Genomic DNA, 56,622 nt, shown 5'->3' on the forward strand with positions numbered 1-56,622 from the left:
CCTCGGCCTCCTGCACCGAGGCCGGGTCGCCGTCCGACAGCGTGATCTCGCCTTGCAGGCGATAGACCTCGGCGAGATAGGAGTGATCGCCGGTCCTTCTGGCGGTCGCGAGCGCGCCATCCAGCGCGCGCAAGGCGGCATCCCGCATCCCGACCTTGGCGTAGGCTTCCGCGAGCAGGCAGCGGAACCAGCAGCCGGCGAGCCAGGAATCCATCGCCTCATATTCGTCAAGGCCGAAGCGCATCTGGCTGAGGCCTTCGTCGGCTTCGCCGAGCTGGGTCAGCGCCCAGCCGCGCAGGATCGCCGCCTGCTGCTTCCAGTGCAGGAAATTGTGCTCGGTGGCGATGATCATGGCGCGGTTGGCGTGGTCGCGCGTGCCCTCGACGTCGCGCAAATGCTGGCAGAGATAGGCGCCGAACACGAGCGCGAAGGCGAGCGTGAAGGGGTGGCGGATCTTCTCGGCGTTCGCGATCGCCTGCTCGCTGTGCTGGCGCGCCGCGTCGGGCCGGCCCAGGAACCACAGGAGATAGCCGAGATAGGACAGCGAGACCACGCCGGGGTCGGTGCCGTGGCGCTCCATCAGGTCGGAGTGCAGATCGGGGCTGTAGAGGTTGATGCAGCGGTGCAGGTGATGCTGCGAGGCGGCGAAGCGGCCGCGATAGAGCATGGTCATCGCGATCGAGCGATGCGCCTCGATCAGATAGCCGGTCTGCTGTGCCGGCAGCGTCCGCTCGTTCAGCCGCTCGCGCTTGGCGAACTTCAACAGCTCGACGCTGAGATCGTGCGCGCGGGTGAGATCGGCACGGATGAAATGGCAGACCCAGAGGCCGCGCGTGGCGGCAAAGGCCTTTTCGTCGTCATCGAGCTGCTGGCCGAGCTCGAGCGCGCGGATGTAATTCTCCTCGACCTCCTGCACGGCATAGCCCTTGGCGGCGATCAGCGCGTTGCCGAGCGCGATGCGCAGCTCGAGCTCCATCTCGTCGGCGCCCCGCATGCGCGCATTGGCCTGCACGACGCTGAGGCCGCGGCGCAGATGGCCGATCGCCTCGAGATTGGCGCCGCTCTTGGCCGCCTGTTTGCCGGCCTTGAGCCAGAAGCTCGCGGCACCCTCGCTCTGGCCGGATTCGGTCAGATGATGGGCGAGCAGCTCCGGCTCGCGCTCGGTCTTCTCCGGATACATCTCGGCAAGCACCTGCGCGATGCGGGCATGCAGCTTGCGCCGCTCGCTGTGCAGCAGGCTCGCATGCGCGGCGTTCTGGATCATCACGTGCTTGAACGAGTAGAGCGCATCCGGCGGATGGCCACGGCGCATGATCAGCCCGGCTTCCTCCAGATGGTTGAGCGCGGCCTCGATCTGCTCCGCCGACGTGTCGGCGACGGCCTGGAGCGTCTCGTAGGAGAACTCGCGGCCGATGGTGGCGCCGATCTGCGCGATCCGCTTGAACGGGCCCATCCGGTCGAGCCGCGCCATCAGCGAATCCGTCAGGGTTGCCGGGATCGCGAGCTGCCGCCACGGGCCCGACAGCACGTAGCGCCCGTGCCGCTCGGTCAGGAGGTTGGATTCGAGGACGGTCTTGGTGAGCTCCTCCAGGAACAACGGCACGCCGTCGGTCTTGACGATGATCTCCTCGACGACCTCCTTGGGCAGCTCCCGTCCGGCGACGCGCTCGACCAGCGTCGCGCGCAGCTGCCGGCTGAGGCGGTTCAGCACCAGGGTGGTGATGTGCGAATGCGCGTTCCAGCTGGGCTGGAATTCGGAGCGGGCGGTGATGACGGCCAGGATCGGCCGGTTCTGCACCCGGTCAACGAGGAGGTCGATGACCTCGCGGGAGGTCGGATCGATCCAGTGCAGGTCCTCGAACGCGATCACCAGCGGCATCTCGCGCGCGAGGCCGAGGAAGTGATTGACCAGCGCCGCGACCGTCGCATCCTTCTGCTGCTGCGGCGACAGCTCGAGCGGCGGATAGCGGTCTCCGGTCGGTATGGACAACAGCGCGGCAAACAGCGGCGTGACCTGCTCGATGTCGCCATGAGCGGCTGCGATCGCGGTCTCCAGGCTCGCCAGCGACAGCGCGGACGCATCCTCGCGGTCGAGGCCGAGCGAGAATTTGAGTTGCTCGGCGAACGGATAGAACGCGGTGGACGTATAGTAGGGCGAGCACTGGAACGAGACCTGTCCGTGGCGGTCGCCCGCGATCCGCTCGAAAATCTCCTGGATGACGCGCGACTTGCCGATGCCGGGCTCGCCGAACTTGACTACGACCTGGCCGTCGCCGTCCTTTGCCTGCTGCCAGCGCCCCATCAGCAGCGCGATCTCCTCCTCGCGGTTGACGAGCGGGGTCAGCCGCGTGCCCATCGCGGCGGCGAAGCGGGTCTCCACCCGCGAAGCGCGCACCACGTGCCAGGCTTGCGCCTTCTCCGAGATGCCCTTCAGCGCATGGACGCCGAGATTGCGATAGTCGAACTTCCCCTTCAGCAGCGACTGGGTCGAGGCGGAAATCACCACGCCGTTGGGCGGCGCCAGGCCTTGCAGGCGCGCGGCGAGATTGACGGTTTCTCCGACCGCGGAGTCGCGCTCTTCGGTGCCCTGTCCCACGAGGTCGCCGACCACGACGAGACCGGTCGCGATCCCGATGCGGACGGCGGGCGAGTGGCTGAGCGCGCCACGCGGCTCGATCGCGCGAGCGGTCGACAGCACCCGCACGATCTCGAGCCCCGCACGCACCGCGCGCTCGGCGTCGTCCTCATGTGCGGTCGGATAGCCGAAATAGACCAAAATACCGTCGCCGACGAACCGGGCGGCAAAACCCTCGTAATGCTTGACCACGCGGACGCAGGTCTCGCGGAAGCTCGCGATCATGTCGCGCACGTCTTCCGGATCGAACTGCGCCGAGAGCGAAGTGGAATCCACCATGTCGCAGAACATGGTGGTGAGCTGGCGCCGTTCGGCTCCGACCTCCACCCGGGTCGGCGGAGGTGCCGCCGCGGCGGGCGCTTCCACCGTTTCAGCCCGGAACAGCGCCGCCATCGCCCGCTGGAGCCGCTTGCGATCGCCAAGCGGCAATCCGAGCTCGACCAGGTCGGATTCGGTCAGATCCCCCATGACATCGAGATCGAGACGGTGCTGCGCGAAGAGATCGGAGTAGTGCGCAAGGCCGATACCTTCGAGCCAGCGCTTCAGCCTGCCATCCGCTCCCGTGCCCGGCTCATTCTCCAGCATGGTGATTCTGCCCAACCCTCACTCCGTCGAAGGGCTTTAGGCCCCTCAACCACAGATTTTGGGGCCCGAACTTCACCTCAGACTGGACGCATTCCCTAACTTCTAGGAAGAATAGCTCAATCAGATCAAAAAGGAATGGCATTGTCGGACATTGCATCCGGAGCGAGAACGGTCGGCGCGAGCGGCGAAACGAAGATCTTTTCCCATATCGGCGGCCTTCTCGACTTCTACGCCCGCAGGACGCCGGCGGCGCCCGCCCTGCTCGCCCCTGGCCGGCCGGCCCTCACCTACAGCGCGCTTGGCGAGCGGACGCAGGATCTGGTCCGCACGCTGCGCGGGCTCGGTATCGCGCCGGGTGACCGCATTGCAGTTGCGCTGCCGCGCGGCGCCGACAGCGCGCTGGCACTGGTCGCGGTCGCCTCGGCCGGCGCCTGCATCCCCGTCAATCCCGATCTAACCGCGGACGAGCTGCAACGCTATTTCAGCGAATTGAAGCTGACGGCACTCGTCACCCGGGCCGACATGAATTCGGCCAGTCGCGACGTCGCCAGGGCGCTCGATATCGCGGTGATCGATTTCTTGCCGGGGCCGAAAGACGATCTCGGCGGCTGCGCGTTCGTGGGCCCCACGATCGGTCCGGCGCGCACGAGCGGCGCCTCGCGCGGCGACGACGATGCATTCATCCTGTTGACGTCGGGCACGGCGGCGCGGCCGAAAATGGTGCCGCTCACGCATCGCAATGTGTGCCTGTCCGCCACCAATGCCGGCCGCGTGCTGTCGCTCACATCCCATGATCGCCTGCTCAACGTCCTGCCGCTGTTTCACGCCCATGGTCTGATCTCAGGCCTCCTGACGGCGCTGGCCGCGGGCTCCAGCGTGATCTGCACCGACTGTTTCGACGCCTCGTCGTTCTTCGGCTGGATGCGGGAGCTGCAACCGACCTGGTACACGGCGGTGCCGACCATTCATCGCGCGCTGCTGACGGCGGCGGAAGCGAATCCGGACCGCGCCCGGGCCTCGTCGCTGCGCGTGATCCGCTCGGCCTCGGCCTCGCTCGCGCCCGCGATCCTTGGCGGACTGGAGGCGACGTTCGGCGTTCCCGTGCTCGAGACCTACGGCATGACGGAGGCGGCCTCGCAGATCGCCGCCAATCCGTTCGAGCTGCGCAAGGTCGGATCGGTCGGCCGCGCCGCAGGGCCCGAGATCGCGATCATGGACGAGACGGGCCGCGTGCTTGCGAGCGGCGAGCACGGCGAGATCGTTCTGCGCGGAGCGAACATGACGCGTGGCTATCACAATGACGAGGCGGCGACCCAGGCCGCATTCCGCAACGGCTGGTTCCGGACCGGCGATCTCGGCTATCTCGATGCCGACGGTTATCTCTTCATCGTCGGCCGCATCAAGGACGTCATCAATCGCGGCGGGCAGAAGATCTCGCCGCTGGAGGTGGAAGAGGTCCTGCTCAGCCATCCGGCGGTGCTGGAGGCCGGCGTCTTTGCCGTTCCGCACCCAAAGCTCGGCGAGAACGTCGCCGCTGTCGTGGTGTTGCGGGCAAATTCCGAGGCGACCTCGGACCAGTTGCGCCAGTTCGCGCGAAAGCGTCTCGCGGCCTACAAGGTGCCGAGCCTGATCCGCAGCGTGGCGGCGCTGCCGAAGGGCGCCAGCGGCAAGGTCAAGCGCAATGCACTGGCCGATCTGATCGCGACGGCAGAGGACGCCGACGCGGCGCGCCTGCCGCGCACCACGCTGGAAACGCTGCTCGCGGAGATCTGGGCCGGCCTGCTTGAGCTGCCGCAGGTCGGCATCGATCAGGACGTCTTCGCGCTCGGTGCGGGCTCGCTCGCGGTGACGCAGATGCGCTCGCGCCTGCGCGAACGCTTCAACGTCGACTTCTCGTTCGAGGACATTTTCGATTGCGCCACGGTCGCCGCGCTTGCGGCCCGGCTGGAGACTGCCGCAACCCATCGCGAAGCGACACTGCCGGCCTGGCGCCGGGCCCTAGCTGCGACAGCAGACGCGCCGCTGTCGTTCCAGCAGCAGCGGATGTACGTGCTCTCGCGGCTCGATCCGACCCGCTACAACTATAATGTCGTCGAAGTCGCGGTTCTCAAAGGTCTGGTCGACGTCGCCGCGCTTTCTGCGAGCCTCGCCGCGATCTGCGCCCGCCATGAGGCGCTGCGCTCGGTCTTCATCGAACGGCAGGGCGAGCCGGCGCAGCTTGTGCTGCCATCGCCGCCAAAATTCGAGCGGATCAAGCTCAAGCCCTGCCCTGCGGACAAGCAGGCCGCCGTGATCCGGCGCGAGGCGCTCAAGCTCGCGCAATATAAGTTCGATCTGGCGCACGAGCCGCCGCTGAAGGTCACGCTGCTGTCGTTCGACAAATCCAGACACGCGCTCGTGGTCAATTTGCATCACCTCGTCACCGATGGCTGGTCGCAGCGGCTGTTCTGGGAGGAGCTCGCCGCCCATTATGCCGCGGGACGCAAGAGCAGCGTGGCGGCGCTGCCCGCGCCCAGTTTCCAGTATCGCGACTTTGCGCTGTGGCAGCAGAGCTGGGCGCGAACGCCGGCAGCAAAGGAGCAGCTCGATTACTGGCGGGCGCAGCTCGACGGCGTCACCACGCTGCCGCTGCGGACCGACCGGCCACGGCCGGAGATCTGGAGCGGTCACGGCGCCCGTCACTATTTCGAATTCTCCAGAACCCTCTCGGGCGATGTCCGCGCGCTGAGCCAGGACCAGGGCGTCACGCCCTTCATGACCCTGCTCGCGGTGTTTCAGTGCCTGCTCTTCCGTCACACCTCGCATGAGGATGTCGCGACCGGATCGCTGATCGCCAATCGCAACCAGATCGAGAGCGAACGCCTGATCGGGCTGTTCGCCAACACCCTGATCCTGCGCAACGACTTTGGCGGCGATCCGAGCTTCGGCGAAATGTTGCGGCGGGTGCGGCAGGTCACGCTGGATGCCTACCGCAATCAGGATCTCCCGATCGAGGAGGTGCTGCGTGCGCTCCAGATCGCGCGCCGGAGCGACGGCAATCCGCTGTTCCGGATCATGTTCATCCTCCAGAACGCCTCGATCGAGGCGGCACGTTTCCCCGGCCTGTCGACGCGGCGGCTGGAGGTCGATCCAGAAGTGGCGCGCTTCGACATCACGCTCGAGCTGGTCGAGGCCGACGGGCGATTCACCGGGTTCTTCGAGTACGCCACCGATCTGTTCGACGCGGCCACGATCGAGGACATGGCTGCTCAATTCAAGACCCTGCTCAAGGCCGTCATCGCCAATCCGGAACAGCGCATCTCGCGCCTGCCGCTGCTGACCGAAGCCGAACGCCGGCAAACGCTGGCGAAAGGCCACGGCGTGCCGGCCAATTTCACCACCCGCGGCAACTTAAGCGAACGCTTCGACCGTCAGGCCAGGACGACGCCGAACGCTGTTGCGGTGTCGGACGGACACACATCCCTGAGCTATCGCGAACTGGCCCGGCGCAACCAGGCGGCTGCGCGCTGGCTGGTCCGCGAAGGCGTCGGGTCCGAGAGCGTGGTCGCCTTGCTCGCGGAGCGCGGCCCCGATCTGCTCGCCGCAATGATTGCGGTGCAGCGCGTGGGCGCGGCCTTCCTGAACCTCGATCCCGACCAGCCGCCGGCGCGGCTTGCGACCATTCTCGGATCGAGCTGCGCCCGCGTGCTGCTGACCGGGCGCGCCCAGTCGGCCATGGTCGAGGCGCTGATCGAGCCGCTGGTCGAGCGCATCCAGGTGGCCGAGCTCGAAGACGCGATCGCGCCAGGGGCGACCAAGCCGGCCAGCGCCGCGCGGCGCGCAGCATCCAGCCTCGCCTATCTCATCTTTACCTCCGGCTCCTCGGGCGCGCCGAAGGGCGTCATGATCGAGCAGCGCGGGCTGTCGAACCATCTGGCATCGCTGATATCCGGGCTGAACCTCTCGGCCAGGGATGTGATCGCGCAGACCGCGCCGCAGAGCTTTGTCATCTCGGTCTGGCAGTTCCTCGCCGGACCGATGGTCGGCGCCCGCGTGCACATTTGCGGCAACGCGATCGTGCAGGACCCGGTCCTGCTCGCGCGGGAGATCGAACGCGAGCACATCACCGTGCTCGAGATCGTCCCGTCGCTGCTGCGGGTGATTCTCGATCGCATGGACGAGGCGAAGATCCAGCGCGCCTTCGCAAGGTTGCGCCTCCTGATCTCGACCGGCGAGCCGCTGCCGGCCGATCTCTGCCGCGCCTGGTTCGCCCGCTGCCCGAAGGTGCCGCTGATCAATGCCTATGGTGCGTCGGAATGTTCCGACGACGTCTCCCTGCATCGCCTGACCAAGCCGCCGGCGACCGCGACGGGCAACGTTCCGGTCGGCGCGCCGCTGCCGAACACCCAGCTTTACGTGCTTGACGCCAACCTTGAGCCGCAGCCGGTCGGCGTGACCGGCGAGCTCTGCATCGGCGGCGCCGGCGTCGGACGCGGCTATGTCAACGATCCCGCGCAAAACAAGCAACGCTTCCTGCCCGATCCGTTCTCGCGCCAGGCTGCCAGCCGGCTGTACAGGACCGGCGACCTCGCCCGCCGCCGCGCCGACGGCACGATCGAGTGCCTCGGCCGCGCCGACCATCAGGTCAAGGTTCGCGGCTACCGCGTCGAGCTCAAGGAGATCGAGAACGCGCTGGCCGACCATCCGAGCGTGCGCGCCGGCATCGTCGAGCCGCGCCGCGAGGCCAGCGGCGATGTCAGGCTGATCGCCCATATCGTCGCAAGGCCCGGCAGCCGGGTCAGCGCCAGCGAGCTGCGCGAATTCCTGAAGGGCCGGCTGCCCGGCCACGCCATCCCGTCCGCATTCCTGTTCCTGGATCAGGTGCCGCTCAACGCCCATGGCAAGATCGACCGGTCCGCACTGCTGGCGCCCGTGCAGCAGGAAGCGTCGGGGCCGGATGCGGCGGTGCCGGCGCGGCGTTTCACCGAAAAGGTGCTCTCCGACATCTGGATCGATCTGCTGAAGGTCGAGAGCCTCGGTGTCACCGACAATTTCTTCGATCTCGGCGGCCATTCGCTGCTGGCGGGCCAGGCGATGGCGCGCGTCGCCCGTGCGCTCGGCGTCTCGCTGCCGATCAAGACCATCTTCGAGGCGCCGACGATCGAGGAGCTCGCCCGCCGGGTCGACGAGGCCGTGGCCGCCGAGCCGCACAAGCCTGCCGCAAGCGTGTCGCGGCTGATCGAAAGCGGCCCGCCAACGCTCTCGATCGCGCAGGACCAGATGATTCGCATCGAGCAGAACCTGCCGGGCCTGCCGCTGTTCAACCTGCCCTTTGCCTTTCGCCTCCAGGGCCCGCTCGATCCGGCCATCCTCGCCCAGGCGTTCGGCGACATCGTGCGCCGCCACGAATCGCTGCGGACTGCGTTCGGCTGGAACGGCGGGGAGCCCATCAGCCGCCTCGCCACACCCGGCGAACTCGGGCCCGTCCTCACCGTCGAGGTCATCGGCGACGGGCGGCCGCACAACAACAAGCGGCGCCAAGCCCTCGAACTCAGGAAGATCGATCTCCTGATCGAGCAGGAGAGCTACACCCCGTTCGACACCGTGCGGCCGCCGCTGTTGCGGGCACGGCTGTTGCGGCTTCATGCCGACGACCACGTTCTGCTGCTGACGCTGCATCATGCCGCTGCCGACGGCTGGTCGATCGGCGTGCTGTTCGAGGAATTGTCGAGCCGTTATGCGGCGCTGGCCGGACGTCCGTCGGCGCCGCTGCCGAAACTGCCGCCGGCCTTTTCGGACGTCGCGCGCTGGCAGCGCTGGTGGTGCGGCACCGACGCCGCCCGCCGCCAGGCCGCCGACTGGACGGAGAATCTGCGCGGCGCGGCCCCGGTCTTTGACGGCGACGCAAGCCCGGGCGCATCCACCGGTCACCAACCGCTCAGGCTCGAGCCCGATCTGATCGCGCGGCTCACGGCGTTCGCCGGCCAACAGAACGCCACGCTGTTCATGTGCCTGCTCACCGGCCTGAAGGCCCTGCTGCTGGCACGGACCGGCCGCCCCGACATCTCGGTCGCCACCGCCATGGCCAATCGCGCCCAGCCGGACACCGAGCGAATCGTCGGCCCGTTCGAGAATACGGTGATCGTCCGCACGAAAATCACGCCGGATCTGTCGTTCGCGCAAGCCTTGGTGCGGGTGCGCCAGAGCGTGCTCGATGCGCATGCGCGGCAGGAGCTGCCGTTCAACATGCTGGCGGACCATCTGGAGCAGGAGGGGATCGCCCCGGCCGCGCTGCTCCAGGTCTATTTCACGCTGCAAAACCCGCTGCGCCAGCCGCTCGATCTGCCGGAGATTGCGGTGCACTCGATCGGAAACGTCGCGCGCGAGGGGCAGCCGGTGCTGCCGATCGACCAGACCTGGCTGTCGCTGATGCTCAAGGAGCGCCCGACCGGAATCACCGGTTCATGCAATTACAAGGGCGAACTGCTCGACGGCCGCATGGTCGGCGAGTGGATGGAGGATCTCGTCGCGCTGCTGGGGGCCGCCGCCGCCCAACCCAACACGCCGCTCGGCCGGTTGCTCGATCGCAGGGCGGCTTGACGGCTGCACAGGACGGGCGAATACTGGTTCACTCGCCAAAGCTGTGAATGACCAAGTTGCATCTTGATTATTTGGCGCCAGCGCGCAAGATTATTCTCGCGTTTTGATTTGGACGAAAATTTTCAACCGGGGGAGTGTTATGGGTTTCATCAAATTTACCAAGGGCACCTCGTTGAGTGACAAGGACCGCAAGGCCCTGCAAAAGTTGCTGACCGACGAGAAGAAGAAGCTCCAGTCCGCGCTGAAGGACGTCGACGCCAGCCTTTCCATGCTGGGCGGCTCGAAGAAGGCCAAGAAGAAAAAGTAAGATTAGTCGGCAGGGACGCCGCACGAATCTTTCGGAGAATGGGCCACTCGCCTGCGAGTTGGGGTCTCGCACAAGCTTGAGCTCGTAAACCGGCCTGCAAATCGACAAGAATTCGCCCGGGTGGACCGATAACAACGGTCCGCTCAGTTGGTTCTTGCTCAATTGATTCTTCCGTCAGGGCCGGGGGATTTGGCCTCCGCCTGACGCCATGGGCCTGATTGGATGGCAGACGACAGAATTGAACTGTTTGTCGGACTGATCGAGACTATTGACGCGCCGGGCGCGGCCGATGCGTGCCGGCGCCTGCTCTCGGTCGACGAACGGGTCCGCGCCGACCGCTTCATGTTCGAGCGGCACCGGCGGCAATATATTTTCGCCCATGCCATGCTGCGCCTGGCGCTATCGCAGGTCGCGCCCAACGTCGCTCCCTCCGACTGGTCCTTTGGGGCCGGCCGCTACGGGCGGCCGTTTGTCGCTGCGCCGGCGACCTCGACCGCGCTGCATTTTAGCCTGTCGCATGCCGATGGCTGCGTCGCCTGCGTCGTGTCCAGGCATGAGGCCGTCGGCGTCGACGTCGAAACCGTGTCACGGCGTGTCGCCCCGCTCTCCACCGCGAATCGCTTCTTTGCGCCGGAGGAGGTCGAAACGCTGCGCAGCCTGCCGGAGCCGGCGGCGATCGAGCGCTTCTTCGACTATTGGACGCTCAAGGAGGCCTATCTGAAGGCCAGGGGCTTTGGGCTCAACTTGCCGCTCGACGCCTTCGCGATGCAGGTGTCGCGCGAGGCCATCGAGATCAGCTTCAAGCCCGATATCGCCGACGATCCGCAGGGATGGCGCTTCTCGCTGTGCTCGCCCTCCCCCTCGCATCGCCTCGCGATCGCCGACGGCTCCCGCGCAGACGGCGGCCTTCCCATCAGCCGCAATGCCTGGCCGCTCCAGGAAGCGGCTGAATGACGACCTCGCGGCTGCGCGTCTTCCCCGCGATCTCGCGCAACCGCGACCCCAGAAAATATGTCGGCGAGCTGATGCGGGTGGCGCAGTTCGCCGACCGCAACGGCTTCGAAGGCATTCTGCTGTTCGAAGGCAACGACGTGTTCGTCGAGCCCTGGGCCATGGCCCAGCACATCATGGCAGGGACGACGCGATCTTCGCCGCTGATCGCCGTCAATCCGGTCTACATGCACCCGTTCACGGCAGCGAAATTCGTCTCGTCCTTCGCGCAGCTCTACGGCCGCAAGGTCTATCTCAACATGATCACGGGGACCGCGGTCAGCGACTTGCAGGGCCTCGGCGACGACCAGTCCCATGCCGACCGCTACGTCCGGCTCGGCGAATTCGTGGCGCTGATGCGGCAATTGCTCTCGAGTCCGCGACCGGTGAATGTCGAGGGCCGGTTCTACCGCGCGAGCAATCTGCAACTGCGCCCCCGCCTGCCGGCGGAGCTGATGCCGGAATTCCTGATCGCGGGCCAGTCCGAGGCGGCACAGCGCGTGGCAAAGGAGACCGGCTGCATCAAGATGCAGATGCTGCCGCCGGACCTCGATCGCGGGCTCGATGTATCAGGCATGAATTTCGGCATCTTCGCGCGCGAGAGCCGCGACGAGGCGCGGCAGGCGGCCAAGGCGCGCTTCCGCGACACCCCCGATGATCGCGAGCTGCTCGCGCTCACCGTGGAGAACAGCGACTCCGTGTGGAAGCGGCGGCTGTACGAGGGTCAGAGCGGCGAGCTCGCGGACAATGGCTATTGGCTGCTGCCGTTCCTGACCTTCCAGGCCGACTGCCCCTATCTCGTCAGCAGCTATGCCGAGATCGGCGCGAGGCTGAAGGAATTTGCGGCGAAGGGGTTGACCACGATCATGCTCGACATGGTCGCGGACGAGGCCGAGATGCAGCACGTCTGCAAGGCGCTTGCGGCGAGCGGGATGTTTTGAGATCAGACGCCGAGCGGGCTGAGCCGCGCCAGCGGCTCAGTGCCCCCGGCCGCCGCAAGAGCTGCATGACATGCCGCTTCAGACGCACGAACTCGGGCTCGGTGACAAGGTCGTGGCTTCGCGGCCGCGCAATTGATGGTCGTATCCTGCGTTCCCACCGCGACGCGGATCGTCTCCGCCTGCGACGGTCCGAACGTGGCAATGGTCATGGCCACGGCGGCCGCGCTCATTCTCAAAATGCTGAAGTCGATCATCGAGCTGTCCTCGGAAGCCGGGCTCATGCCGGCAGCGGTGCGAGCCGGCACTATCGAAGGCGCGACGTAGCGGTTGAAGCAATTAATTGCATCGCTGTCGCGGACCGCCCGCTTCGCGATTCAGTCGCGAGCGGCGCAAAGGATTTTCTCAAGACGACAAGATCGACAGGAGAATCGTTTCGCAGGCGATCGCCGCACGTATCAAGCTTTGCTAAGTGATTTGGAACGATCGCAAACAGATGGACATCGCGCCATTGGCGTCCTTACCTATTCGCAAGACCTCCGAGAGCTGACGGATTGCGATGACCATACTCAAGGAAGCTGCCGCGACCGAGCCCGCTGCTTTCGCTGACGGACGCCACGCAGGGGTTCAGTTCGACTGGGCAGACCGCGCGAAGACGCGGCGCGCCCCCAGCGCACGCGCGAAGACCGCAAGCTCGGCGCTGTTCATGAGCGAGACGATCGACGGACTGAATGCCGGCGCGCATTTCCTCGATCGCCTGTCGGCGCCGCAGCGGGCGCGCGTGCATGCAGCCGGACGCACGATCACCGTTCCGCAAGGCGAGATGGTGTTCAGCCAGGGCGACCGCCATGACGGCATCTTCATCATCCGGCGCGGGCAGGTGCGGGTCTACTATACGGCGCCGTCGGGGCGCGAGATCACGCTCGCCTATTGGACGCCGGGGCACTTCATCGGAGGTCCGGAGATCTCGGGCGGCGGCATCCACATGTGGTCCGGCATCGCGATCGAGGCCTGCGAGATCTCGGCGCTGTCAGGCCCAGCGCTCGAGAAGCTGCTGACCGCCATGCCGACGTTCGCGCTGGCGCTGATCGACGGCCTCATCGCCAAGGGCAAATGCTACTCTTCGATGGCGCAGATCCTCGGCACGCGGTCGGTGATCGAATGGTTGGCGCAGTTCCTGCTCACTCTGTCGGAGCTGCATGGCATTGCCGACGGCGACACCGTCATCATCAACCGCAAGATCACCCATGACCAGATCGCGGCCATGGTCGGCTCGACCCGGCAATGGGTGACGATGATGCTGAAGCGCTTCCAGAACCGCCGCATCATCGCCATCGACGGCAGCACCATCCGGATCAGGCGGGTCGACCTGCTGGAGCAGATTCTGTTCAAGGATTAGGGCGCGGCGGATCGTCTCCCTCTCCCCGCACGCGGGGAGAGGCGAAGATGTCAACGCGCCTCCTCGAATCCTGCCAGCACCGAGGTCAGGTTCGCACCCAGGATGTCCGAGAGGTAGCCGCCCTCCTGCACGAACACGGTCGGCAGGCCCATCCTGGCGATGGCCTGGCCGATACGGCGGAAGCCCGGCGTGGTGACGGCAAGGCCCTTCAGCGGATCGTGCTCGGAGGCATCGAGGCCGAGGGCGATGACGAGGGCGCCGGGAGCAAAGGACTCGATCGCCTTGCGCGCAACGTCCATCGCCTGGATGTAGCCATCGTCGCCGGTGCCGATCGCCAGGGGGATGTTGAGGTTGGTACCGAGGCCGGGACCTTCGCCGCGCTCGTGCGCATAGCCCCAGACATAAGGATAATATGCGACGGGATCGGCATGGATCGACACCGTGTACACGTCCGGCCGCGCGTAGAAGATTCCTTGCGTGCCGTTGCCGTGATGGACGTCGACGTCGAGGATCACGACGCGCTCGTGCTTGAGCCGCAGATGCGCCGCGGCGATCGCGCTGTTGTTGAGGAAGCAGAAGCCGCCGGCCATGTCGCGATAGGCGTGATGGCCGGGCGGACGGCAGAGCGCGTAGGTCGCGTCCTCGCCGTCCATCACCATCTGCGCCGCGGTGACCGCAACGTCCGTCGCAGCGCAGGCCGCAGCCCAGGTGCCGGGGCCGATCGGCGCCGCAGTGTCGGCGGTGTGCCAGCCGAGCTTGCCGACGATGTGAGTCGGATAGGTCGCGGCGTGGCGCACGGGATGGATGTTGCCGATCATCTCGGGGCCGGAATCGCCGAGCGCAGTCCAGGCGTCCCAGGCCTCGCTCAGGAACGACAGGTATTCCGGGCTGTGAATGCGCGCGCGGGGCCCCTGCCCGAATGTCGTGGGCTCGACCAGTTGATGCTTGCCGTCCTTCAACCCCTTGAGCAGGCGGTCGGCGCGCTCCGGCTGCTCGGTGGTGCGCTTGACGACACCGCGAACCAGGAAGAATTGCGGATCGTGGCTGCGGTGCAGTTCGGTATGGACGGCTTTCACTCAAACACTCCGTGGTCGCGTGCTCTCTAACGGTGCCCAAAGATGTCTAAATCCCTGCGACGGCCCGATGCAAGCAAGAAGAATGCCGTCCCTTGCCGCATTGCTCTGCGGCGGGAGCAGGCCGCCTTTCAATCGCTCGAGCTCAGCAGCGCCCGCGCTGTAGACAGTGCTCGCGACCCGGCTGGTCGGTACGGAAGGCCTCGACGAAGCCGCCCTGGCGCTGCGTGACGAAGACGGTCTTGCCGTCATTGCCGCCGAAGGCGAGGTTGGTCGGCTCCTTGCCTTTCAACGCGATCTCGCGCTCGACCGCGCCATTGGGCTTCATCAGCGCGATCGTGCCCTTGAGAATGCGCGCGACGTAGAGGCGGCCGGCAACGTCGGTGCGCAGCCCGTCGACGGTGTCGGGCTGAAACGACTTCACCAGCCTTGCGCCGGTGAGCTCGTTGCCGCTGATCGTGTAGGACCAGATCTGGCCGCTGCTGGACTCGCCGACATAGAGCGTCTTGCCATCGGGGCTGAGGTCGATGCCGTTGGTGGTGCCCATCGCGCGGGGCGCCGGCATCACCTGCCCCTGCACCGTTCCGTCGGCGGCTTTCGCGATGCGCCAGATGTGGCCCTCGCGGCCCTTCCAGTTCGGATCGCTCGCATAGATCGTGCCGTCGCGCGCGACCGTGATGTCGTTGGGCTGGTTCATCTCGTCGGAGTGAAACCAGACGGCAGGCTCGGCGCTTCCCTTCGCAATGGTGAAGATGTTGTGCTTCTTGTAGTCGGCAATGAACATTGTGCCGCTCCGATCGAAACGGATCGCGTTGCCGACGCTGCCTTCGGGGAGTGTCGTGAACAGCTCCGAAGCGGCAGCGCCCGCAGGCAGCCTGCCGATGGTGCCGGGCTTGCCGAGATTGACGACGAACAAATTGCCATCGAGATCGGCAGCGGGTCCTTCGATGCCGAACGTGTATTCGCTGGCGGGCGTCACCTGCACGCTGTCGAACAGCTTGGTTTCGGCAGCATCCGGGGGCGTCGCGATGAGCAAAATGCTACTGCACAGGCACCAGAAATTCCTGCCGGATGTAATAGCCATCGTCGTCGGTGCACTCGCCGTTCAGATAGGGATCGGCCGGCCGGAAGAATCGGCTGAAGCCGGGTTTGTCTACAGCGCTCCTTTGTGTCACGACAACGACCTTGGCAGCCGGTATTTCGCCGCATTCCTTGTTGGTCTTGCCGAAGAACTTGCGTTGCGGCGGACCGGCCTTGATCCGCATCCGCGTTCCCGGAACCATCCTGGCAGCGAGCAGGTCGGCGGTGTCGAGCAGACGCGCATAGCCGGGCTCGGTCCTCGGCAGGCTTTCGCCGCCCGGCGGCATCAGCTTCTCCGCGCCGAGACCGCGAAGGCGCGTGCGTAGCCTGCCGGCATCAGGGTCGCCCGGATAGATCCAGCCGTCCTGCGCCAGCATGAAGCGGAGCACGGTTGCGTCCTTCTCCGCATCCGACTGCCCTGCCTTCAGGCCGAAATCCGAATGGCAGCCGAGGCAATGCTTCTCGACGAGGCCCTTGCGCAGCGTGGTGAGGCGAACGCTGTTCTGCGCGTCCCTGGCAACGAAGGCCGCGAGCTGGTCGATCATCGCCTGGCTGCGCGTGTCGCAGGGCAGCGGCGCCGGCGGATCGCCCGCGGCACGGTCAATGCGGATCACGGTCTGGTTCTTGTCCTCGACCAGCCAGATCGCGCCGTCCTCGGCGACCGTCATGCCGACCGGCGCGCCTTGCGGCCGCGCGCCGTTGACGCGGTGCCAGCCTGCAATCAGCTCGTCGAACGGCGCGGCGGCGACCTCGCCGGCGTCGGTCTGGAAGCTGTGGGTCGGATCAGCCGCGCAGCTGACGTGGTAGCGCACCGGCGCAGGGCTCGGCCTGGGGAAGCCGTGGTCGTCGACATCGTAGACGAGGACGCGGCTGCCGGTCGGGCGATAGCCATGCAGGCCGACCAGCAGCCTGCCCTCGAGCTCCGGGAATTTCGCGCCGTGATAATAGAGCATCGCGAGCGGCGCGCCGTGCGGCGGCAGCAGCGAGAACGGCGGCTTGTAGAGTGCATTGGCCGTGCAGAGCGATTTGTAGGTCCCGGATTGCAGCACGATCCTGAATTCGGGGCTCGGCGTCGACAGGTCGTAGCAATAGGGCCAGCCATAATGCCTGCCCTGCTCGATCGCGTTGATCTCCTCGTTGGGCTTGAAGATGTCGGGCAGGTCGCGGCCATTCTCGCCTTGCAGGAAGGCGTAGCCGGCATCCGGGAAGTTCGGATGCAGTGCCAGCGCCATCGAATTGCGCAGACCGCGCGCATAGACGTTGTGCGGCGGGTCAGGGTCGTTCGGCTTCAACGCCGGGAAGACGCCGCCTGACGGCGGCGTGAACAGCCAGATCGCGGCCATCGCGGAGGCGCCCTCGGCCGCCGCACAGGGTCTTGTGATCGGCGCGCGCGTGATGCAGTCGTCGCTGTGCGAGCCGACATTGACGAACAGCCGGCCGTCGCGATCGAACACGAACTGCTTGAGCGGATGCGCGCTCTCGTCGAGCCTGGTGCCATCGGGCAGCGTGATCCGGCGGCCCGGCATGTGACGGATGACGGTCTCGACCGTGCCGCGCGGATTGTCAGCGAGCGGATCGAACCGGAAGATCGCCTCCGCGGTCGAGGCATAGAGCCTCTTGTCCGGGCCGATCACGAGGCCGAACGGGAATTCGAGGCCGGTCAGCAGCTCCTTGAACCGCTGGCCCAGGGGCGCATGCAGATCGAGCAGCAGCAGCCGTCCATCGGTGTGGCCCCAGCCGCCCATGTCGGCGACCACGAACAGGTCTCGGCCGGGCACCTGGACGATCGAACGCGGAAATTTGAGGTGATCGTCCTCGCTGGCGACGAGGCCGGCGCAAAATCCGGCCTTCATGTCGATCTGGAGTCTTGGAAAAGTGAGATCGCCGCTGCCGCAGCTTTCCGTGCCGATCGCATAGCCGCTCCTCCTGAGCTGCTCGGACGAGGCCGGGGCCAGGCCGAGCAGCACGCCGACGACGGCTACCGCGAACAAGCGCAGGCTCGGGCGTACACAGCAGAATGTGAAGCAGTTCACAGCGGCCTCCCGGACGTATCGTCCAGGGTTGTTCCATGCCGCCTCAGCGCCGTCCAGTTGCCCATCACCCGCCTGTGATTAAACCTATAACGACCTTGGAGCCGACCAATCTCCGTAGATTCCCTTACCGGGCTCGTCCCGAATGTTTCGCGAATGCCTGGGGTGGTATCGGTTTGCCGTCCCAATCGCTTTCTACAGGAGGCGTGTATGGTCCAGATGTATTTCCACTGCTCCAATACCGAAGGCACGCTGATCGATCGGTACGGCACGGCGGTAGCCAATCTGACCGAGGCACGCGACCGCGCCGCCCAGATCATGCGCACGATGATCCTGACGCCCGGTGCGGAAGACTGGCGCGACTGGGTGATCCATGTCAGCGACGACGACGGCGAGGAGATCTTCGACCTCCCCTTCACCGCCATGCTCGGCAAGCCGCATTGAGGTGATGCCATGCTGCTTGCTTCACTGACCCTGCTCCGCCAGCCCCTGAACTTCGTTGCCACCAAGTGGCAGACGCTGGTGAAAGTCGCCGGCGACCCCTACCGCCCCGAATTGCACTACATGCGCGGGCCCGGCCCGAAATGGCGCGCCAAGTATCAGGCCAGCCGGCTGAACCGCACGCTCTGAGCGCTGCGGTTCGGCCGTTTTCCCGACAGATCGGTCTCTCCATTCGTCATGCCCGGGCCTGTCCCGGGCATCCACGTCTTGGCCCTCACGTCAGAAGAACGTGGATAGCCGGGACGTAGGCGAGCGGAGGCGACGCCGTCCTTCGGACGGCTATGCCCGGCCATGACGGCGAGGAAGCAGAGATCCCCCTTCACCGCCCGGTGAACTTCGCCTTACGCTTCTCGACAAAGGCATTGCGGCCCTCGATCGCGTCGGCGCTCGTGCGGATCGTGGCCTGAAGCTCGATCTCGCGGCGGAACTGGGCCTCGTAGGTCGCGTGCTCGCTCTCCTCGACCAGCGCGCGCGTCGCGACCAGAGCGCGCGTCGGACCGTCGGCCAGGCGGCGCGCCAGCGTCAATGCCTCCCCCATCAGCTTGTCATCGTCGACGACCTGTCGCACCAGGCCGATCTCCTGGGCGCGTTCAGCCGTCAGCGGCTCGTTCAGGAGCATCAGCTCGAGCGCGCGCTGGCGGCCGATCAGCCGCGGCAACAGCCAGGTCGAGCCGAGATCTGGCACCAGCGCAATGCGGCTGAACACCTGGATGAAGCTCGCCGACCGCGCCGCGACGATCATGTCGCCGGCCATCGCGAGGCTGAAGCCGCCGCCGGCCGCCACCCCGTTGACGGCGACGACGACGGGCACGCGGCATTCACGCAATGCCCTGAAGGCGGGCCAGTAGAAGCGCATCACGCCGGCCGCGATGTCCTCGCCGAGCGCCTCGGAGGCTTTCAAATTCTATCCCGAGCAGAAGCCGCGCCCGGCGCCGGTGAGGATCAGCGCACGAACACCCTCGTCCTGCGTCATCTCGCCGACGGCGACCGCCAGCGCGCCTAGCAGGTCCGGCGTCATCGCGTTCAGGCTCGCCGGCTCGTCCAGCGTCAGGATCCCGACCGCGCCATCCCGCGCCTGTTTCACATCAGCCATGCCGCTTCTCCCTTTGGATGTTCTCGTTGGCCGCAATGTGCCATTGTCCGCGCGCTTCGCCAATTGCGGAGCTTTCAAGTCGGCGCAACGAAGCCAAGTCCACGAAGACAAGACCACCGAAGACAGACACAAGACCGCATCATGCCTCACCAGTTCAGCCTCGCCCAAACCGTCCGCAAGCCAGCCGTCAAGTCCAAGGGCGGCATCGTCGCCGCGCAGTCGCGCCGGGCCGCCGAAGTGGGGGCGCAGGTGCTGGCGGCGGGCGGCGATTGCGTCGACGCGGTCGTCGCGACCACCATGGCGCTGAACGTGCTGGAGCCCTGGAACAGCGGCATCGGCGGCGGCGGCGCGATGGTGCTCTACCGCGCCAGGGAAAATCGCTACGAGGTGATCGACTACGGCATGTGCGCGCCGCAGAGCCTGCGCGTCGCCGACTATCCGCTCAGCGGCGAAGGCGCAGCCTCCGATCTCTTTCCCTGGCCGCGGGTGAAGGACGACCGCAACGTCCATGGCCCCGGCGCGATTGCCGTGCCCGGCGTCGTTGCCGGCATGGAGGAAGCGCATCGCCGCCACGCCAAACTGCCGTGGAAAGACCTGGTCGCGCCGGCCGCCGCACTCGCCGGCGAAGGCCTGCTGGCCGATTGGTGGACCACACTGACGATCGCAAGCTCGGCGGCCGATCTCCGGCGTTATCCCGCAAGCGCAGCGGCGTTCCTGAAGGACGGCCTGCCGCCGAGCGCGCCCTGGGGCATCAAGTTCGAGACGCGGCTGCCGCAGGACAAGTTGAAGGCGACGCTGGCTCACCTCGCCGAAGCCGGACCGCGCGATTTCTACGAGGGCGATCTCGCCAAGAGCATCGCATCCGACATCAAGGCCGACGGCGGCTCGCTGTCGGTGGAGGATCTCGCCGCGTTCCGCGCCCATCCGCGCGAGCCGCTGGCGATTCCCTATCGCGGCGGCAAGGTGTTTGCGACGCCGGAGCTCACGGCCGGACCGACGATGGCACATGCGCTGCGCCTGTTGCAGCAGAATCTGAAGCCGGGCACCGCGCCGAATGCGGCGACCTACGCCGAATATGCGCTCGCCCTGCAAGCGGCCTATCGCGAGCGGCTCAAGGACATGGGCGATGCCGACGGCAAGCGCTCGCTCGGCGCCGAATATCTGGCACCGGCCTGCACCACGCATTTCTCCGTCGTCGACCGCCACGGCAATATCGCCGCGGTCACGCAGACGCTGCTCTCGTCTTTCGGCTCGAAATACGTGACGCCGCACACCGGCATCGCCATGAACAACGGCATCATGTGGTTCGATCCGACGCCGGGCACCACCAACTCGCTCGCACCTGGCAAGCGCTGCCTCACCAACTACACGCCCGTCATCGCCGAGACCAGGGACGGCAAGCGTCTCGCCATCGGCGCCTCCGGCGGCCGCCGCATCCTGCCCGCGGTGATGCAGCTCGCATCCTTCGCGATGGATTTCGGCATGGACCTCGACGCGGCGATCCATCAGCCGCGCATCGACGCCAGCGAGGGCGCGGTCGTGATCGGCGATATCAGGCTGCCGGCGGACACACGCAAGGCGCTTGCGGCGCGCTTCGACTATGAGGAGACGCAGGTGCAGGCGGTGCCGATGAAGTTCGCCTGCCCGAGCGTGATCATGCGCGACGGCGACACGAATTCGGGCGCGGTCGAGATCTTCCATCCGTGGGCCGATGCGGTGGCGGAGGCTTGAGTCCGTCGGCGGGAGCGCGTGCCAGCGGTGAACCGCGGGCACGTCGCAAGCGGGGTGTGCCAGCACGCGTTGAGCCGATGCGCAATCGCGCATCTCCGCGTGCGTCACGACTCCTCCACATTTGCAGGGAACTTACCTGCGCACCGTCCGTTCATTGAATGGACAAGTGCGCTCGCCCCAGTGGAGGACATGATGAAGAAACTTGCGCTCGCCGCATCGCTGATTATTGCGGCCGGCCTCACATTTACCAGCCCTGCCCTGGCCAAGGGCGGGCATGGCCACGGGCACGGTTATGGCCACGCGATGGGCCATCATCACCATGGCACACCGCCCGGATGGTCGCATGGACGCAAGGTCGGCTGGCGCGGTTACGGATGCCCGCCCGGACTGTGGAAGCAGGGCCGCTGCTGACGCGATCTGCAGTTCCTGCAAGGCGCCGCCCCTGACAAGGCGGCGCCTTCTTCATATGCCGAGACGGTCCCGCACCCGCCCTGTGATGACCGCCGTCGTCACCCCCACCGGCCAGAATGCATGCATCGGGATCGGCTTGATGCCGGTGACGGGCATGTCGATCTCGGCCTTGGCGCCGCCGATCAGGCGGCGGGCAAGCTGCGCGCCCATCGCGGTCGAGAGCGCGACGCCGCGGCCGTTGCAGCCGAGCGAGATCAGGATACTTTCGGCGGGCTCATGCACATGCGGATAGTGGTCCGTGGTGATCGCGAGCCGGCTATTCCAGCCATGGGTCCAGGCGACGCCTTTGAGTTGCGGCCAGAGCCGTTCGGCGTACCGGATGAGATAGGCGACATCCGACGGCGAGTTGATCCAGCGCATCGGGCCGCGGCCGCCCATCAAGAGGCGGTTCTGCTGGTCGATGCGGTAATAGACCGTGATGTGGCCGCTCTCGTAGAGCACGGGGCGCGTCGGCATGATCGAACGGGCAACCTCGTCGGACAGCGGCGCCGAGGCGACGATCGAGGAAAACACCGGCACGATGGTGCGGCGAAGCGCCGGCCAGAGATCATCGGTGAAGCCGTTGGTGGCGAGCAGGACCTTGTCGGCATGCACCACCGCGCGCGGCGTCTCGATGCGCCAATGCGCGCCGTCGCGGCGCAGCGACAGCGCCGGCGTCTCGCCATGCACCTTCGCGCCCGCCGAAATCGCGGCGCGCGCGAGACCGCGAGCGTAGCTGAGGGGATGCAGGTCGCCCCCGCGCGTGTCCAGCATGGCGCCGATATAGCGGTCTGTGCCGGTCATCTCGCGCAGCTGCTCGCGGTTCAGATATGTCACCGGCATGCCGCGGCGGATGCATTGCTGCGCGGTCTTCTCGATCGCAGCGGCACTGGCCTCGTTATAGGCCGCACGTAGCGTTCCGTTCTGCCGCGCCTCGCACGGGATCTGGTAGCGACGGATCAGTTCGTGGGTAAAATTGGTGGTGCCGTACGAGAACTCGATCATGCGGCGGCCGAGTTCAGTGCCGAAATCGGCCTCGATCTGATCGGGGTCGTGCTTCAAGCCGGGATTGGTGTGGCCGCCGTTGTTGCCGGACGCGCCCCAGCCCGGCTCCTGCGCCTCCAGCACCAAGGCCTCGGCGCCCTGCTCTGCCAGATGCAGCGCGGTGGACAGGCCGGTGTAGCCGCCGCCGATAATCGCGACGGAGACGGTCTTGTCGACGTCAAGCTGCGGCGTCGCGACCGGCGCCACGGCGGTGTCGGCATAGAGCGAGGGCGGCAGAGGCAGGCGCGCAGTCATGGCGAAGACCGATCAGAGCGGATGCAGCACGCGGCGCAGGAAATCCTGCGTGCGCGGGTGCTGAGGTTGGTTGAGCACCGATTTGGCCGGCCCCTGCTCGACGATGACGCCGCCGTCGATGAACAGCACGCGGTCGGCGACGTCGCGCGCAAAACCCATCTCGTGGGTGACGACGACCATGGTCATGCCGTCGTCGGCGAGCTTGCGCATCACGCCGAGGACATCGCCGACGAGCTCGGGATCGAGAGCCGAGGTCGGCTCGTCGAACAGGATGGCCTTGGGCTGCATCGCGAGCGCGCGAGCGATTGCGACGCGCTGCTGCTGGCCGCCGGACAGCTGCGGCGGGTGCGCGTCGGCTTTCTCAGCGAGGCCGACCTGGGCAAGCAGCACGCGGCCGCGCTCGAGCACCTGCGCACGCGGCTCCTTCTTCACATAGAGCGGCCCCTCGACCACGTTCTCCAGCACCGTGCGATGCGGAAACAGGTTGAAGCGCTGGAACACCATCGAGACCTGGGTGCGCACTTTCACGATCGACGGCGCATCGTGGTCGACCTTCAATCCTTCGACGCTGATCTCGCCGCGGTCGTAGCTTTCCAGCCCGTTGATGCAACGCAAAATGGTCGACTTGCCGGAACCGGAGGGGCCGACGATGCAGACCACCTCGCCCTTCTGCACGGAGGCCGTGATGCCCTTGAGCACCTCGTTCTGGCCAAAGCTCTTGTGAACGTCAGTGAGCTCGATCATTTCTTGCCCGCCCGCTTCTCGAAGTGACGGACCAGCAGGATCAGCGGAATGCTCATGGTGAGGTACATCAGCGCGACCAGCGTGAACACATTGGTGTTCTTGAAGGTCGAGGACGCAATCAGCTTGCCCTGGAGCGCGAGCTCAGCGACCGTGATCGTGGAGGCTTGCGAGGAATCCTTCAGCATCATGATCATGACGTTGCCGTAAGGAGGCAGTACGATGCGCACCGCCTGCGGCAGCACCACGCGGCGCATCGTCAGCCACCAGCCCATGCCGATCGACTGCGCCGCCTCGATCTGGCCCTTGTCGATCGCCTCGATGCCGGCGCGGAAATTCTCGGCCTGGTAGGCCGAATAGGCGATGCCGAGCCCGAGGATCGCGGCCTGCAAGGCCGACAGCGTGACACCGAGATCCGGCATCACGAAATAGAGGTAGAACAAGAGCACGATGATCGGGATACCCCGGATCACGTTGATCAGGCTGGCGCTGAGCATCGACAGCACCTTGATGCCGGAGACCCGCATCATCGCCCAGATCAGACCCAGCACCGTCGAGAGCAGCAGCGAGCCGATGGTGACGATGATCGTCAGCGCGACGCCGCTCATCAGGATCGGGAAGAACTCGGCAGCGTCGTGCCAAAAGCCTTTCATCGGGCAGCCTTCGATCAGCGTCTAACGATCAGCCCTGAGCCTTCTGACCCCACTTCTCGAGGATCTTGTCGATGGTGCCGTTGGCCCTCAGCTTCGCCAGCGAGGCGTTGATCTTGCCGAGCAGCGCGGTCTCGCCCTTGCGCACGCCGATGCCGACCGAGCCGACGGTGACGGGCTTGTAGCCGTCGACGAGACGCACCTCGGGGAAGCCGCCCTGCTTCAGATTGTAGGCGAGGATCGGATAGTCGGCGTAGCCGGCCTTGAGGCGACCGGTGTTCACGTCGCGCAGGATGTCCGGGATGGTGTCGTAGGCCTTGACGTCGGCGAACAGCCCGGACTTCTTCAGCGCATCGACGAAGGCGGTGCCGACCTGGGCGCCGACCGTCTCGCCCTTCAGATCATCCTGCGTGGCATAGGCCTTGGTGTCGCTCTTCGGGACCACCAGGCCTTCGCCGTAGGTGTAGATCGGATCGGAGAAGTCGATGACCTCCTTGCGCGGTGCCGTGATGAACATCGCAGCCGCAATGATGTCGATCTTGCTCGAGGTCAGCGACGGGATCAGCGCTGAGAACGCCATCGGCTCGATCTGCACGCTGAGGCCGGCGTCCTTGCCGATCTCGGTGACGATGTCGACCATGATGCCCTGGATGGTGTTGGTCTTGGTGTCGAGGAAGGTGAAGGGAATGCCTGTCGGCGTCGAGCCGACCTTCAGCACCTGCTGCGCCGAAGCCGGCATCACCGCTGCCATCGCGAGCGCCGCGACCGCGGCCAGACCAAAACGCTTCAACGCCATCGCATCCCCCTTTGGGTCCGGCCGATGGCGGCGCTCGCAGACGTCTTGATCGCAGACGTTGCGGGCCAAGCCGTTTCGGCCTATTTTCACCAATATGAAAATTTGGTCACACTTTCGCAGATGATGCAAGCGGTTTTCATGCACATGAAGGAAGCGGTTTGACGTGAGCGGTGGCAAAAGAATGCGCAAACCGGCCGCCGCAAAGCCGGCCAGGAAGCTGAAGGCCAAGAAGGTGCCGGCCAAGGCCGTCACCCAGCCGGCCGAGCCCGCGATGGATGTCGCGGTCGGCCGCCGCATCCGCGATATCAGGCGCGTCAGGCAATTCTCGCTCGAGACCGTCGCGGCGCGCACCGGCCTGTCGATCGGCTTCCTCAGCCAGATCGAGCGCGGCCTGTCGTCGCCGTCGCTGCGCGTGCTGGCAACACTCTCCGACGTCCTCGGCGTCGGCATCGCCGCGCTGTTCGGCGCAAGCCCGAGCGCCGACGGAGCGTCCGACCAGGTGGTGACGCGCGGACTTCAGCGGCCGGAACTGAAACTCTGGCGCAGCGGAATTTCGAAGCAATTGCTGAGCGCCGCGGGCAGCGACAACCGGCTCAACCTGTTCCTGGTGCATATCGATCCCGGCGGCTCCGCGGGCGACGAACTCTACACCCATGATGGCGAGGAAGCCGGCCTCGTGCTCGAAGGCGAGATGATGTTGACGGTGGACAGCGAGACGTGGTCGCTGAAGACCGGCGACAGCTTTCGGTTCGCGAGCCGCAGGCCGCACCGGTTTTCCAATCCGGCGCAGGATGCGAAGGCGGTGGTGCTGTGGGTGAATTGCGTGACGGGCGCGGGGTAAGCCCTCCTTCCACGGAAACACTCTCCGACCCGTCATCCTGAGGTGCGAGCCATGAGGCGCGACGCGCCACATGGGGAGCCTCGAAGGATGCACGGCCCCGATGCAGCCGGGCCGTCGCCCTTCGGGGCTCGCCGCACGGCGCGTTGCGCCGCGCAGCTCGCGCCTCAGGGTGACGGGAATAGAATGAGTGCGCGCTGCCTCCACACCGTCATTGCGAGCGAAGCGAAGCAATCCAGAGTCTCACCGCGGAGGCATTCTGGATTGCTTCGTCGCAAGGGCTCCTCGCAATGACGAGGGGATAGAGTCTTAGCCAAACCGGTGTGCGTACCGATCCACCGTCAGCGCGCTGACGTCGATGTCCGGCTTCTTGCCCGACAGCATGTCCGCGAGCACCCGCCCCGAGCCGCAGGACATGGTCCAGCCGAGCGTGCCGTGGCCGGTGTTGAGGTGGAGGTTGGCGTATTGGGTCGGGCCGATCACCGGCGGGCCGTCCGGCGTCATCGGGCGCAGGCCGCTCCAGAACGTCGCTTTCGAGAGATCGCCGCCGCGCGGGAATAGTTCGGTCAAGGAGTGATCGAGGGTGGCGCGGCGCGCATCATAGAGCTTGCTCGAATAGCCCGAGATTTCGGCGGTGCCGCCGACACGGATGCGATTGCCGAGGCGCGTGATCGCGACCTTGTAGCTCTCGTCCATCACGGTCGATTCCGGCGCGCCGGAGGCGTCCTTGATCGGCACCGTGATCGAATAGCCCTTCACCGGATAGACCGGCAGCGAGATGCCGAGCGGCGCAGCGAGCCGCGACGACCAGCTTCCGAGCGCGAGGACGTAGGCGTCGGCCTGCAACAGGCCGGCGCTGGTCGCGACGCCGCTGACGCGCGCACCGTCCGTGACGATGCGGTCGATGCCGGTGTTGAACATGAAGCGCACGCCGAGCGCCTGGGCGTGCTTGGCCAGCGCCTGCGTGAACATGTGGCAGTCGCCGGTCTCGTCCTGCGGCAGGCGAAGTCCGCCGGCGAACTTCTCCTTCACGCCGGCGAGCGCCGGCTCGACCGCGATGCAGCCCTCGCGGCCCAGCACCTCAAAGGGCACGCCATATTGCTTGAGCACGGCGATGTCTTCGCCGGTGCCGTCGAGCTGCGCCTGGTAGCGGAACAGCTGGAGCGTGCCCTGCGAGCGCTCGTCATATTGAATTCCGATGTCGCGGCGCAGGTCGCGCAGGCAATCGCGGCTGTATTCCGCGATCGGGATCATCCGGCTCTTGTTGACCGCGTAGCGCGCGCTGGTGCAGTTGCGCAGCATCTTGAGCAGCCAGACCCACATCACGGGATCGAGCTTCGGCCGGATCACCAGCGGACCGTGCTTCATCAAGAGCCACTTGACCGCCTTCACCGGCACCCCGGGCCCGGCCCAGGGCGAGGAATAGCCGGGCGACACCTCGCCGGCATTGGCGAAGGATGTCTCCAGTGCCGGCTCGGGCTGCCGGTCGACGACCGTCACTTCGTGGCCGGCACGGGCGAGGTAGTAGGCAGAGGTGACACCGATGACACCGCTGCCGAGGATCAGAACTTTCACGCTTGGTCAAACTCCCGCGGCATCACGCTCGCCGCTGCAAGGAAACAACTCGCAACGGCGAGAGCAATTATCAGGCCACCCGCTTGATGGCGTCGCCCAGAATCGACACGATGTCGTCGATGTGGCTCTTCTCGACGATGAGCGGCGGCGACAGCGCGAAGGAGTCGCCGCTCATACGGAAGTACAGGCCGCGATTGAAGCAGTCGACCATCACGTCGTAGCCGCGCGCGCCGACCGTGCCGTCACGCGACGACAGCTCGACCGCGCCCATCAGGCCGCAATTGCGGATGTCGACGACGTTGGGCAGGCCCTTCAGCGAATGCAGCGCATCGCGCCAGTATTCGGCGATCGAAGCACCGCGCGTGAGCAGGCCCTCGTCCTTGTAGATGTCGAGCGTCGCGATACCCGCGGCGCAGGCGGTCGGATGCGCGGAGTAGGTGTAGCCGTGGAACAGCTCCATCTGGTTCTCGGGGCCGACCATCATGCCGTCGTGAATCTTGCGGCTGGCGAACACCGCGCCGCAGGGAATGGTGCCGTTGGTGATGCCCTTGGCCGTGGTCATCAGGTCCGGCGTGACGCCGAAGAAGTTGGCGGCGAACGGCGTGCCGAGGCGGCCGAAACCGGTGATGACCTCGTCGAAGATCAGGAGAATGCCGTGCTTGTCGCAGATCTCGCGCAGGCGCTGGAGATAGCCCTTCGGCGGCGGCAGCACTGCGGTCGAACCCGGCACCGGCTCGACGATGACGGCGGCGATCGTCTCGGCGCCGTGCAAGGCCACCAGGCGCTCGAGATCGTCGGCGAGCTCGGCACCATGCTCGGGCTGGTCCTTGGCGAAGGCGTTGCGGCTGAGATCATGGGTGTGGCGGATGTGGTCGACGCCCGGCAGCAGGGTCGCGAAAGCGCGGCGGTTGGCGACCATGCCGCCGACCGACGTGCCGCCGAAGCCGACGCCGTGATAGCCGCGCTCGCGGCCGATCAGGCGGGTGCGGCTCGCCTGGCCGTTGGCGCGATGATAGGCGAGCGCGATCTTGAGCGCGGTGTCCACCGACTCGGAGCCGGAGTTGGTGAAGAAGATCCGGTCGAGGCCCTTCGGCGCGATCTCGGCGAGCCGCTCGGCAAAGTCGAACGCCAGCGGATGGCCCATCTGGAACGTGGGCGCGAAGTCCAGCGTCATCAGCTGCCGCTCGACCGCGGCGGCGATCTGCTTGCGGCCGTGGCCGGCATTGACGCACCAGAGGCCGGCGGAACCGTCGATCACCTTGCGGCCGTCGACGGTGGTGTAGTGCATGCCCTCGGCCGAGGAGAACAGGCGCGGCGCCTTCTTGAACTGCCGGTTGGCCGTGAACGGCATCCAGAACGAGTCGGTCTTGATGGTGTTCGGAATCTGATGAAGGGTCACGGCCGCGCTCCTTTGCTGACCTGCTAGCAGAGGCACGGCTTCCAAGGCGCAACAAGTCCTTTTCTGGTGAGCTGCAAGCCATTGATTTTACTGGGGCCGCTGGTCCATATTTGCGCGATCCGCAACACCTGCAACAGGGACCAGGGGCATGAGCGTCGACATCGGTGGACGGCTGCGATTCATCCGGGCGCGCCAGAAGCTGTCGCAGCGCGAGCTTGCCAAGCGCGCCGGCGTCACCAATTCGACGATTTCGCTGATCGAATCCAACCAGATGAACCCGTCCGTCGGCGCGCTCAAGCGCATCCTCGACGGCATCCCGATGGGGCTCGCCGAGTTCTTCGCACTGGAGCCGGAGAGCCGGCGCAAGATCTTCTATCGCGCCGAAGAGCTGACCGAGGTCGGCAAGAAGCCGATCTCGTATCGGCAAGTCGGCGACAATCTGTTCGGCCGCAGCCTCCAGATTTTGAAGGAGCGCTACGAGCCCGGCAGCGACACCGGGCGCGTGCATCTCGTCCATGACGGCGAGGAAGGCGGCATCGTGATCTCGGGCAAGCTCGAAGTCACCGTCGAGGACGAGCGCCGCATCCTCAATCCCGGCGATGCCTATTATTTCGAGAGCCGCCGCCCGCATCGCTTCCGCTGTGTCGGCGGCAAGCCGTGCGAAGTGATCTCGGCCTGCACGCCGCCGACATTTTGACGCACATCAAGATCCACCGGAATGTTACGGACGGCCCGGTATCTTACGGAGTTTGAGCCATCTCAATTTCAGCGAGCCGAACCGCCGTAGCCGAGCAGCCTGGCGCAAAGGTGCTGAGGTTATGGCCCCGGACTCCTAGGCGCTCCGGGGCCGCTTCGTAACAGGGCCCGCCGATGAAGATCACGCTCGCCAATGCAGAAGTCGCGCTCGACGAAGTTCGGCGCGATGCCGACAAGCTCCACTCGCGCGAGCTGCGCGAGGCCATCGCACAATACATCGAGACGCAGCGAGAGGCGATCAAGGCCCTCCGGCGGAAGATGAACTGACGCTGCGACGCGGGTCGCTGGCCGCGCGGCCTTCTCCGCGCGACTCTCATTTGATATCGCCGCAGCGTTCAAGACTGCGTCAGCAATTGCTCGATCCGGATCGGAAAACGCCGCACCCGCACGCCGGTCGCGTGCCAGACCGCGTTGGCGACTGCGCCGGCGCTGCCGGTGATGCCGATCTCGCCGACGCCCTTGATGCCGAGCGCATTCACATGCGGGTCGTGCTCCTCGACCGTGATCACGTCGAGCGGCGGCACGTCGGCATTCACGGGGATGTGGTACTCGCCGAGATTGGCGTTCAGGATCCGGCCGCTGCGACGGTCGGTGATGGCCTCCTCGTGCAGCGCAAAGGACATGCCCCAGATCATGCCGCCGAACAGCTGGCTCTTCACCAGATGCGGATTGACGATGCGCCCCGCGGCGAAGGCGCCGACCATGCGCGTGACGCGAACCTGGCCGAGCTCGGGATCGACCTTCACCTCCGCGAACACCGCGCCATGGGCGTGCATCGCATACTCCTCCATCGCCGCGGGATTCGGCGCGCCGGTGCCGCGCGCCTCGACCTCCGCGACACCGGCACGCGCGAGGATCTCGGCATAGCTCTCGCCGCGACTCTCGTCGTCGCGCCGGAACAGCTTTCCGTCACGCGCGACCACGCCGGCATTGCCCGCTCCGAACAGCGGCGAGCGCTCGTCACTGGTGGCGAGATCGGCGAGCTTTGCAATCACGGCCGCGCCGGCGCTGTGGATCGCAGCGCCCGCGGTCGCCGTGTGCGCCGAGCCGCCGGCAATGCCGGCGTCGGGCAGGTCCGACGTGCCGGCCTTGAATTCGACGCGGTCGATATCGAGACCGAGACCGTCGGCTGCGATCTGGGCGAGTGCCGTCCAGGCGCCCTGCCCCATGTCGTGCGCACCGATCTCCATCGCACCGGTGCCGTCACGGCGGATCGCCGCGCGCGCTTCCGCCTGGAACATCAGCGCCGGGAAGGTCGCGGTGCCCATGCCCCAGCCGACCAGAAGACCGGCATCGTCGCGCATCTGCCGCGGCTGGAGCGAGCGCTTGGCCCAGCCGAAGCGCGCGGCGCCCTGCTCGTAGCAGGCACGCAGCGCCTTGGATGAGAACGGCTTTCCCGTGATCGGCTCGACCTCGGCGTAGTTCCTCAGGCGGAACGCGAGCGGATCGATGCCGCAGGCCCAGGCCATCTCGTCGATCGCGCTTTCCAGCGCGATCGAACCGGTCGCCTCGCCGGGCGCGCGCATGAACAGCGGCGTGCCGGTGTTGACGCGCACGGCATCGTGCGAGGTGCGGATCGCGGGGCTCGCATAGAGCGTGTGCGAGGCATCGGCGGCGGGTTCGTAGAAATCGTCGAACGTGCTCGACACGGTCCTCGCATGATGATCGAGCGCGGTCAGGCGCCCCTCGCCGTCGGCCCCGATGCGCAGCCGCTGGCGCGTCGGCGCACGATGACCGACCGGGCCATACATCTGCTCACGGCGCAGCACGAGCTTCACGGGCCGGCCGACGAGCTTGGCGGCCATGATGCCGAGGGTCGGCGGGCCCGACATCAGCCCCTTGGATCCGAAACCGCCGCCAAGGAACGGGCTGCGGATGTGGATCTTGTCAGGCGCAATGCCGAACAGTTCGGCGATGCGCCCGAGCGACAGCATCAGGCCCTGGGTCGGCATGTCGACCGACAGATTGTCCCCGTCCCAGCTGGCCACGATCGCATGCGGCTCCATCGCGTTGTGATATTGCGGCGGCGTCTCGTACGTCGCGTCGATCTGCTTCTCGGCCGAGGCAAGGCCCGCCTCGACGTCGCCGCGGTTATTTTCGGTGGGATTGCCGACGCCGACGACCGGCGGCACGTAACTTTCGCCGGCATCGAGGCCGACGAGCGCGGGCAGCGTCTCGTAACGCGGCGCCAGCAGCACCGCGCCTTCCGTCGCCGCCTCCAGCGTCTCGGCGATCACGACGGCGATCGGCTGGTTGGCGTAGCGAACCTCGTCGCTCTGCAGCACCTCCATCCGGAACACGAACGGGTTGGTCTTGATCTCCGGGTCGACCGCGAGCGGCGGCTTGTGGTCTGATGTCATGACGTCGACGACGCCGGGATGGCGCTTGGCAGCCGTGACATCGAGCGAGGTCACGCGGCCGCGCGAAATGCTCGAGACCGCCATCACCGCAAACAGCATGCCGGGCGGATGATTGTCGGCGGCATAGGTCGCCTGACCCTTGACCTTGAGGATGCCGTCGCGCCGGGTCAGCGGCTGGCCGATGTTCGAGCCGTGGCGCAGATTGGCGGGAGCGCTGGTGAGATTCAGCTCAGGCATGGATGGCTCCGGAGGTCGAGGCAAAGGGAGAGGCCGGCAGCGCCGGCAGGCGCGCCGGCCTACCGGCGGCGGCGAGGGTCAGCGCGCGCACGACGATGCGGCGGGCGAGCTCGATCTTGAAGGCGTTGTCGCCGGACGGTTTTGCGTCGGTGAGCGCGCGCCAGGCGGCTTCCTGGAAGGCGTCGGCCGTGGGCGTGACGCCCTTGAGAACGTCTTCCGCGGCGCGCGCACGCCAGGGCTTTGCGGCAACGCCGCCGAGCGCGATCCGCGCCTGCTTGATCTTACCGTTCTCAATCTGCAACGCAGCGGCGGCCGAGACGACGGCAAAGGCGTAAGAGGTACGCTCGCGAACCTTGAGGTAGCGCGCATGCGCCGCAAAGTCGCGTGCCGCGGGCGGCAGACGCACCGCCGTGATCAGGTCGCCAGCTTCGAGCGCGGACTCGCGCTGAGGCGTATCGCCGGGCAGGCGATGCAGTTCGTCCAGCCCGATCTCGCGACGGCCGTTCCTGCCCTCGATCTCGATGATGGCATCGAGTGCGACCAGGGGAACGCAGAAGTCCGAGGGATGCGTGGCGATGCAGCTCTCGCTCCAGCCGAGTACGGCATGGGCGCGGTTCTCGCCGTCGCGGGCGTCGCAGCCGCTGCCCGCCTCGCGCTTGTTGCAGCGGCTCGCCGTGTCATAGAAATACGCACAGCGCGTCCGTTGCAGCAGATTGCCGCCGACGGTGGCGGCATTGCGCAGTTGCGCCGACGCGCCGGAGAGCAGCGCTTCGGCGACCGCCGGATAGGACCTTGCGAAGCCAGCATCGTGCGCGAGATCGGCGTTGCTGACCAGCGCGCCGATGCGCAACGACCCGTCGGCGAGATGCTCGATTCCGTCGAGCCCCTCGAGATGCGTGACATCGACCAGGCGATCCGGACGGCTGACACCGCCCTTCATCAGATCGAGCAAATTGGTGCCGGCGGCGAGATAGGTCGCGCCCGGCTGGGCGGCGGCGGCAACGGCCTCGGCAACCGTAGCCGGCCTGACATAATCGAACGGTTTCATGCGGAGCGCCTCTGATTGGATTCGTCCATGCGTTCTTGCGCCTCGCGCACCGCATCGACGATGCCGGCATAGGCGCCGCAGCGGCAGAGATTGCCGCTCATGCATTCGCGGATGCGTTCGGGATCGTCGCCGGCCTGGGCCTCGCGCATCATGCCGATCGCGCTCATGATCTGGCCGGGCGTGCAGAAGCCGCACTGGAATCCGTCACGAGCGATGAAGGCGGCCTGCACCGGGTGAAGCTGGTCGCCGCGCGCGACGCCTTCGATGGTGAGGATGTCGGCGCCGTCATGGCTGATGGCGAGCGCGAGGCAGGAATTGATGCGCTTGCCGTCGACGAGAATGGTGCAGGCGCCGCACTGGCCGCGGTCGCATCCCTTCTTGGTTCCGGTCAGATGGAGGCGCTCACGCAGGAGATCGAGCAGCGTGACGCGCGGATCGTCGAGGACGAAGTCGCGCCGCGCACCGTTCACGGTGAGGCTGATGGAGTGGTTCATACAAGGCTCCGATCAGATATGGACATGAGTGATCGCGCAGCGCGCCACCGCCGTGACCGCCGTCGACCTGCGCTGGCCAGGCGGAAGCCGGCCAACATCCCAGCGAAGATACGGAGGCACCCTCCGCTTAACAAGGGCCGCGGAAAAATATTTGGAAATCGTCAAAAGCCCATGCGCCACCAACGCGATGCAGCCCTGCAAGGGTTCAATCTAACCTATTCGTGATCTACATTGCCGGCATGGACGACCACACCGACCAGACCCGAAAGCCCCGCGCCGATGCCGTGCGCAATCGCGAACGCGTGCTCGAGGCGGCCAAGGCCGTGTTCAACGCGGGAGGTCCGGAAGCGAGCCTGGAGGCGGTGGCAAAGCGTGCCGGCGTCGGCATCGGCACGCTCTATCGGCATTTCCCGACGCGCGAGGATCTGTTCGAGGCGGTGTACCGGCGCGAGGTCGAGCAGCTCAGCGAGCTCGCCGAGCAATTGAAGATTGCGAAGGACCCGGTCGAAGCGCTGCGCCGCTGGCTACGTTCCGGCGTCGAATTCGTGGCCACCAAAAAAGGCATGTCGGCGGCGCTGGCGCTGACGTTCCAGAGTTCGTCGGAACTCGCGGCCTTCTCGATGGACCGGCTGACCAAGGCGATCGGCTCGCTGCTCGACCGCGCGGTCGCGGCCGGCGAGATGCGCGCCGATGTCAGCCCGGAAGACCTGCTCAGGGCTCTGATCGGCATGTGCTACATGCACGACCAGCCCGGCTGGCAATCCTCGGTGCTGCGCATGCTCGACGTATTCGTGGACGGGCTGCGGGTGCAGCCGGCCGGCAAGCCCAAGGCGCGCAGCGCCAAGCCCGCGAAGTCGGCGGTGAAACGGAAGCGATAGCGCGTCCGTATCTTGCCAGGGTCGTGCTAGGATCAGCATCGCCGGAATTTGAACGCGGAGCCTGTCATGCGCATTGCCGCCTTGCTCGTCGCTCTCGGTATTATCTTCAGCTCCGTCTCAGCATTCGCCGACGATGTCACCGCCGCGCAAGGCGTCATCCGCGCCCAGGAACAGGCTTTTGCGCGCGACGATGCCACGGCCGCCTATTCCTATGCCGCGCCGGCGATCAAGGAGATTTTCCCCGCCCCCGACATCTTCATGTCCATGGTGCAGAACGGCTACGCCCCTGTCTATCGTCACAAGAGTTTTGAATTTGGCGAGAGCAAGAACGAGGGTAACTGGATCGCGCAGCGCGTCCACATCGTCGATGCCAATGGCGAAGCCTGGGAAGCTCTGTACACGCTCGAGCAACAGGCGGACGGCAGCTACAAGATCACCGGCTGCTCGCTCCTAAAGGCGGGACAAGCAGTTTAAGTCGCAAAACCGGTCTTGACCGAACCCATCCGCGAGCGGATCAGCAGCAGCACGACGATGGCGATATTGACGGCGTTCCAGGCCACGCCATTCGCGAATGCCGCGGCATACGAGCCGGTGGCATCGAAGATGACGCCCGACACCCAGCCGCCGAAGGACATGCCGAACACCGAGGCGAAGATCACGATGCCGACGCGCGTCGCCGCCTGGCTGGCCGGCATCGCCTCGCGCACGATGATGGCGTAACTCGGCACGATGCCGCCCTGGAACAGGCCGAACATCGCGGAGATCAGGTAGAGCGAGGCGAGGCTGTCGAAGAACAGGTAGAACACCAGCGCAAAGCCCTGCGCCAGCGACCCGACCAGCAGCGTGCGGACGCCGCCGATCTTGTCGGCGAGGAAGCCCGAGCCGATGCGGCTGACGATGCCGCAGGCCATCATCAAAGACAGCATCTCGGCGCCCCTCGCCACGCCATAACCGAGATCGCCGCAATAGGCGACGATATGCACCTGCGGCATCGCCATGGCGACGCAGCACGAGATGCTGGCGATCGAGAGCAGCACCGTCAGCGTGTTGGTCGAGAGCTTGAGATCGACCCTCGGCGGCGGCGCATTGGCATGGTCGCGGACATGGTCGTGGCCCATCTGCGCGCGCAGCACCAGCACCAGGATCGTCATCAGGCCCACGCAGACGAGGCCGATGCCGATATGGGTGTGGCGCCAGCCGATCGACTGCATGCCCCAGCTCACGATCGGAGGCCACATCGTGCCGGCGAAATAATTGCCGCTGGCGACAATGGTCACGGCGAGGCCACGATAGCGCTCGAACCAGTGCGAGGCCTCCGCCATCAGCGGCGCGAAGGTCGCCGAGGTGCCGAGCCCGATCAGGAAATACGCCGCCACGAACTGCCAGAGCTGGCCAGACAGGCCCGCGAGCACATTGGCGACGCCGAGAAAGGCGATGCTGATCGCCATCGCCGGCACGATGCCGAACCGGTCGGTGATCTTGCCGGCGATCACGCCGCCAAGCCCGAAGCCGAACATCATGAGGGTGAAAGCCAGCGACACCGCGCCGCGCGTGGCGGCGAATTCGGCCTGGACCGCGGGAATCATGACCACGATCGCCCACATGCCGACGCCTCCGATCGATCCGATCAGAAGCGCAATGACAAGCCGCACCCAGGCCTGACGGGAATCAGGGCTGAATGAGTCTGAGGTGTGTCCGGGATGATTTGGGGCGTGCACGGGCCGGACCATGGCCCGCGGATCGGAACACGGTCAAGCTTCGTGGCGTGATATTGGGCATGCGCGGTGCACTGCGGTAAGAAGATGCTTGGCGGATGCGCGTTTTGCCATTAGTTTGCAATCTGCGTGTGCAAGACTGCCGCGCGAGGAGCCTATCGGCGGAATGCTGTTGCGATTGACACGATCGATGCGGATCAGGGTGGGGCGAATCATCGCCCTCGCCTATCTGTTCTGCGTGCTCGCGCCGGCCGCAAGCCTTGCCTGGGGCAACGGTCCGGCGCCGTGTCTCGATGACGCGCTCCTCGCCGATCTCGTGCCGGTGCATCATCAGATGCAGGCCGGCCACATGCATGGCGGCGCCTCGCATGACCACGCCGGACCGCATGCGCATCCCCAGACCGCGGCGCAGGACGCTCCTGCTCCGCATCATCATGACGGCAAGGGGACAGTGGGCCCGTGCTGCGCGATGATGTGCGTGAGTGCGCTGCCGGCCGATCTGCCCGTCGTCGCCAAGCCGCTTCAGCCGATCTCCGCCTGCGCGCCCGAGATCGTGGTCAGCCTGTACAGCGCGGCGCCGCCCCTTCTCTACCGTCCTCCCATCGCCTGATCTGACGCGACGACGTCAGGCCTAGCGCGCGTCCGCGCGCGCGAACCTGTGGTCTCAAGACAGATCAGGGATGAATCATGCTTACGCTTTCCGGGGCGAAGTCCGCCGCCGCATCCGCGGCGCGTGGACGACACTTCTCATTTCATTGGCCGCTGCTGGCCGCGATAGCGCTGGCGTTGTCAGGCTGCATGCCGGCGGCCACGCAGCTCGCAGGCGCCGATTCTGCCGATCCGGCGACGAAGGTCGCGCCTGTCGGCTATCGGCCGACCGTCGCGCCCTATAGCAGCCTGCGGCCTGCGACGCCGGCGCCATGGCGCGACCGCAACGACGCCGTCACGCCGCAGCCGAAGCAAGACCGGTAGGAACCCGCCATGACACACCATTTTGCGCGGGGCCTGCTCGTCCTCATTGCGCTCGGCCTTTCCGGCTGCGCCGCGTTCTCGCCCGACGGCGGCATGACGGCGGTTTCAGACCTGACCAGCCAGACCATCAACAAGGACGTCGCCTTCGTGCGGACGGCCGAGGGAGCCGAAATTGTCGACGCGCGCGTTCGCCGGCTGCTCTCGCGGACGCTCAGCGCAGAGACCGCCGTGCAGATCGCGCTGCTCAACAACAAGGGGCTGCAAGCCGCCTATAACGAGCTGGCGCTGGCCGAAGCCGAGCAGGTCGAGCAGAGCTTGCCGCCCAATCCCGTGTTCTCGATCTCGCGGATCACGGGCAATGGCGCCAGCGAGATCGAGCGCCAGGTGGTCGGCGACATCCTGGCGCTGGCGACCCTGCCGTTCCGCTCCGAGATCGCCCGCGACCGCTTCCGCCAGGCTCAATTGCGTGCGGCGCTGGCGACGCTGCGGCTCGCCGCGGACGTGCGGCGCGCTTATCTCCGCGCAGTCGCCGGCAACGAGATGGTGGTGCTGCTGACGGACGCGAAGGCGACGGCGGAATCGACCGCACAGCTTGCGGTCAAGCTCGGCGAGACCGGCTCGATCAACAAGCTCGACCAGGCCCGCGAACAGGTGTTCTACGCCGAGACCACCGCCGACCTCGCAACCGCGCGGCAGTCTGCAACCAGCGCACGCGAAAGGCTCGCGCGGCTGATGGGGCTGTGGGACGACGGCCTCGATTTCCGCCTGCCCAACCAGTTGCCGCCGCTGCCGCGCCGGCCGCAGGCGCTGCCTTCGATCGAAGTCGACGCGGTCGCCCATCGCATCGACCTGCAGATCGCGCGGCTGGAGCTGACGGCGCTGGCAAAGTCACTTAACCTCACCGAGGCGACGCGCTTCGTCACGCTGCTCGATCTCGCCGGCATCTCCCGTCGCACGCAGGATCCGGAGGGCCCGCCGTTCCGCGAACGCGGTTTTGACGTGCAGTTCCAGATTCCGATCTTCGACGGCGGCGAGGTGCGCATGCGGCAGGCAGCCGAGACCTACAAGCTCGCCTTCAACCGCCTGACCGAGCGCGCCGTGAACGTGCGCTCGGAAGCGCGCGACGCCTACCGCGCTTACCGGTCGACCTACGATATCGCCAGCCACTATCAGCGCGAGATCCTGCCGCTGCGCAAGATCATCACCGAGGAGATGCAGCTTCGCTTCTCCAGCATGCAGGTCGATATCTTTGCGCTGCTGACCGAAGCGCGGCAGCGCCTGGCATCACTGCGCGGCGCCATCGACGCCAGGCAAAAATTCTTCCTCGCCCAGTCCGACCTGCAGACCGCCATCAACGGCGGCGGCGCCCCTGCGGCCGGCGGCGACAATTCAACCACCATCGCCGCGGCAGCGCCTGCCGATGGCGGCCACTGAGACGGAGGCCAGCATGTATTCCCGCCGAGGATTTTTGGGCACTGCCGCGCTTGCCAGCGCGTCGGCCATCAGCGGCCGCGTCCAGGCCGCCTCGATTCCGGAAGCACCTCACATGGACAAGGTGGTGATGCAGCCGCCGCTGCATCCGACCAGCGGCCCCGACTATCGCCCCGTGGTCACGCTGAACGGCTGGTCGCTGCCGTTCCGCATGAACGGCGACTGGAAGGAATTCCACCTCGTCGCCGAGCCCGTGGTGCGCGAGTTCGCCGAAGGCATGAAGGTGAACCTGTGGGGCTATAACGGCCAGTCGCCGGGGCCGACCATCGAGGCGGTCGAGGGCGACAAGGTCCGCATCTTCGTCACCAACAAACTGCCCGAATACACCACCGTGCACTGGCACGGCATGATCGTGCCGAGCGGCATGGACGGCGTCGGCGGATTGAATCAGCCGCACATCGAGCCCGGCAAGACCTTCGTCTACGAGTTCGAGATGAAGAAGAGCGGGACCTTCATGTACCACCCGCATTCCGACGAGATGGTGCAGATGGCGATGGGCATGATGGGCATGGTCGTCGTGCATCCGCGCGATCAAAGCTTCCGCCCCGTCGACCGCGATTTCGTCTTCGTGATGAGCACTTACCGCGTCGATCCCGGCACCTATCTGCCGCAGGTCAACGAGATGACCGACTTCAACATGTGGACCTGGAATTCGCGGGTGTTCCCCGGCATCGATCCCTTGCCGGTGCGGCTCGGCGATAAGGTGCGCGTGCGCATCGGCAATCTCAGCATGACCAATCATCCGATCCATCTGCACGGCCACAGCTTTGCGGTGACCTGCACCGATGGCGGCTGGATTCCGGAGAGTGCGCAATATCCGGAGACGACCACCGACGTGCCGGTCGGCGCGGTGCGCGTGTTCGACGTGCTCGCCGACAATCCCGGCGACTGGGCGTTCCACTGCCACAAATCGCATCACACCATGAACGCGATGGGGCACGAGGTGCGCAATTTGATCGGCGTGTCGCGCAAGGACCTCGCCAAGGCCGTCGGCAAGCTCGCGCCTGACAGCATGGCGATGGGCTCGACCGGCATGGCGATGGGCAACATGGAGATGCCCGCGCCCGACAACACGCTGCCGATGATGACCGGCACCGGCCAGTTCGGTCCGATCGAGATGGGCGGCATGTTCACGGTGATGAAGATCCGCGAGGACCTCGCGCGCGACGATTACCGCGATCCCGGCCCGTACAAATTCCCGCAAGGCACCGTTGCCTACGAGGTCACCCCGCCGGCCACCGAACCGGCGCGGCAAAAGCCCGGCTCCGCGCCGATGAAGAACATGAAGATGTGAGCGTTTCGATGAACCACCAACTGGAGACTGCAATGAAGAAGACTATCAAGCTCGCCCTCGCGCTGGCCGCGCTGTCGACCGCGCCGGCTTTCGCCCACGACCAGCACGGGCACGGGACCTTTTCGGCCGGCGAGCCCGGCGATCCCAAGAAGCCCGCACGTATCGTCGAGATCGCGATGAGCGAGATGTCCTACGAGCCCTCGAACATCACGGTCGAACGCGGCGAACAGATCCGCTTCGTGCTGCGCAATACCGGCAAGGAAGACCACGAATTCCTGCTCGCCACCACCAAGGAGAACCTCGCCCACGCCGAGGTGATGAAGAAGCACCCGCACATGGAGCACGACGACCCGAACGGGGTCCGGCTCGCCCCGAGCAAGACGGCCGAGATCCTCTGGAAGTTCAGCAAGGCCGGCACATTCGAATTTTCCTGCCTGATCCCGGACCATCGCGATTACGGCATGGTCGGCCACGTCATCGTCAAGTGAAACAAAGGAGAAAACCATGAAATCGATCACCCGCATCGCCGCCGCGCTCGCGCTGACGCTCGGCCTGACCTTCGGTGCCGCCGCGGCGCAAGGCGCCTCGATCAGCGGCGAGGTCAAGAAGATCGACGAGAGCGCCGGCAAGATCACGCTCAAGCACGGGCCGGCCAAGAGCCTCGGCATGGACGAGCCCATGACCATGGTCTACCGCGTCAAGGACCCCGCTTTGCTCAAGCAGGTGAAGGTCGGCGACAAGGTCACCTTCGAAGCCGAGGAGGCGGCCGCCGGCTACACGGTGACCAGGATGGAGAAGGCGAAGTAGGGGGCACCCTCCCACGCCGTCATTCCGGGGCGCGCCTCTTGGCGCGAGCCCGGAATCCATTTCCCCACGACACCTGCAGCACGATGGATTCCGGGTTCGCCCTCCGGGCGCCCCGGAATGACACCCCTGGAGGCCCGAAACACGCCCCCGCACTCTTGCCGCACCCCCCGTTAACCCTTTGCTAACCATACACCCGGCAAGAATTGCCGGGTGAAGTCGAGTGTCGTCAGCCGCGTAAAACGGGAGGTCCCCCGTGGACGCCAGTGCGGTGCCTCACTTTCGGAACGGCGGCCCTTCGGCCGCCGCGCAGACGTTTGGGGCGCGCGGCCGGCAGTCGCGCGGGGAGGCAGCTACCATGGTCGACGTCACCGCGGGACAGGGCGTAGGGAGCACAAACGCCGGCGTCCCCACCCTTGCCGAGATCGTCAACATCCTCAAGCGCGGCGACATCGCGCTCGCGCTCGGCATCCTCACCATCCTGGTGGTCTTGATCCTGCCGCTGCCCGCGATCGTGCTGGACCTCTTCCTGGCGATCTCGATCACGCTCTCGATCCTGATCCTGATGACGTCCCTGTTCATCCAGGCGCCGCTGGAATTCTCCGCCTTCCCGACCATCCTGCTGATCTCGACCATGCTGCGCCTGTCGCTCAACATGGCCTCGACCCGCCTGATCCTGTCGCACGGGCACGAGGGCACGGACGCCGCCGGTCACGTCATCGAAGCCTTCGGCAGCTTCGTGATGGGCGGCAATTTCGTCATCGGCATCATCGTCTTCGCCATCCTGATCATCGTCAACTTCGTCGTCATCACCAAGGGTTCGGGCCGCATCGCAGAAGTCGCCGCGCGCTTCCACCTCGACGCCATGCCCGGCAAGCAGATGGCGATCGACGCCGATCTCTCCGCCGGCCTGATCGACGAGAAGGTCGCCAAGGAGCGCCGCAAGGCGCTGGAGGACGAGAGCGGCTTCTTCGGCGCCATGGACGGTGCCTCGAAATTCGTCCGCGGCGATGCCATCGCCGGCCTTCTGATCGTCTTCATCAACGTCGTCGGCGGCATGATCATCGGCGTGGCGCAGCAGGGCCTGTCCTTTGCCGACGCCGGGCGCAGCTACACGCTGCTGACAGTCGGTGACGGCCTCGTCACCCAGGTGCCGGCGCTGATCGTCTCGACCGCGGCCGGCCTGCTCGTCTCCAAGGCCGGCGTCTCCGGCGCCGCCGACAAGGCGCTGATGAAGCAGTTCTCCGGCTATCCGCAGGCGCTGGCAATGTCCTCGGCCGTCATGCTGGTGCTGGCGGCGCTGCCGGGCATTCCGACCATCCCCTTCCTCGCGCTCGGCGCCGGCGCCGGCGCGCTGGCCTGGACCGCGCGCAACCGCAACCGCGCCACCGCCAAGGCTGACGAAGCTGCCAAGGCCGCGCCCGCTGCCGGTTCGCCCGGTGCGCCGGGCACGGCTGCGACCGAAGAGCCGATCTCGGCGGCGCTGAAGATCGACGACCTCAAGATCGAGCTCGGCTATGCGCTGCTGCCGCTCGTCAACGGCCCCGATGGCACCGACCGCCTCACCGAGCAGATCAAGGCGCTGCGCCGCTCGCTCGCGATCGAGATGGGCTTTGTGATGCCGGCGGTGCGCATCCTCGACAACGTCCAGCTCGAAGCCAACACCTACATCATCAAGATCAAGGAGGTCGACGCCGGCACCGGCAAGATCTGGCCGAACCAGTTCATGGTCATGGACCCCGGCGGCAGCCAGGTTCAGGTGCCCGGCATCCACACCACCGAGCCGACCTTCGGCCTGCCCGCGACCTGGGTCGATGCCAGCCTCAAGGAAGAGGCTTCGCTCAAGGGCTACACCGTGGTCGACGCCGCGACCGTGCTCTCGACCCACCTCACCGAGCTGCTCAAGGCCAACATGTCGGACCTGCTCTCCTATGGCGAGGTGCAGAAGCTGCTCAAGGAGCTGCCGAAGGAGCAGAGCGAGCTGGTCAAGGACATCGTCCCCGGACAGGTCACGGTCTCCGGAATCCAGCGCGTGCTGCAGCTGCTGCTCGCCGAGCGCATCTCGATCCGCGATCTCTCCACCATCCTCGAGGGCATCGCCGACTCGCTCGCCTTCTCGCGCAATCCCGCCACCATGGTCGAGCACGTCCGTGCCCGCCTGGCGCGTCAGATCTGCGCACAGAACACCTCCTACAACGGCTATCTGCCGCTGATCGCGCTGTCGGCGCGCTGGGAGCAGGCCTTCGCCGAATCCATCATCGGCCAGGGCGAGGAGCGCAGCCTGGCGATGCAGCCCTCGAAGCTGTCGGAATTCATGACCGGCGTGCGCGAGGCGTTCGAGCGCGCCGCGCGCGAAGGCGAGGCGCCGGTGCTGGTCACGTCTGCGGCAATTCGTCCCTTCGTACGCTCTCTCGTCGAGCGGTTCCGGGCCCAGACGACGGTGCTGTCGCAGGCTGAAATCCACCCCAGGGCGAGGCTGAAAACGGTCGGAAGCATCTGATTTGCCTTGAGAAGCCGTGTGTTTTTTGGCCACAGGCAAATGGTTTTTGAGTTCCTGGCGCCTTGTCGACCAAATGCGGACAAGACGCCTCAAAGGCACATTACGGCTTTGAAATAATTATAGAATTGCACGATCGAAGGACGCTTTTGATCGCGATCTTTCACGTCCTTTCACGCTCTTGTGACCTCCCCTTGGGAACGAATCCCCCCAATACTAGGTTGTTGGGCACCGGAAGCATGAACCTGCCTCAACAGGGTAGCGACTACTTCGGGTAGATGGCGGCAGGAGCCTTCCATGAACCACTCGATTTACAGCGCAGATCGCTCGACCCACCTGAAGATCGTGGTCGTAGCCCTCGTCGCAGGGATCGCGGTGGCAGGCTTCGGCATCACGGCACGCACGGGTTCGGATGAAGGTCTGACCCAGACGGCTCGCGTCATCAAGGCCGGCAAGCCGGTCGTTATCACCAGCTCGAACGCATCCCTCGTTCGCTAAGGAGATCTGACGAGTTTTATGAATTCACGCGGCTCTTTACCAGCCCCCCAAAGTCGCCACGTGGATATGTAGACGACCCCAACCCCAAGTCGACTACAGAAAGCGCCCGCCCCCCACGGGCGCTTTCTCATGTCTGGGGTAGCTCGCAAGCGCCCACACTCCAAATCCGTCATTCTCTCCTCTCGTGTCCCGGACGCGCTGCAACACCCTTGCGTTGCGGCTCTGCAGCGCACCGTCGAAGAGACGCTGCGCTGCGTCCGGGGCACAAGAGTGTGATGTCGACGCGCTATTCTCTCTCCGATGGTCATTGCGAGCGCAGCGAAGCAATCCAGAATCCCGCCGCAGAAAGACTCTGGATTGCTTCGCTGCGCTCGCAATGACGGTGTTTGGGGCACGCGCATCGCTTCTCAATTGCATCTCCATCGCAAACACGCCTACGCGCTCTCGCGGCTCATCTCGCCCGAGCTATGCCTGGTCGCCTCACCCTCGATTGAAAGAGGGCGCAGGGAAGACCGGGTGCCGGCCGGGCACCCACGGTCCACTGTGCGAAAGGTGGCAACAAGAATCTGCACAGCGGCATACAGGTGTAGCCAGGACATCCGGCCTTCCCTGCGCAGTGGGCTTACGGCTTATGTCGCGCTCTCCCCGGGGAGCGATGCACTATTGCCCCCGTCACCTTGCAGATGGCTGATACGAAGGCCCGGTTGGGCCACACACATCACCACAAGACTTGACGCACAGACCCCGGGCGCCAGGACCACACGATTTTGCCCTACGCAGATCACACCGGTCGTGCGCGCGACGTTTTTGCTCACGGTCGCCCGCCCTGCAAAATCCTTCGCGCCGATGTGACCCGCGTCCACCGCCGCCCGGCCCGCGTTCGTGACGATCGCGATACGCCCCTCTTCCTTGGGCCGGGTTGCCGCAATCGATACGCCGTTTCCGAATTTCGGTAAAGCGGAATCTTTTTGGCGAGACGCATTGACCGGCATCCTGGGTGTTTTGCCCGTCAGGCAACGCAACGGCTTGTAGCTGGGCTCACCTCCGCCGCATTGGTTCATTCGGCAGCCTCTGCGTCAGATATCCGGAATTGAAACCAAAGCAGACGGTTGGCGAACCGGACCGCAAGGTCAGTTAAGGGCCAATAGCCACCGTTCATATCAACAAAAAAACGATCAGCGCCTCGCCCACCGGGCACGACAATTCACGCTTAAAAAGCCGCCGATCCAGACGGTTTCCTTTGCGAACAGCATTTTGCCGCTATCGCTGGCTCCATGCTGGGGTCGGGAACCGGGGCTTGGCAGACGCGAGTTCATCGGGCCAGACCACAACCTTCTGACCGTCCTGCCATTGGATGAAGAGGCCCTTGTTGGCAGTCTGATATCCACGCTCATCCACGGCATAGTCGCTGAAGATTGTCTTGGTCTTGAGCTTCAGCAATTCCTCGCGCAGCTTGTCGGAATCGAGGCTGCTTGCGCGTCGGGCCGCTTCCATGAAAATCTGGCAGCCGCCATAGGCGCCCGCAGCGTGATAGCTCGGTGCCTTGTTGAACTCCTTCTGGTACGTTTCCACGAACTCCTTGATGCCCGGGTTGGGGAGGCTCGGCTCCCACGCCGAAAGACCATAGACGAACTCGGCCGTCTTCCCGAGCGCCTCCTGGAACTCGGCGACCGCCTGCGCGATCCCGAACATCTTGACGTTGACGTCCTGCTCTTTCATTTGACGGCCGACAATGATTTGATCCCCTAACGATGAGGCAGCCATTCCCAATACATCGGCGTTCGCTGCCTTGACCTTCGCCAAAATGGCTGAAAAGTCTTTGGTGCCCTTCGCGTAGGTCTCGTGGAGGACAACCTGCATGTCCTGCTTCTTGGCCAGTTCAACGGCCCCCTTGCCTGCAGCCTTGGGGAAGAGCGCGTCTTCCTCGATGATTGCGACGGTCTTGAGCCCGTTGCGGGACGCCATGTCGATCAATCCCCCCAAGAAAAGTTCTGCAGGTGGGAGCACCATAAAGATATAGCGCCGTCCCTTCTCCCAGATCGAGGTGGTCGCGGCCAGCGGCGAGACGTGCACCATCCGATGCTTCTCGGTGACTGAAGCCACCGCTTCGGTGTGGGTCGAACCGTAGGGCCCCATGACAGCATCGACCTTGTCTTCCGTGATCAGCTTCTCGTAGAGCTCAATCGCTACTTTGGGGTCGGATTTGTCGTCATGGATCAGGAACTCAATCTTCCGGCCGAGGATGCCGCCCTTTTCGTTGACGTGCTTCTGGCAGAGCAGGTAGCCGTTGTTCGCCGGAACGCCTTGGGTGGCGAGGGTGCCGGTCTGGGACATGGTTGCGCCGATTCGGATCGTTTGCTGGGTGTGGCCCGACGATGCCGCCGCAATGGCAAAGGCGACCGAAAATCCGAGCAACGACGAATGATTTTTGATTCTACTCAAGGGAAGTCTCCCTTTGATAACCTGATCCTCGGTCGTTCATTGCTCGGCCACGTTCAGACCTGGCCTTCCCGAGCGGTCAATGATCTTCTGCACGAGGCCAGAAGCGATGGACTGCTTCACGAACTCCTCGACGTACGCTAATGCGGCTGCCCGACCCTTGGGGACGAACACCACCAGCACTTGCTTGCCAAAACGATCATCGAGTATCCGGGAGCCGGGCACTTCTTTCGCGTTCGTCGGCAAGGTGACGCGGTTGCCTGCGACAGCTTCAACCTTTCCGTCTCTCAATGCTTCCATCGTTGCGGGCCACCCTTCGAAGCGCACGACTTCGCCGTTCTTCAGCGCGCGCGTGACGGCGAGTTCCTGAGCGTCCCCTTTGACTGCGCCGACCCGTATTCCTGGCCGATCCACTTCGGCACTGGTCATGAGCTTCGAATTGGGGGGCACGAGATAAGTATAATCCAACTCGAACACCGGGGCTGACCAGTCCGCGACCTTCGCGCGAGCCGGATCGGGGCTGAGCAAGGTGACGTCCCAGACGTCGCTACCGGCAACCTCGATGAACTTGCCTGGGGAGGCGAACTCCACCGGCTCGTAAGGCACACCAAGAAGGCGGGCAAGCTCGCGTCCGAGATCAGCGGTTAGTCCTCCCAACTCGCCGGTCGTCGCGTTTTTGGGGGCGGTAAGCGCGTTCACCGGAAACGCCACGCGCAGTTTACCAGTCGGTGCCATTTCCGTTTTGGCCGCTGGTGACGGGGACTGCGCCTCGGCAGAGACGACGAGCGCGATAGCGATGCCGACGATCAAAAACAGGAGAATGAAAGGCGCGAGCGGCCTGATTCGCGAGATGAGGACATACATGGTTAGTCCTCCCGAAGCTCGAATTGCACATTTGTGGCGGCGACCGCGCAAAGCACTCATATCCCCCGCAGCTAAATTACAGTGAGTAAGGCTCCATGGGTGACACAACGATACCCACGAGGAGGAATGACCGGAATGAATCAATCGCGCCGTGCTGACGCTAGGCAGACCACATCCGGTCTACCTCGATAAGTAACAATTTCAGAGCCGGTCGGCACTTCGCAAAAGTGCCATTAGCGGCCCTTACAGGCTAGCCTACAACACCCCAAGGTGCATGGATGGCGGATAACTACACGGCATCCGCGTCTAACCGCCGCAGTGAACGGCGGGTGCAGCTCCACTGAGCCCTCACTCAACGGCGTGACTTATGACTTTGAACCCCGTTTGGTTATGGCAGCAAATTCCGCAACACGTTTACCCAGAGCACGAGCAGCCTCTAATTCCTTGTCATCGATGCCGGGGGAATCAGGTCCGGTTGTCGCGCTCGCACCAAATGCTCCTCCTCCGCTCACCACGCTCATCTGATTGATCAGCATCGCGGCATGGATAGATTGCATCGTGGTTTCCTTGCCGTTCGAAATCGCTCCTCCCGTTACGAAAGCGCCGCCAATTTTGTTTCGCATCTTGAAGTCGGTAAATGCGAAGCGGAACTTGAGCAACCAGTTATCAAAGAAAGTCTTTATCTCGCCGGCCATGTTTGCATAGTAGACTGGCGATCCAACGATGAGCGCGTCGCAAGCCAACAGCTCGTCGCCTGTCACCTCGCCCACTTTTTTCAGAACGACGCTTGCGCCAGAAACACCGTTTGCACCTTCGGCAACTCCTTGAGCCATTTTTTCGGTATTTCCGGTGACCGAGTGGTACACGATCAAAACCTTCACGTCTCCGGCTGGTGCTTGTGCCTCACTCGTCCTGCTGGCGAGCACCAGGCCTGCTGCCACAGAAGCGGCTCCTACTTGCTTTAGAAACTTTCGCTTATTCATGACAGTCCTCCTTGTGGTATCACACCTGCCGTCGGCATGTTGGCCACCGGCTTATTCGCACGGTTTCATTACGCTCCCTGAGCTATGCGCGGGTTGGTGACGGTATGAAAGTCGCCGCGCTGCATGATAATCAGTTCGCGAGGATCAGTCAGGAGGGTAGGCCAGCCGTTTCACAACCCTCACCGGCTACCAGCGAACGGCGTCCGAGTCTGTTGTGGGTCAAAGGCTGCCTTAACCCGCTCGCATCACCCTGTTCGGGTCACGGGAAGCAGACCTCGCGACGCTTCGAGTTAACGTCAGCCTCGGGCCAATAGCGGAAGCTACGCGCTCGCTTGGCTACCGCTACGGTACGGCGTCATTCTGGCAACCCGGCCCTCCTCAAGCCTTCTTCGTATCGTGCGAGGTCTTCAGCTCGCCGATGAGGCACCAAGTCTCTTATTTTGGAAACACGCAATGTGGGATCGAGTTGCCGCAGTCGAGCTATTGCCTTGCATGCCTGCTCCGGGCGCCCGGCCATGGCGTTGCTCGCCGCAGCGACGCGCAATCCAGGTGGAAAATCCGGAGTGTCCTGCAATGCCATCGCCGCCCACGATGCCGCTTCGGCATAGTGACCTAAGAGGAAATTTGCATACGCTGTCCCGGTTCGCATACCAGCCATCCGTGGATCAAGTGGGTTCAGACGCATGGCGTGAGCGAAGCATGTAAGCGCCGGTTCTGGCTCGCCGAGCCAGTTTTTTATCCAACCACCGCACAACATGCCTCGGCCATATTGGAATTAAGCGCAAGCGCGCGATCGATCAAGGCGGCACCTTGCTCGAAATCACGAACGACATACACTAACGCCCACCCGCTGGCAGTGAGCGCGATCGCATCATCTTTGCCCAACTCGACCGCATGCTTAGCGAGTCTCGTTACTTCGACAATCTCGCCCGCCGTGCCTGGAATCCAGCCAATGCCCTTGCCGTAGGCGTAACAAGAGGCGGCACGGCCGTACGCAGCCGCAAAATCCGGGTCGAGTTCGGTTGCGCTGTTGAACAGTCGCAGTGCCTCGTCAATCGCTTGCAGGCTGGCAACTTGATAAAACTTGGCCAAGCCGCGCAAGTAGACAGTATAGGCGTTGAGACTGTCGGTCGGCTTACGCTTGGCACGTTCGATCTCGGCTTTTTCCACCGCCGGCGCGATCGCCCCAACGACGCACTCAGTCACCTGGTCCTGCAGATCGAATATGTCGCCTAGCCCACCATCGAACCGGTCGGCCCAAAGATGGATCCCCGAGGAGGTATCGGCGAGCTGTCCCGTGATGCGCACGCGGTTTGAACCCTTGCGAACACTGCCTTCCAATACGTAGCGCACACCGAGCTCGCGACCTATCTGCTTCACGTCGACGGCACGCCCCTTGTATGTGAAGCTCGAGTTGCGGGCGATCACGAACAGCTCCTTGAAACGAGACAATGCCGTGATGATGTCCTCGGCCATCCCATCAGCAAAGTAGTCCTGTTCCGGATCGGAGCTCAGATTGGTAAAGGGGAGAACGGCCACTGAAGGTTTATCGGGGAGCGGGAGAGCAGGTATCGGCCGTTGCGCAGAAGTATCGCTGGCCGACTCACCTGCGAGCTTCTTCGCTTCCCATACGGCACCAACGAAACGGACGCCCTTACGCGGAAGTGTCTTGATGAGGCGCTGTTCCTCGCCGGAATCGCCGACCGCGCTCCGGGCGGCATTCAGGCGCGTCGTAAGAGCGGCATCGGACACGATACGACCGTTCCAAATGGCGTTGATGAGATCGTCCTTACTGACAACGCGCTCCCTGTTGCGGATCAGGTATTCGAGCAAGTCGAACACCTGTGGTGCAACGGGAACGACGTCCGATCCGCGGTACAGTTCGCGCCGGTCGGTGTCGAATGCGAAATCCTCGAAGAGGTAGCGCAAGATGCCGATCCTTCAGATGGCCTCCAACTCGCAAGGAAGCAGCTTAGACCGCTTGGACCCGAATAGTATGTCGTCGGTAAGAGAAATGTAAGCCGACGGTCAAGCGTGTCCTCTCAGGCCTTGGCACCCTCATCCGGGCAGAAACAAACAATCAGGGGAAAGCCGCGATGAGCACGACCTATAACGAAACAGGGATGGGACGAACCGCCGCATCAACGCGCCGCGCCTCTCGTTTTTTCAAGAGTCATTGGGATGCCTTCCACGAGCGGCGCCAATGCCAGAAGTTACGAGCGACTTTGTCCGACCTGAGTGACCGGGAGCTAATGGATATCGGTACGACTCGCGGCGAGATCGACTACGTCGCTTCGAACCGCTTTATCGATCCGCGGGGCATCCGATCCGCCGAATGAACGCCTGATGTTTTGCACGGGATGGCAACGAGAAATTGCATTTTGGAACGTTGGCGCCGCCATCATCGTGTTTTTGACGCTGCGCCTCGGCGAACCCCGGCTTGCCATCGCCGTCGTCACGGGCTGTACCGTCCTGTTCTTTTTGCTTGGCACCAATCACTTATTTGCCTTCATCGCCAATCCGAAGGCCCAGTTCCATTGGCCTCCGCTGGTGCTCAACTATATTGGGCTTATCTTCGGTGTTCGCGTTCTCTTGGCATTTCGCCAGCGCAAACAATGACGCCTTGCGGGCGAGATGAAAGCGATCGTTCGTAAAGGGCGCGTGACTTCCGAAACGGGTCATTTGCCGACGTTTGGCCGATGGACGCATGGTCCGGCTCAACGACGCGGTGCCCCATAAGTCGGCGGCGGCGCCTGCACGGTCGGGGCTGCGGCAGCGAACAGCTCGTCCTTGCTCCCGTTGAGCGGCGGATAGATACGCTTGCAGTTGATGGTCTGCTTCGTCGCCTTCGCGGCCGCGCCTGTGGCGCGGACCTCGCGATCCCACCCCTCCGTATAGAGCGCGCCCCAGCTGCCGAGATCGAGCACGGTGACGTACCAGTCGATCCGCAGCGGCAGCATCGGCAGGCGCAGGAGATCGGCCACGACATTGTGGCCGGCGAAGCGGCCCATGGGGCGGGCGAACTGGCAGGACATCACGGTCGGATGCAGTCCGTCGACCACGCTGGAGGCGACGTCGCCGGCCGCGAACACGCCACGCAGATCAGCAACCCGCATGAACGGATCGACCAGAAGGCGCCCGAGGCGATCGCGCGCGCCCGGAAAGCTCGTGGCCAGCCGGCTCGCGCGTAGCCCGGCGCACCAGATCACCGTCTGGGCCGCGATGAATTCGCCCGAGCTCAGGTGCACTCCGGCCGCCTCGACCGATGCGACACGCGCGCCAAGGCGCGTCTCGATGTCGAGCGACGACAACGCCGTCTCGATGACGGGACGCGCATGCGCGCCGATGGTGGCGCCGACCGTCGGATTGGGATCGACCAGGATGATGCGGCGGCTGCCGGTGATCCCGGCACGCGCCAGCCTGTCCGGCATCTCGGCCGCGACCTCGATGCCGGTAAAGCCGGCGCCGACCACAACGACCGTCGAACGCCCCGGCGACGGCACGCTGCGCCCGAGCGAGACGAGATGATCCTCTAAGCGCAGGGCCGCAATGTAGGTGTCGACGTCGAAGGCGTGGTCGGCAAGGCCCGGAATGTCGGGACGCATCACCTCGCTACCGAGCGCGAGCACCAGCCGGTCGTAGCCCAGGGTCTCCTCGCCGTCGCTCGTGACCAGCGAGATCTCGTGCCGTGCCGGATCGATGGCTTCGACCTCGCCGATGCCGTGAGTGACGCCGATCGGATCGAGCAATCGCCCAAGCGGAAGCGCGACCTCGCCGAGGTCGAGCTCGTAGTTGCGCACCCGGATGTTGTGGTAGGGATTGCGGTCGACGATGCGGATCTCGATGTCGCGGCCGGCAGCGCCGACCTCGTCGCGCTTGCGTGCAGCACCGATGGCCGCCCACAGGCCTGCAAACCCGGCGCCGAGCACGACGATACGCGCCATGTCCGCCTACTGTACTTTCCAACGGAATCCTGCGGTCTGCCCGCACAGGCAGGTATAGCTCAATAACCCCTGCCGACCAACTGTGCCGGCGCGCGCCGCTGCACAAAATCCCGGCTCACGCCTCGCGCAGTTCCGACGGCGTCGCACCAAAGCGCTTGCGGAAGGCGCGGTTGAAATAGGACAGGTCCGAGAAGCCCGAGGAATGCGCGATGTCGCTGATCTTGCGCGCCCTCGCGCGGGGATCGCCGAGCAGCTTGCGCGCCAGCAACAGGCGCTGCTCCAGCACGAATTCGGTGAAGGTCGTGTCGGCCTGCTCGAACAGGCGCTGCGCCTGGCGCGGGCTCAGGCCCGAACGCGTCGCAACTTCCGACAGGCAGAGATCGTTGCGGCCGAGCGCGGCCATCACGTCGGCGCGCATGAGTTCGAGACGGGCCGCCGCCTGGCCGCGGCCGCGCGCGAGGCTTGCATGCTCGGCATCGGTCCCGAGCAGGAGGCCGACGAGATCGACCATGTGCTGCGCGGACAGACGCTGGCCGACGGCGTCGAGATGCGGGCCGTGATTGGCGGCGAGCGCATGGTAGCGGAAGATGGTCTCGGCGACCGCACCGTCGCTGAGCACTCGCGACAGCTTCTCCTCGGCGCGCGGATTGATGTCGAGTAGAGCTCGGCGCGGCATGCGGATGGTGGTGAAGCGATCTTCGTCGGTGTGGCCGACGGTGCCGGTGACGCCCATGTCGACGAGCACCATCTGCGCCGGCGCGAGCTCGACGGTGTGGCCGTTCTGCCCGACGCGGACGAGGCCCGCATGTGCCGCGATCAGGACGAGATCGTCGCTACCGTCGGCAAGGTGGCTCTGGTTACGTGAATATAGCGCGGAAGCGCCTTCGGGAATGGCCAGCGCGATGTTGTCGACCACGCTGATCTGGAGCCGGCAATCGATGCTGTCGCCATGGCTCGGCCCGATGTCGAGACCGCAGGCCCCGAAGGCCCGATCGCGCCAATGTTCGAAGGCCGCGCCTTGCGGCAGGCCCGCATATTGGTGAACGAAGATGCCCGGCGTTCTCGCTGCATCCATTTGATTTCTCGCCCCTCTCCGGCACCATGATTGGCGGCGCCGACTGCAAATTCCGGGCATTTGACGCCGCCAATTGCGGAGAGGTTCAAATCGGGGCTGGATTTGGCCGGGGTTGTCGGAATACGACGGCGGGATTGGACCAAGGCGACAAAGCTACGCGCCCTCGCGCCAAACCCGTCCCGGTCATACCCCGCGCAGGCGGGGTATCCAGTACGCCGCGGCTCATCAGTTCATCACAGCCGTCACGGAGTACTGGATCGCCCGCCTTCGCGGGCGGTGACGGCTGGCGCTCGGGCGGAGACTACTTCTTCGCGGGCGCCTGCGGCTGGGACGGCGGCACGGTCTCGATCAGCTTGCCGGTAAAGACCGGCGCCGAGGTCGGCTGGCCGCTGGGCGAGCCGCCGGCCTGCTCGACGGTGACGGCGTAGGTCGCGCCGTTGACGACGTCGGCATCGTAGGAGGCGAGCAGCGGACGCGCGGTGAAGTCGCCGCTGCTGATCACGCCGAGCGAGCGCGGGCGCGGCAGCTTGTCGGAGATCAGCCAGAGCTCGAAGCTCTTGCCGGGCTCCGGCGTCGCGCCGACCTTGCGCACGGTGAAATTCCGCGTCGCGCCGTCGATGGTGAGGATGAAGGCCGGGCCGCCGGCCGGGCCCTGCAACAGCGCGACATATTGCGAAGACGCCGCGAGCGGCGCCGGTGTCTTCACCTCGACCGTCTGGATGCGGGGTGCAGGGCGCAGCCCGCCGGGCAGCGCGTCGGGCAGGAAGATCTGAAGCGACAGCGTCACCAGCAGCGCTGCCGCAAGCGCGCCGACGGCGGATGCGATCGAGCGCCAGCGCTTCACGCGGCGCTCGAGCCGGATCACATTGGTGTTGTCCACGACCGGCGCCGGCGGCGCGCGCGCGACATCAGGATCGGGCGCATGGACCTGCGGCATGAAGATCGGCGCGACGTCGGAAAGCGCCTCGGACGGCGGTCGCGCGGTTTCGGGCTCGGCGGCTTCGGAAGGCTGCGGCTCCGGTTGCTCCGTGCGCTCCGATGACGTTTCCGGTGTGACAGGGTCGAACGAGGACGTCTCCGGTACAGGTGGTGGTGGCGGCGGCAGCGAGGCTTCGGACAGCGCGGGCGGCTCCTGCGCAAAGCCCGTCCGCGCGAGCTCGGACCTGATGTTCTCCCACACGATCGGACGCGGCTCGATCGTGCCGACCATCTGGTTGAGGACGCCGAGCCGGTAGGCCCAGGACTGAACGATTTCGGCGAATTCCTTGTCCACCGCCATCATGGTCTCGACCTGCGCGCGCTCGTCGGCATCGAGGGTGCCGAGCGCATATTCCGCGGCGAGCGCGATATGGTCCTCCGTGTAGGCCATCACTTGCAGTCCAGAACCACCCTCACAGTATAAACTCTCATAATCCGAGGCACTCGCGGATATCCAACATGCTGCGCCGCAGCCACGTCTTCACCGTGTTGACGGGCGCGGCGAATTTCTCCGCCAATTGCTCGCGGCTCCAGCCGTTGTAATAGGCGAGAAGCACGAGCCTCTGACGGTCCGGCTCGAGCCGGCCGATACATTCCAGGAGCCGCTTCAGCTCCTCGGTCATCTCCCGGCGCGCCAGCGGATCGGGACTGTCGGCTGCGACCTCCATCGCCTGAGGCTCTTCCTCGATGGAGACTTCCGACTTCTTGCGCACGATATCGATCGCACGGTTGCGCGCGATCGACGCCATCCACGTGATCGGCGACGACAGGGCCGGATTGAACTGGCCGGCGCTGTTCCATATCTTGACGTAGGTCTCCTGAATGACTTCCTCTGCAATATCCTGCCGACGCAAGATACGAAGCACGACGCCATAGAGTTTCGCGCGCGTGGCGACGTAAAGGCGCTCGAACGCGGCCTGATCGCCCTTCGCCACCGCCTCAATCAGCCCGACCAGCTCTGCTGGCGTCAGCATTCAGCCCCCCAACGCGTAGGCTCGGGCGCGTTCCGCGCAGGCCCCGGCACTGCACTACCATAGCGCGCAGCAAAGCCGACCACCAAGGGGCGTGGCGCCACGCTGTGGACAGCACATACGAAAACCCGGACCTTGCGGGTCCGGGTTCTGCGAATTTCGGCGGTTCTTACTGCTAGCGCCTCAGGCGACGGCGCCGATGCGGGCCCGCATCAGGCCGATGCTGTCGAGGTCGGCCTGCTCGCGGGCGTTTTCCTCGGCGCGTTCGCGGGCCTGGTCGCGCTCGTCGAGGAGCTCGACCTTCTTCAGCTCCTCGAAGGCCTCGGCCAGCGCGGCCTTGGCCTCGTCGAGCTGGCCCTTGAGCTCGTCGGCCGAGCGGGTCAGGTTCTCACGGCGCTGGATCGCGGCCTTGGCATAGGTCGGATAGGCGAAGTGCGAGGGATCGTTGATCCCGGCACGCTCCTGCTCGGTCTGGATCTCGCGTTCGAGATCGACCGACATCCGCTGGAAGTCGGCGATCATGGTCTCGATCTGGGTGACCCGGCGGCGCTTCTCGTCGACCTGAAATTTCTTCAGGCGGATGAGGGTATCACGTGACTTCATCGACTCGTACTCCCCAGAAGTCCCCTGGCTGCACGTGGGACAACACCGGTCTCCCCACTGGCCCAATTGGGGCCAAGACCGGCTCTGCTACTCTGTGAGAGCGGATGATGAACTGACAAAGTTAGCGTTCCGTTTCCAAATTACCGAGGATTTGCGCCAACTCGCGATAGCCGTCCGCCAGCGAGGCATTTTCGTCCTTGCGCTGGCGCAGGAAGGCTTCCAGGGGCTCGTGCAGGCGGATCGCCTCGTCGACCTCGGGGCTGGAGCCGGCCCGGTAGGCGCCCAGCCGGATCAATTCCTCCATGTCGGCATAGGTCGCCATCACCGCCCGCGCCTTCTGGATGGTCGGCCAGAACTGCGGATCGGCCGATTTCGGCATGGTGCGGGAGACGGATTTGAGGATGTTGATGGCGGGGTAGCGGCCGCGCTCGGCGATGGAACGCTGCATCACGATGTGGCCGTCGAGAATGCCGCGGACGGCGTCGGCGATCGGCTCGTTGTGGTCGTCGCCGTCGACCAGCACCGTGAAGATCGCGGTGATCGCGCCCTCGCCCAGGCCCGGCCCGGCCCGCTCCAGCAGCTTCGGCAGCTCGGTGAACACGGTCGGCGTATAGCCCTTGGCGGTCGGCGGCTCGCCGGCGGACAGACCGATCTCACGCTGGGCCATGGCGAAGCGCGTCACCGAGTCCATCAGGCAGAGCACGTCCTGATCCTCGTCGCGAAAATACTCGGCGACCGCGAGTGTCAGATAGGCCGCCTGGCGACGCATCAGCGCCGGCTCGTCGGAGGTTGCGACCACCACGACGGAGCGCGCCAGGCCCTCCTCGCCGAGATCGTCCTGCAAGAATTCCTGAACCTCGCGGCCGCGTTCGCCGATCAGCCCGATGACGCTGACGGCGGCGTCAACGTTGCGCGCCAGCATCGACAGCAGCACCGATTTGCCGACGCCGGAACCTGCGAAGATGCCCATGCGCTGGCCGCGGCAGCAGGTGAGAAACGTGTTCATCGCGCGCACGCCGAGATCGAGCGGCG

General features: G+C 65.3%; 50 protein-coding genes and 2 pseudogenes (2 of these 52 running past the window's edge). 25 read left to right on the forward strand and 27 right to left on the reverse strand.

What is annotated here, in order from left to right; all coding sequences use genetic code 11:
- Positions 1–3,220, reverse strand: partial view of an AAA family ATPase gene (locus XI08_RS08100; protein ID WP_271574091.1) — the 5' portion only. Its footprint begins 245 nt before the window's first position; only the first 3,220 of its 3,465 coding nucleotides appear in the window; its start codon is at positions 3,218–3,220; its stop codon lies beyond the left edge, outside the window.
- A gap of 135 nt (positions 3,221–3,355) precedes the next feature.
- Between XI08_RS08100 and XI08_RS08105 the strand changes: the two genes are divergently transcribed.
- From XI08_RS08105 to XI08_RS08120, 4 genes are all read left to right on the forward strand, one after another.
- A complete protein-coding gene (locus XI08_RS08105; protein WP_271574048.1) occupies positions 3,356–9,799 on the forward strand; it encodes a non-ribosomal peptide synthetase in 6,444 nt (2,147 codons plus the stop codon).
- 139 nt (positions 9,800–9,938) lie between these two features.
- Complete coding sequence (locus XI08_RS08110; protein WP_166466031.1) at positions 9,939–10,106, forward strand: hypothetical protein; 168 nt, start codon at positions 9,939–9,941, stop codon at positions 10,104–10,106.
- Positions 10,107–10,328: 222 nt separating this feature from the next.
- Entirely contained in the window at positions 10,329–11,060 is a 732-nt protein-coding gene (locus tag XI08_RS08115) for a 4'-phosphopantetheinyl transferase family protein (protein WP_027549505.1), read from the forward strand.
- Entirely contained in the window at positions 11,057–12,037 is a 981-nt protein-coding gene (locus tag XI08_RS08120) for an LLM class flavin-dependent oxidoreductase (protein WP_271574049.1), read from the forward strand. The genes XI08_RS08115 and XI08_RS08120 overlap by 4 nt, the downstream gene beginning before the upstream one ends.
- 2 nt (positions 12,038–12,039) lie before the next feature.
- On the opposite strand, the gene XI08_RS08125 is transcribed toward XI08_RS08120, so the two are convergent.
- Positions 12,040–12,291: a hypothetical protein gene (locus XI08_RS08125; protein ID WP_271574050.1), complete on the reverse strand. Its 252-nt coding sequence runs from the start codon at positions 12,289–12,291 to the stop codon at positions 12,040–12,042.
- A gap of 302 nt (positions 12,292–12,593) precedes the next feature.
- Here XI08_RS08125 and XI08_RS08130 point away from each other — a divergent pair, with 302 nt between their 5' ends.
- Positions 12,594–13,433 (forward strand): Crp/Fnr family transcriptional regulator, encoded by an 840-nt coding sequence (locus tag XI08_RS08130; protein ID WP_442869777.1) that lies wholly within the window; start codon positions 12,594–12,596, stop codon positions 13,431–13,433.
- Between the two features lie 50 nt (positions 13,434–13,483).
- On the opposite strand, the gene XI08_RS08135 is transcribed toward XI08_RS08130, so the two are convergent.
- From XI08_RS08135 to XI08_RS08145, 3 genes are all read right to left on the reverse strand, one after another.
- Positions 13,484–14,509: a histone deacetylase family protein gene (locus XI08_RS08135; protein WP_135176798.1), complete on the reverse strand. Its 1,026-nt coding sequence runs from the start codon at positions 14,507–14,509 to the stop codon at positions 13,484–13,486.
- Between the two features lie 142 nt (positions 14,510–14,651).
- Entirely contained in the window at positions 14,652–15,590 is a 939-nt protein-coding gene (locus XI08_RS08140) for an SMP-30/gluconolactonase/LRE family protein (RefSeq protein WP_271574051.1), read from the reverse strand.
- On the reverse strand, positions 15,547–17,619 hold the full coding sequence (locus tag XI08_RS08145) for a PQQ-dependent sugar dehydrogenase (protein WP_442869778.1): 2,073 nt from the start codon (positions 17,617–17,619) through the stop codon (positions 15,547–15,549). Before XI08_RS08145 ends, XI08_RS08140 begins: the two co-directional genes overlap by 44 nt.
- Before the next feature lie 207 nt (positions 17,620–17,826).
- On the opposite strand from XI08_RS08145, the gene XI08_RS08150 reads away from it, so the two are divergent.
- Together XI08_RS08150 and XI08_RS08155 are read left to right on the forward strand one after the other, a co-directional pair.
- Entirely contained in the window at positions 17,827–18,060 is a 234-nt protein-coding gene (locus XI08_RS08150) for a DUF6894 family protein (protein WP_271574053.1), read from the forward strand.
- A gap of 9 nt (positions 18,061–18,069) precedes the next feature.
- On the forward strand, positions 18,070–18,246 hold the full coding sequence (locus XI08_RS08155; RefSeq protein WP_167771207.1) for a hypothetical protein: 177 nt from the start codon (positions 18,070–18,072) through the stop codon (positions 18,244–18,246).
- Positions 18,247–18,436: 190 nt separating this feature from the next.
- On the opposite strand, the pseudogene XI08_RS08160 reads toward XI08_RS08155, so the two are convergent.
- A pseudogene (locus XI08_RS08160) lies at positions 18,437–19,210 on the reverse strand (enoyl-CoA hydratase-related protein).
- A gap of 141 nt (positions 19,211–19,351) precedes the next feature.
- Here XI08_RS08160 and XI08_RS08165 point away from each other — a divergent pair.
- The gene (locus XI08_RS08165; RefSeq protein WP_271574054.1) at positions 19,352–20,941 is read left to right on the forward strand and encodes a gamma-glutamyltransferase family protein; all 1,590 of its coding nucleotides are present in this window, start codon (positions 19,352–19,354) and stop codon (positions 20,939–20,941) included.
- A 192-nt stretch (positions 20,942–21,133) separates the two neighbouring features.
- A complete protein-coding gene (locus XI08_RS08170) occupies positions 21,134–21,352 on the forward strand; it encodes a hypothetical protein (RefSeq protein WP_271574055.1) in 219 nt (72 codons plus the stop codon).
- A gap of 51 nt (positions 21,353–21,403) precedes the next feature.
- Here XI08_RS08170 and XI08_RS08175 read toward each other — a convergent pair whose 3' ends face one another.
- From XI08_RS08175 to XI08_RS08190, 4 genes are read right to left on the reverse strand one after another with little or no spacing between them, the layout of a single operon-like run.
- Entirely contained in the window at positions 21,404–22,690 is a 1,287-nt protein-coding gene (locus tag XI08_RS08175) for an NAD(P)/FAD-dependent oxidoreductase (RefSeq protein WP_271574056.1), read from the reverse strand.
- 12 nt (positions 22,691–22,702) lie between these two features.
- On the reverse strand, positions 22,703–23,434 hold the full coding sequence (locus XI08_RS08180; protein WP_271574057.1) for an amino acid ABC transporter ATP-binding protein: 732 nt from the start codon (positions 23,432–23,434) through the stop codon (positions 22,703–22,705).
- Positions 23,431–24,084: an amino acid ABC transporter permease gene (locus tag XI08_RS08185; protein WP_027549516.1), complete on the reverse strand. Its 654-nt coding sequence runs from the start codon at positions 24,082–24,084 to the stop codon at positions 23,431–23,433. Before XI08_RS08185 ends, XI08_RS08180 begins: the two co-directional genes overlap by 4 nt.
- A 28-nt stretch (positions 24,085–24,112) precedes the next feature.
- Positions 24,113–24,877 carry an ABC transporter substrate-binding protein gene (locus XI08_RS08190; RefSeq protein WP_271574058.1) on the reverse strand — a complete coding sequence of 255 codons (765 nt, stop codon included), beginning with the start codon at positions 24,875–24,877 and terminating at the stop codon, positions 24,113–24,115.
- A 24-nt stretch (positions 24,878–24,901) separates the two neighbouring features.
- On the opposite strand from XI08_RS08190, the gene XI08_RS08195 reads away from it, so the two are divergent.
- Together XI08_RS08195 and XI08_RS08200 are read left to right on the forward strand one after the other, a co-directional pair.
- Positions 24,902–25,039, forward strand: coding sequence for a hypothetical protein (locus XI08_RS08195; protein WP_271574059.1), 138 nt, complete (start codon positions 24,902–24,904; stop codon positions 25,037–25,039).
- A 19-nt stretch (positions 25,040–25,058) separates the two neighbouring features.
- Positions 25,059–25,718 (forward strand): helix-turn-helix domain-containing protein, encoded by a 660-nt coding sequence (locus XI08_RS08200; RefSeq protein WP_271574060.1) that lies wholly within the window; start codon positions 25,059–25,061, stop codon positions 25,716–25,718.
- Positions 25,719–26,024: 306 nt separating this feature from the next.
- Here XI08_RS08200 and XI08_RS08205 read toward each other — a convergent pair whose 3' ends face one another.
- Both XI08_RS08205 and XI08_RS08210 read right to left on the reverse strand, forming a co-directional pair.
- Positions 26,025–27,290, reverse strand: a complete 1,266-nt coding sequence (locus XI08_RS08205; RefSeq protein ID WP_271574061.1) for a D-amino acid dehydrogenase — start codon at positions 27,288–27,290, stop codon at positions 26,025–26,027.
- Positions 27,291–27,360: 70 nt separating this feature from the next.
- Positions 27,361–28,689, reverse strand: coding sequence for an aspartate aminotransferase family protein (locus XI08_RS08210; RefSeq protein WP_271574062.1), 1,329 nt, complete (start codon positions 28,687–28,689; stop codon positions 27,361–27,363).
- Positions 28,690–28,837: 148 nt separating this feature from the next.
- Between XI08_RS08210 and XI08_RS08215 the strand changes: the two genes are divergently transcribed.
- Together XI08_RS08215 and XI08_RS08220 are read left to right on the forward strand one after the other, a co-directional pair.
- Positions 28,838–29,386: a cupin domain-containing protein gene (locus tag XI08_RS08215; RefSeq protein WP_011085008.1), complete on the forward strand. Its 549-nt coding sequence runs from the start codon at positions 28,838–28,840 to the stop codon at positions 29,384–29,386.
- A gap of 173 nt (positions 29,387–29,559) precedes the next feature.
- Positions 29,560–29,712, forward strand: coding sequence for a hypothetical protein (locus XI08_RS08220; RefSeq protein WP_271574063.1), 153 nt, complete (start codon positions 29,560–29,562; stop codon positions 29,710–29,712).
- Positions 29,713–29,780: 68 nt separating this feature from the next.
- On the opposite strand, the gene XI08_RS08225 is transcribed toward XI08_RS08220, so the two are convergent.
- From XI08_RS08225 to XI08_RS08235, 3 genes are read right to left on the reverse strand one after another with little or no spacing between them, the layout of a single operon-like run.
- Positions 29,781–32,042, reverse strand: coding sequence for a xanthine dehydrogenase family protein molybdopterin-binding subunit (locus XI08_RS08225; RefSeq protein ID WP_271574064.1), 2,262 nt, complete (start codon positions 32,040–32,042; stop codon positions 29,781–29,783).
- Entirely contained in the window at positions 32,035–33,090 is a 1,056-nt protein-coding gene (locus XI08_RS08230) for an FAD binding domain-containing protein (protein ID WP_271574065.1), read from the reverse strand. Before XI08_RS08230 ends, XI08_RS08225 begins: the two co-directional genes overlap by 8 nt.
- Positions 33,087–33,584, reverse strand: a complete 498-nt coding sequence (locus tag XI08_RS08235; RefSeq protein WP_271574066.1) for a (2Fe-2S)-binding protein — start codon at positions 33,582–33,584, stop codon at positions 33,087–33,089. Before XI08_RS08235 ends, XI08_RS08230 begins: the two co-directional genes overlap by 4 nt.
- A 239-nt stretch (positions 33,585–33,823) precedes the next feature.
- Here XI08_RS08235 and XI08_RS08240 point away from each other — a divergent pair, with 239 nt between their 5' ends.
- The gene (locus XI08_RS08240; RefSeq protein ID WP_271574093.1) at positions 33,824–34,462 is read left to right on the forward strand and encodes a TetR/AcrR family transcriptional regulator; all 639 of its coding nucleotides are present in this window, start codon (positions 33,824–33,826) and stop codon (positions 34,460–34,462) included.
- Positions 34,463–34,528: 66 nt separating this feature from the next.
- On the forward strand, positions 34,529–34,936 hold the full coding sequence (locus tag XI08_RS08245) for a DUF4864 domain-containing protein (protein WP_135176784.1): 408 nt from the start codon (positions 34,529–34,531) through the stop codon (positions 34,934–34,936).
- On the opposite strand, the gene XI08_RS08250 is transcribed toward XI08_RS08245, so the two are convergent.
- A complete protein-coding gene (locus tag XI08_RS08250) occupies positions 34,933–36,192 on the reverse strand; it encodes an MFS transporter (RefSeq protein WP_271574067.1) in 1,260 nt (419 codons plus the stop codon). The genes XI08_RS08245 and XI08_RS08250 overlap by 4 nt on opposite strands.
- Before the next feature lie 151 nt (positions 36,193–36,343).
- Here XI08_RS08250 and XI08_RS08255 point away from each other — a divergent pair, with 151 nt between their 5' ends.
- The 8 genes from XI08_RS08255 to XI08_RS08290 all read left to right on the forward strand — a co-directional run bounded on the left by XI08_RS08255 (position 36,344) and on the right by XI08_RS08290 (position 43,733).
- Positions 36,344–36,787 carry a hypothetical protein gene (locus XI08_RS08255; RefSeq protein WP_333927148.1) on the forward strand — a complete coding sequence of 148 codons (444 nt, stop codon included), beginning with the start codon at positions 36,344–36,346 and terminating at the stop codon, positions 36,785–36,787.
- A gap of 77 nt (positions 36,788–36,864) precedes the next feature.
- Positions 36,865–37,149 (forward strand): hypothetical protein, encoded by a 285-nt coding sequence (locus tag XI08_RS08260; RefSeq protein ID WP_271574069.1) that lies wholly within the window; start codon positions 36,865–36,867, stop codon positions 37,147–37,149.
- A gap of 9 nt (positions 37,150–37,158) precedes the next feature.
- On the forward strand, positions 37,159–38,583 hold the full coding sequence (locus XI08_RS08265) for a TolC family protein (RefSeq protein ID WP_271574070.1): 1,425 nt from the start codon (positions 37,159–37,161) through the stop codon (positions 38,581–38,583).
- Positions 38,584–38,596: 13 nt separating this feature from the next.
- Positions 38,597–39,934 carry a copper oxidase gene (locus tag XI08_RS08270; RefSeq protein WP_271574071.1) on the forward strand — a complete coding sequence of 446 codons (1,338 nt, stop codon included), beginning with the start codon at positions 38,597–38,599 and terminating at the stop codon, positions 39,932–39,934.
- Positions 39,935–39,966: 32 nt separating this feature from the next.
- Positions 39,967–40,422 (forward strand): cupredoxin domain-containing protein, encoded by a 456-nt coding sequence (locus XI08_RS08275; protein ID WP_271574072.1) that lies wholly within the window; start codon positions 39,967–39,969, stop codon positions 40,420–40,422.
- Positions 40,423–40,438: 16 nt separating this feature from the next.
- Complete coding sequence (locus tag XI08_RS08280) at positions 40,439–40,741, forward strand: copper-binding protein (RefSeq protein ID WP_271574073.1); 303 nt, start codon at positions 40,439–40,441, stop codon at positions 40,739–40,741.
- Positions 40,742–41,096: 355 nt separating this feature from the next.
- Positions 41,097–43,238 carry a flagellar biosynthesis protein FlhA gene (flhA, locus tag XI08_RS08285; RefSeq protein WP_271574074.1) on the forward strand — a complete coding sequence of 714 codons (2,142 nt, stop codon included), beginning with the start codon at positions 41,097–41,099 and terminating at the stop codon, positions 43,236–43,238.
- Between the two features lie 294 nt (positions 43,239–43,532).
- Positions 43,533–43,733, forward strand: coding sequence for a hypothetical protein (locus tag XI08_RS08290; RefSeq protein ID WP_011084994.1), 201 nt, complete (start codon positions 43,533–43,535; stop codon positions 43,731–43,733).
- 629 nt (positions 43,734–44,362) lie between these two features.
- Here XI08_RS08290 and XI08_RS08295 read toward each other — a convergent pair.
- The 5 genes and pseudogenes from XI08_RS08295 to XI08_RS08315 form a co-directional block, all read right to left on the reverse strand.
- Positions 44,363–44,794: a hypothetical protein gene (locus XI08_RS08295; RefSeq protein WP_271574075.1), complete on the reverse strand. Its 432-nt coding sequence runs from the start codon at positions 44,792–44,794 to the stop codon at positions 44,363–44,365.
- A gap of 199 nt (positions 44,795–44,993) precedes the next feature.
- A complete protein-coding gene (locus tag XI08_RS08300) occupies positions 44,994–46,175 on the reverse strand; it encodes an amino acid ABC transporter substrate-binding protein (RefSeq protein WP_271574076.1) in 1,182 nt (393 codons plus the stop codon).
- Positions 46,176–46,211: 36 nt separating this feature from the next.
- Positions 46,212–47,036: a transporter substrate-binding domain-containing protein gene (locus tag XI08_RS08305; RefSeq protein WP_271574077.1), complete on the reverse strand. Its 825-nt coding sequence runs from the start codon at positions 47,034–47,036 to the stop codon at positions 46,212–46,214.
- Positions 47,037–47,401: 365 nt separating this feature from the next.
- On the reverse strand, positions 47,402–48,019 hold the full coding sequence (locus XI08_RS08310; RefSeq protein ID WP_271574078.1) for a flavodoxin family protein: 618 nt from the start codon (positions 48,017–48,019) through the stop codon (positions 47,402–47,404).
- A 355-nt stretch (positions 48,020–48,374) separates the two neighbouring features.
- A pseudogene (locus tag XI08_RS08315) lies at positions 48,375–49,948 on the reverse strand (winged helix-turn-helix domain-containing tetratricopeptide repeat protein).
- Positions 49,949–50,115: 167 nt separating this feature from the next.
- On the opposite strand from XI08_RS08315, the gene XI08_RS08320 reads away from it, so the two are divergent.
- Together XI08_RS08320 and XI08_RS08325 are read left to right on the forward strand one after the other, a co-directional pair.
- Positions 50,116–50,358: a DUF1127 domain-containing protein gene (locus tag XI08_RS08320; RefSeq protein ID WP_271574079.1), complete on the forward strand. Its 243-nt coding sequence runs from the start codon at positions 50,116–50,118 to the stop codon at positions 50,356–50,358.
- 7 nt (positions 50,359–50,365) lie between these two features.
- Positions 50,366–50,638 carry a hypothetical protein gene (locus XI08_RS08325; protein ID WP_271574080.1) on the forward strand — a complete coding sequence of 91 codons (273 nt, stop codon included), beginning with the start codon at positions 50,366–50,368 and terminating at the stop codon, positions 50,636–50,638.
- A gap of 98 nt (positions 50,639–50,736) precedes the next feature.
- On the opposite strand, the gene XI08_RS08330 is transcribed toward XI08_RS08325, so the two are convergent.
- The 6 genes from XI08_RS08330 to fliI all read right to left on the reverse strand — a co-directional run.
- Positions 50,737–51,963 (reverse strand): NAD(P)/FAD-dependent oxidoreductase, encoded by a 1,227-nt coding sequence (locus XI08_RS08330; RefSeq protein ID WP_271574081.1) that lies wholly within the window; start codon positions 51,961–51,963, stop codon positions 50,737–50,739.
- A gap of 115 nt (positions 51,964–52,078) precedes the next feature.
- Positions 52,079–53,038: a helix-turn-helix transcriptional regulator gene (locus XI08_RS08335; RefSeq protein WP_271574082.1), complete on the reverse strand. Its 960-nt coding sequence runs from the start codon at positions 53,036–53,038 to the stop codon at positions 52,079–52,081.
- A gap of 301 nt (positions 53,039–53,339) precedes the next feature.
- Positions 53,340–54,407, reverse strand: a complete 1,068-nt coding sequence (locus XI08_RS08340; RefSeq protein WP_271574083.1) for an anti-sigma factor — start codon at positions 54,405–54,407, stop codon at positions 53,340–53,342.
- A gap of 37 nt (positions 54,408–54,444) precedes the next feature.
- Positions 54,445–54,990 carry a sigma-70 family RNA polymerase sigma factor gene (locus XI08_RS08345; RefSeq protein WP_135176773.1) on the reverse strand — a complete coding sequence of 182 codons (546 nt, stop codon included), beginning with the start codon at positions 54,988–54,990 and terminating at the stop codon, positions 54,445–54,447.
- 180 nt (positions 54,991–55,170) lie between these two features.
- The gene (fliJ, locus tag XI08_RS08350; protein WP_011084990.1) at positions 55,171–55,590 is read right to left on the reverse strand and encodes a flagellar export protein FliJ; all 420 of its coding nucleotides are present in this window, start codon (positions 55,588–55,590) and stop codon (positions 55,171–55,173) included.
- A 121-nt stretch (positions 55,591–55,711) separates the two neighbouring features.
- A protein-coding gene (fliI, locus tag XI08_RS08355) for a flagellar protein export ATPase FliI (RefSeq protein WP_271574084.1) crosses the window boundary here: on the reverse strand, positions 55,712–56,622 show its 3' portion. 415 nt of this gene lie beyond the right edge of the window; 911 of the gene's 1,326 nt are visible here — the last part of the coding sequence; its start codon lies beyond the right edge, outside the window; its stop codon occupies positions 55,712–55,714.

The organism is Bradyrhizobium sp. CCBAU 11361, from assembly GCF_028128935.1.
GTDB classification, from domain to species: Bacteria; Pseudomonadota; Alphaproteobacteria; order Rhizobiales; family Xanthobacteraceae; genus Bradyrhizobium; species Bradyrhizobium niftali.

Bases quoted from the DNA above. Each gene is read 5' to 3' on its own strand.
- XI08_RS08280 (WP_271574073.1), top strand. From the start codon at position 40,439: ATGAAATCGATCACCCGCATCGCCGCCGCGCTCGCGCTGACGCTCGGC.
- XI08_RS08270 (WP_271574071.1), top strand. From the start codon at position 38,597: ATGTATTCCCGCCGAGGATTTTTGGGCACTGCCGCGCTTGCCAGCGCG.
- XI08_RS08115 (WP_027549505.1), top strand. From the start codon at position 10,329: ATGGCAGACGACAGAATTGAACTGTTTGTCGGACTGATCGAGACTATT.
- XI08_RS08295 (WP_271574075.1), bottom strand. From the start codon at position 44,794: ATGAACCAATGCGGCGGAGGTGAGCCCAGCTACAAGCCGTTGCGTTGC.
- XI08_RS08320 (WP_271574079.1), top strand. From the start codon at position 50,116: ATGAGCACGACCTATAACGAAACAGGGATGGGACGAACCGCCGCATCA.
- XI08_RS08200 (WP_271574060.1), top strand. From the start codon at position 25,059: ATGCGCAAACCGGCCGCCGCAAAGCCGGCCAGGAAGCTGAAGGCCAAG.
- XI08_RS08220 (WP_271574063.1), top strand. From the start codon at position 29,560: ATGAAGATCACGCTCGCCAATGCAGAAGTCGCGCTCGACGAAGTTCGG.
- XI08_RS08235 (WP_271574066.1), bottom strand. From the start codon at position 33,584: ATGAACCACTCCATCAGCCTCACCGTGAACGGTGCGCGGCGCGACTTC.
- XI08_RS08225 (WP_271574064.1), bottom strand. From the start codon at position 32,042: ATGCCTGAGCTGAATCTCACCAGCGCTCCCGCCAATCTGCGCCACGGC.
- XI08_RS08180 (WP_271574057.1), bottom strand. From the start codon at position 23,434: ATGATCGAGCTCACTGACGTTCACAAGAGCTTTGGCCAGAACGAGGTG.
- XI08_RS08155 (WP_167771207.1), top strand. From the start codon at position 18,070: ATGCTGCTTGCTTCACTGACCCTGCTCCGCCAGCCCCTGAACTTCGTT.
- XI08_RS08255 (WP_333927148.1), top strand. From the start codon at position 36,344: ATGCTGTTGCGATTGACACGATCGATGCGGATCAGGGTGGGGCGAATC.
- fliJ (WP_011084990.1), bottom strand. From the start codon at position 55,590: ATGAAGTCACGTGATACCCTCATCCGCCTGAAGAAATTTCAGGTCGAC.
- XI08_RS08310 (WP_271574078.1), bottom strand. From the start codon at position 48,019: ATGAATAAGCGAAAGTTTCTAAAGCAAGTAGGAGCCGCTTCTGTGGCA.
- XI08_RS08195 (WP_271574059.1), top strand. From the start codon at position 24,902: ATGGCGGCGCTCGCAGACGTCTTGATCGCAGACGTTGCGGGCCAAGCC.
- XI08_RS08305 (WP_271574077.1), bottom strand. From the start codon at position 47,036: ATGTATGTCCTCATCTCGCGAATCAGGCCGCTCGCGCCTTTCATTCTC.
- XI08_RS08230 (WP_271574065.1), bottom strand. From the start codon at position 33,090: ATGAAACCGTTCGATTATGTCAGGCCGGCTACGGTTGCCGAGGCCGTT.
- XI08_RS08260 (WP_271574069.1), top strand. From the start codon at position 36,865: ATGCTTACGCTTTCCGGGGCGAAGTCCGCCGCCGCATCCGCGGCGCGT.
- XI08_RS08245 (WP_135176784.1), top strand. From the start codon at position 34,529: ATGCGCATTGCCGCCTTGCTCGTCGCTCTCGGTATTATCTTCAGCTCC.
- XI08_RS08105 (WP_271574048.1), top strand. From the start codon at position 3,356: ATGGCATTGTCGGACATTGCATCCGGAGCGAGAACGGTCGGCGCGAGC.
- XI08_RS08175 (WP_271574056.1), bottom strand. From the start codon at position 22,690: ATGACTGCGCGCCTGCCTCTGCCGCCCTCGCTCTATGCCGACACCGCC.
- XI08_RS08140 (WP_271574051.1), bottom strand. From the start codon at position 15,590: ATGGCTATTACATCCGGCAGGAATTTCTGGTGCCTGTGCAGTAGCATT.
- XI08_RS08150 (WP_271574053.1), top strand. From the start codon at position 17,827: ATGGTCCAGATGTATTTCCACTGCTCCAATACCGAAGGCACGCTGATC.
- XI08_RS08330 (WP_271574081.1), bottom strand. From the start codon at position 51,963: ATGGCGCGTATCGTCGTGCTCGGCGCCGGGTTTGCAGGCCTGTGGGCG.
- XI08_RS08190 (WP_271574058.1), bottom strand. From the start codon at position 24,877: ATGGCGTTGAAGCGTTTTGGTCTGGCCGCGGTCGCGGCGCTCGCGATG.
- XI08_RS08290 (WP_011084994.1), top strand. From the start codon at position 43,533: ATGAACCACTCGATTTACAGCGCAGATCGCTCGACCCACCTGAAGATC.
- XI08_RS08240 (WP_271574093.1), top strand. From the start codon at position 33,824: ATGGACGACCACACCGACCAGACCCGAAAGCCCCGCGCCGATGCCGTG.
- XI08_RS08325 (WP_271574080.1), top strand. From the start codon at position 50,366: ATGTTTTGCACGGGATGGCAACGAGAAATTGCATTTTGGAACGTTGGC.
- XI08_RS08340 (WP_271574083.1), bottom strand. From the start codon at position 54,407: ATGGCCTACACGGAGGACCATATCGCGCTCGCCGCGGAATATGCGCTC.
- XI08_RS08110 (WP_166466031.1), top strand. From the start codon at position 9,939: ATGGGTTTCATCAAATTTACCAAGGGCACCTCGTTGAGTGACAAGGAC.
- XI08_RS08120 (WP_271574049.1), top strand. From the start codon at position 11,057: ATGACGACCTCGCGGCTGCGCGTCTTCCCCGCGATCTCGCGCAACCGC.
- XI08_RS08275 (WP_271574072.1), top strand. From the start codon at position 39,967: ATGAAGAAGACTATCAAGCTCGCCCTCGCGCTGGCCGCGCTGTCGACC.
- XI08_RS08125 (WP_271574050.1), bottom strand. From the start codon at position 12,291: ATGATCGACTTCAGCATTTTGAGAATGAGCGCGGCCGCCGTGGCCATG.
- XI08_RS08185 (WP_027549516.1), bottom strand. From the start codon at position 24,084: ATGAAAGGCTTTTGGCACGACGCTGCCGAGTTCTTCCCGATCCTGATG.
- flhA (WP_271574074.1), top strand. From the start codon at position 41,097: ATGGTCGACGTCACCGCGGGACAGGGCGTAGGGAGCACAAACGCCGGC.
- XI08_RS08335 (WP_271574082.1), bottom strand. From the start codon at position 53,038: ATGGATGCAGCGAGAACGCCGGGCATCTTCGTTCACCAATATGCGGGC.
- XI08_RS08170 (WP_271574055.1), top strand. From the start codon at position 21,134: ATGAAGAAACTTGCGCTCGCCGCATCGCTGATTATTGCGGCCGGCCTC.
- XI08_RS08345 (WP_135176773.1), bottom strand. From the start codon at position 54,990: ATGCTGACGCCAGCAGAGCTGGTCGGGCTGATTGAGGCGGTGGCGAAG.
- XI08_RS08215 (WP_011085008.1), top strand. From the start codon at position 28,838: ATGAGCGTCGACATCGGTGGACGGCTGCGATTCATCCGGGCGCGCCAG.
- XI08_RS08130 (WP_442869777.1), top strand. From the start codon at position 12,594: ATGACCATACTCAAGGAAGCTGCCGCGACCGAGCCCGCTGCTTTCGCT.
- XI08_RS08265 (WP_271574070.1), top strand. From the start codon at position 37,159: ATGACACACCATTTTGCGCGGGGCCTGCTCGTCCTCATTGCGCTCGGC.
- XI08_RS08165 (WP_271574054.1), top strand. From the start codon at position 19,352: ATGCCTCACCAGTTCAGCCTCGCCCAAACCGTCCGCAAGCCAGCCGTC.
- XI08_RS08250 (WP_271574067.1), bottom strand. From the start codon at position 36,192: ATGGTCCGGCCCGTGCACGCCCCAAATCATCCCGGACACACCTCAGAC.